General features: G+C 73.3%; 31 protein-coding genes. 16 read left to right on the top strand and 15 right to left on the bottom strand.

The features are described 5' to 3' along the window. Positions 1 to 118 precede the first annotated feature (118 nt). Entirely contained in the window at positions 119 to 3,664 is a 3,546-nt protein-coding gene (locus ABT112_RS27995) for a D-alanyl-D-alanine carboxypeptidase (RefSeq protein WP_351514208.1), read from the bottom strand. A gap of 269 nt (positions 3,665 to 3,933) precedes the next feature. On the opposite strand from ABT112_RS27995, the gene ABT112_RS27990 reads away from it, so the two are divergent. From ABT112_RS27990 to ABT112_RS27980, 3 genes are all read left to right on the top strand, one after another. After that, on the top strand, positions 3,934 to 4,659 hold the full coding sequence (locus tag ABT112_RS27990; protein WP_351514206.1) for a GOLPH3/VPS74 family protein: 726 nt from the start codon (positions 3,934 to 3,936) through the stop codon (positions 4,657 to 4,659). A 643-nt stretch (positions 4,660 to 5,302) separates the two neighbouring features. Then, on the top strand, positions 5,303 to 6,160 hold the full coding sequence (locus tag ABT112_RS27985) for a helix-turn-helix domain-containing protein (RefSeq protein ID WP_351514204.1): 858 nt from the start codon (positions 5,303 to 5,305) through the stop codon (positions 6,158 to 6,160). Positions 6,161 to 6,373: 213 nt separating this feature from the next. Continuing rightward, on the top strand, positions 6,374 to 6,583 hold the full coding sequence (locus ABT112_RS27980) for a DUF397 domain-containing protein (protein WP_351514202.1): 210 nt from the start codon (positions 6,374 to 6,376) through the stop codon (positions 6,581 to 6,583). 183 nt (positions 6,584 to 6,766) lie between these two features. Here ABT112_RS27980 and ABT112_RS27975 read toward each other — a convergent pair whose 3' ends face one another. Beyond that, a complete protein-coding gene (locus ABT112_RS27975; RefSeq protein ID WP_351514200.1) occupies positions 6,767 to 7,714 on the bottom strand; it encodes a hypothetical protein in 948 nt (315 codons plus the stop codon). 185 nt (positions 7,715 to 7,899) lie between these two features. On the opposite strand from ABT112_RS27975, the gene ABT112_RS27970 reads away from it, so the two are divergent. Beyond that, positions 7,900 to 8,679 (top strand): SDR family oxidoreductase, encoded by a 780-nt coding sequence (locus ABT112_RS27970; protein WP_351514199.1) that lies wholly within the window; start codon positions 7,900 to 7,902, stop codon positions 8,677 to 8,679. Between the two features lie 72 nt (positions 8,680 to 8,751). Here the strand turns inward: ABT112_RS27970 and ABT112_RS27965 are convergent, their stop codons facing one another. From ABT112_RS27965 to ABT112_RS27950, 4 genes are all read right to left on the bottom strand, one after another. Next, positions 8,752 to 9,912 carry an ADP-ribosylglycohydrolase family protein gene (locus ABT112_RS27965; protein WP_351514197.1) on the bottom strand — a complete coding sequence of 387 codons (1,161 nt, stop codon included), beginning with the start codon at positions 9,910 to 9,912 and terminating at the stop codon, positions 8,752 to 8,754. Positions 9,913 to 10,365: 453 nt separating this feature from the next. Then, the gene (locus ABT112_RS27960; protein WP_351514195.1) at positions 10,366 to 11,307 is read right to left on the bottom strand and encodes a DUF8017 domain-containing protein; all 942 of its coding nucleotides are present in this window, start codon (positions 11,305 to 11,307) and stop codon (positions 10,366 to 10,368) included. A gap of 111 nt (positions 11,308 to 11,418) precedes the next feature. After that, complete coding sequence (locus tag ABT112_RS27955; RefSeq protein WP_351514193.1) at positions 11,419 to 14,028, bottom strand: bifunctional FO biosynthesis protein CofGH; 2,610 nt, start codon at positions 14,026 to 14,028, stop codon at positions 11,419 to 11,421. Between the two features lie 231 nt (positions 14,029 to 14,259). Then, positions 14,260 to 15,120 carry a TIGR03619 family F420-dependent LLM class oxidoreductase gene (locus ABT112_RS27950; protein ID WP_351514192.1) on the bottom strand — a complete coding sequence of 287 codons (861 nt, stop codon included), beginning with the start codon at positions 15,118 to 15,120 and terminating at the stop codon, positions 14,260 to 14,262. Between the two features lie 283 nt (positions 15,121 to 15,403). Between ABT112_RS27950 and ABT112_RS27945 the strand changes: the two genes are divergently transcribed. After that, positions 15,404 to 16,984, top strand: a complete 1,581-nt coding sequence (locus ABT112_RS27945; protein WP_351514190.1) for a CehA/McbA family metallohydrolase — start codon at positions 15,404 to 15,406, stop codon at positions 16,982 to 16,984. Positions 16,985 to 17,387: 403 nt separating this feature from the next. After that, positions 17,388 to 17,999: a hypothetical protein gene (locus ABT112_RS27940; protein ID WP_351514189.1), complete on the top strand. Its 612-nt coding sequence runs from the start codon at positions 17,388 to 17,390 to the stop codon at positions 17,997 to 17,999. A 215-nt stretch (positions 18,000 to 18,214) separates the two neighbouring features. Here ABT112_RS27940 and ABT112_RS27935 read toward each other — a convergent pair whose 3' ends face one another. The 4 genes from ABT112_RS27935 to ABT112_RS27920 all read right to left on the bottom strand — a co-directional run bounded on the left by ABT112_RS27935 (position 18,215) and on the right by ABT112_RS27920 (position 24,511). Next, complete coding sequence (locus tag ABT112_RS27935) at positions 18,215 to 19,825, bottom strand: APC family permease (protein ID WP_351514188.1); 1,611 nt, start codon at positions 19,823 to 19,825, stop codon at positions 18,215 to 18,217. A 321-nt stretch (positions 19,826 to 20,146) separates the two neighbouring features. Further along, entirely contained in the window at positions 20,147 to 21,892 is a 1,746-nt protein-coding gene (locus ABT112_RS27930) for an N-acyl-D-amino-acid deacylase family protein (RefSeq protein WP_351514186.1), read from the bottom strand. A 607-nt stretch (positions 21,893 to 22,499) separates the two neighbouring features. Next, positions 22,500 to 23,630: an LLM class flavin-dependent oxidoreductase gene (locus ABT112_RS27925; protein WP_351514184.1), complete on the bottom strand. Its 1,131-nt coding sequence runs from the start codon at positions 23,628 to 23,630 to the stop codon at positions 22,500 to 22,502. Between the two features lie 203 nt (positions 23,631 to 23,833). Continuing rightward, positions 23,834 to 24,511: a macro domain-containing protein gene (locus tag ABT112_RS27920; RefSeq protein ID WP_351514183.1), complete on the bottom strand. Its 678-nt coding sequence runs from the start codon at positions 24,509 to 24,511 to the stop codon at positions 23,834 to 23,836. Positions 24,512 to 24,824: 313 nt separating this feature from the next. On the opposite strand from ABT112_RS27920, the gene ABT112_RS27915 reads away from it, so the two are divergent. Next, positions 24,825 to 26,441: an ADP-ribosyltransferase domain-containing protein gene (locus ABT112_RS27915; RefSeq protein WP_351514181.1), complete on the top strand. Its 1,617-nt coding sequence runs from the start codon at positions 24,825 to 24,827 to the stop codon at positions 26,439 to 26,441. A gap of 177 nt (positions 26,442 to 26,618) precedes the next feature. Here ABT112_RS27915 and ABT112_RS27910 read toward each other — a convergent pair whose 3' ends face one another. From ABT112_RS27910 to ABT112_RS27900, 3 genes are all read right to left on the bottom strand, one after another. Then, the gene (locus ABT112_RS27910; RefSeq protein ID WP_351514179.1) at positions 26,619 to 27,497 is read right to left on the bottom strand and encodes an SDR family NAD(P)-dependent oxidoreductase; all 879 of its coding nucleotides are present in this window, start codon (positions 27,495 to 27,497) and stop codon (positions 26,619 to 26,621) included. A gap of 133 nt (positions 27,498 to 27,630) precedes the next feature. Continuing rightward, a complete protein-coding gene (locus tag ABT112_RS27905; RefSeq protein WP_351514177.1) occupies positions 27,631 to 28,611 on the bottom strand; it encodes an LLM class F420-dependent oxidoreductase in 981 nt (326 codons plus the stop codon). Positions 28,612 to 28,733: 122 nt separating this feature from the next. Beyond that, entirely contained in the window at positions 28,734 to 29,954 is a 1,221-nt protein-coding gene (locus ABT112_RS27900) for an amidohydrolase family protein (RefSeq protein ID WP_351514175.1), read from the bottom strand. A 195-nt stretch (positions 29,955 to 30,149) separates the two neighbouring features. Here ABT112_RS27900 and afsR point away from each other — a divergent pair, with 195 nt between their 5' ends. The 3 genes from afsR to ABT112_RS27885 all read left to right on the top strand — a co-directional run bounded on the left by afsR (position 30,150) and on the right by ABT112_RS27885 (position 34,052). Then, positions 30,150 to 33,071, top strand: coding sequence for an SARP-family global regulator AfsR (afsR, locus tag ABT112_RS27895; protein ID WP_351514174.1), 2,922 nt, complete (start codon positions 30,150 to 30,152; stop codon positions 33,069 to 33,071). 229 nt (positions 33,072 to 33,300) lie between these two features. Continuing rightward, positions 33,301 to 33,561 carry a hypothetical protein gene (locus ABT112_RS27890; RefSeq protein ID WP_351514172.1) on the top strand — a complete coding sequence of 87 codons (261 nt, stop codon included), beginning with the start codon at positions 33,301 to 33,303 and terminating at the stop codon, positions 33,559 to 33,561. 233 nt (positions 33,562 to 33,794) lie between these two features. Next, a complete protein-coding gene (locus tag ABT112_RS27885) occupies positions 33,795 to 34,052 on the top strand; it encodes a hypothetical protein (RefSeq protein WP_351514170.1) in 258 nt (85 codons plus the stop codon). 211 nt (positions 34,053 to 34,263) lie between these two features. Here ABT112_RS27885 and ABT112_RS27880 read toward each other — a convergent pair whose 3' ends face one another. Continuing rightward, complete coding sequence (locus ABT112_RS27880; protein ID WP_351514168.1) at positions 34,264 to 35,895, bottom strand: FadD3 family acyl-CoA ligase; 1,632 nt, start codon at positions 35,893 to 35,895, stop codon at positions 34,264 to 34,266. A gap of 172 nt (positions 35,896 to 36,067) precedes the next feature. On the opposite strand from ABT112_RS27880, the gene ABT112_RS27875 reads away from it, so the two are divergent. The 6 genes from ABT112_RS27875 to ABT112_RS27850 all read left to right on the top strand — a co-directional run bounded on the left by ABT112_RS27875 (position 36,068) and on the right by ABT112_RS27850 (position 42,928). Continuing rightward, the gene (locus tag ABT112_RS27875; RefSeq protein ID WP_351514166.1) at positions 36,068 to 37,219 is read left to right on the top strand and encodes a lipid-transfer protein; all 1,152 of its coding nucleotides are present in this window, start codon (positions 36,068 to 36,070) and stop codon (positions 37,217 to 37,219) included. 6 nt (positions 37,220 to 37,225) lie between these two features. Further along, entirely contained in the window at positions 37,226 to 37,678 is a 453-nt protein-coding gene (locus tag ABT112_RS27870) for a Zn-ribbon domain-containing OB-fold protein (protein WP_351514165.1), read from the top strand. Next, positions 37,675 to 38,439 carry an enoyl-CoA hydratase/isomerase family protein gene (locus tag ABT112_RS27865; protein ID WP_351514163.1) on the top strand — a complete coding sequence of 255 codons (765 nt, stop codon included), beginning with the start codon at positions 37,675 to 37,677 and terminating at the stop codon, positions 38,437 to 38,439. Before ABT112_RS27870 ends, ABT112_RS27865 begins: the two co-directional genes overlap by 4 nt. Before the next feature lie 168 nt (positions 38,440 to 38,607). Further along, the gene (locus ABT112_RS27860) at positions 38,608 to 39,243 is read left to right on the top strand and encodes a hypothetical protein (RefSeq protein ID WP_351514161.1); all 636 of its coding nucleotides are present in this window, start codon (positions 38,608 to 38,610) and stop codon (positions 39,241 to 39,243) included. A 768-nt stretch (positions 39,244 to 40,011) separates the two neighbouring features. Further along, the gene (locus tag ABT112_RS27855; protein WP_351514159.1) at positions 40,012 to 40,752 is read left to right on the top strand and encodes an IPT/TIG domain-containing protein; all 741 of its coding nucleotides are present in this window, start codon (positions 40,012 to 40,014) and stop codon (positions 40,750 to 40,752) included. 130 nt (positions 40,753 to 40,882) lie between these two features. Then, complete coding sequence (locus ABT112_RS27850) at positions 40,883 to 42,928, top strand: beta strand repeat-containing protein (protein ID WP_351514157.1); 2,046 nt, start codon at positions 40,883 to 40,885, stop codon at positions 42,926 to 42,928. 54 nt (positions 42,929 to 42,982) lie between these two features. On the opposite strand, the gene ABT112_RS27845 is transcribed toward ABT112_RS27850, so the two are convergent. Continuing rightward, positions 42,983 to 44,662: outer membrane protein assembly factor BamB family protein (locus ABT112_RS27845; RefSeq protein WP_351514155.1), on the bottom strand; the 1,680-nt coding region annotated here is incomplete at its 5' end.

Here is a 44,662-nt window from a genome sequence, read left to right as displayed (position 1 = left end):
CGACGGCGCGGGGGGAGGGGTCACGGGGGCCGGTATCGGCCGCCGGGGCCGGCGCCTTGCACGGCGCCGGCCCCGGCGGGGTGGGACGGATCGGCTGCTGTGGATCAGCCGGTACGGGTCAGGTGATGCGGGTCAGCTTGCTCCCGAACCCCGGCTCCGCCAGGTCGTCCTGGAGGGCGATCGGCACCTTCACCTGGCCGAGCCCGCTGCCCACGGTCATGGTGCCGACCTCGGTACCGGCCTTCGCGGTGTGCGGGACGACCTTGCCGTTGTCCGTGAGCTCGATGTCCACGGTCAGCCCGGCCCAGCCGACGGCGGTGACGTCCTTGGTCGCGACGACGGGGGTGGTGCCCCCCAGGCCGTCGTCGACCCGGCCGACGACATCGCCCTTCTTGACCACCTTGCGGGTCGTCAGGGTGTCGCCCGCGGCGGTGATCAGGGCCTTACTCGCGTCGACGGCGCCGGTCAGGATGGAGTTGTCCGTCGGGGACGGGGGCTGGTTCAGCACGGCGCCGATGATCAGCTGGTTGGTGCCGCCGACCTCCTTCCGCGCCGCGAACAGCAGGTTGCCCTGCGCGGCGGTGCTGGTGCCCGTCTTGATGCCGACACCGCTGAACGGGACCAGCCGGTTCCAGTTGTCCTGCTTCTTGCCGTTGCGGTCCACGTAGGACGGCTTGCCCACGACCTCCCGGAAGACCGGGTCCTGCATCGCCTTCCGGCCCAGCTTGACCTGGTCCTCGGCGGTGCTGACGGTGGTGGCCTGGAGACCGCTCGGGTCGGTGTACGTGGTGTTCTTCATGCCGAGGTCCTTGGCGGCCGCGTTCATCTTCTTGACGAACGCCTGCTCGGAACCGGCGTCCCAGCGGGCCAGCAGCCGCGCCACGTTGTTCGCGGACGCGATCATGATGGCGTTGAGCGCCTCGTACTCGGTGAGCTTCTCGCCCTTCTTGGTGTCCACCACGGACTCGTTCTGGGCGCTGAGCCCCGCGTCGTCCTCGGCCTTCTGGTCGACCGGGATGCGGGATCCCTGCTTGCCCGGCTTGAGCGGGTGCTCCTTGAGGATGACGTAGGCCGTCATCGTCTTGGCCACGCTCGCGATCGGCACCGGCTTCTGCTCGCCGAACGTGCCGAAGCTGCCCAGCCCGTCGATCCCCACGGCCGCCTGGCCCTTGGCGGGCCAGGGCATCGTCGGCTTCTTGCCGTCGAAGGCGTAGCTCTCCTGCGCGGTGAGGTCGAGCGTCGGCTCCGGCAGCGGCCGCAGCGCCTGCACGGTGGCGAAGACGACCGCGAGCAGGATGGCCAGCGGCGTCCAGATCTTGAACCGCCGGACGATGGTGCGCACCGGGGTCTCCGGCGGCGGCGGGGTGTTCGTCAGCTGCGCGAGCAGGTCTATCGGCGCGGGCTCGCCCGGGGCCGGCTCGGGCGGCAGCGGCTGCTGCTTGGTCCGCTCGGCCTCGGACAGCGAGGGGGACGCGGCGGACTGCGCGGGCACGGCGGGCTCGTCGGCGGTCTTCACCGCCGACTTCGGCTTGCGCGGGGCCGTGTCGGAGTCCTTGAGGGGGACGAAGCGGCTGGTCCGCTCGGAGTCCGACTCGGGCTTGTCGCCCGGCTTCGGCGCCTTGAACGCCGTCGTCGGCTGGTCGACGCCCTTCTTCTCCGCGGGCTCCGCGTCAGGCTTCGCACCGGCCTTGCCGTCCGGCTTCGCACCGGCCTTCCCGTCCGGCTTCGCACCGGCCTCGGCCTGCGTGCCGGACTTGCCGTCGACCCCGGGCTTCTCCTCTCCGGCGGGCTTCTTCCCGTCGGTGGACTTCTCCCCGCTGGCGGACTTCTCCCCGTCGGTGGGCTTCTTCCCGTCGGCGGACTTGGCGTCGCTGCCGGGCTCGTCCCCGCTTCCGGGCTCGCCCTTCGCGTCGGCCTCGGTCCCCGCCCCGGCACCGGACTTGCTCCCGGCGCCGGCCTTGCGGCCCGCGGGACGCGTGACCGTGAAGGCCGTGGTGGGCTGGTCGACGGCCGTGCCGTCGGCGTCCGCCTTCTCCCCGGTCCTACCGTCGTCGGCCTTGTCTGCGGCCTTGTCTCCGGCCTTGTCCTTCCCGGACGGAGCGTCGTCCGAGGAACCGCCGGCGGTCGCACCGCCGGACGCGTCGTCCCCGTCGTCGCCCTTGGCCCAGCTCGGCTTCCGGTCCCGGCCGGCGGCCTTGGCGGAGGAGGCGTCGCCGGAGGAGGCGTCGCCGCCCTTGCCCCCGGCCTTCGCCCCGCTCTTGCCGGACGGCTCGGTCCCGCCCTTGCCGGCGGCCTCGCCCTCGTCCTTGCCGGACGGCTTGTCGCCGCCCTCGGCCCGGTCCGCCGCCTCGGCAGCGGCACCGAACGCGGCCGCGCCGGACGCCGAGGCGCCCCGGGCCGGCTTCTTCCGGTCCTTGCTCAGGGTGCCGAAAGTGGCCGTCGCCCGGTCCTCGGTGGCGTCGTCCTGTGCCGCCTTCGGACGGTCCTTCGGCTCCTCGTCCGAGGAACCGGCCGCGCCGGTGCCGGGCTTGTCGGTGCCGGGCTTGTCGGTGCCGGGCTTGTCGCCCGTCACGGAACGCTTCTTCCCGGCCGCCTTCCGCGGCTTGCCTCCGCTGGTCTTCCGGTCCGCCGTCGAACCGTCGGCGCCGGAGGTCCGGTCGCCGGTCACCGCGCGGGGCGCCTTGAACATCGTCGTGGGCTGGTCGACCGCCGCCGCGCCGTCGGCGCCGCCCGACTTCCCGGCGCCCTGGGACTTCTCGGTGTCCGCGGACTCTCCCGAACCCCCGGACGTTCCCGAAGCCTCGGACTTCCCGGAGCCGTCGGACTTCCCGGAGCCGTCGGGGCTGCCGGCGCCGCCGGACTTCCCGGACGCGTCCGAGGCGGTGCCGTCGCCCGACGTCACGCCACCCTTGCCCTTCTCAGCCTTGCTCCTACCGGACTTGCTCCTGCCGGTCCCGCTCCTGCCGGCCGGCCCGGCCGCGGCCGCGCCGGACGCGTCGGCTCCGTCGGCCTCACCGTCCGCGTCGCCGTCCGCCTCGCTCTGCGCACCGCGCGCGGCCGTCGGCCGCTTCGGCAGGTCGCTGTCGGCGCTGTCCTTCGCCTTCGCGACGTCGGCACCGGACGGGGCGCTCCCCTCGGAGCCGCCCGAGCCCGCGGAGTCCTCCGAACCCGCGGAGTCCGCGGCGCCTTCGGAGTCCGCGGCGTCCGAACCCACGGCCGCATCGGCGTCCGCGTCGGTACCGGCCACCCAGGCGGCGACCGCGGCGCGGAGCCGGGCGTCGCCCTTGTCGTTGCCCGCGGGCGCGTCCGCTCCCGCCGGCCCGTCGGCGTCGGCGCCCTCGTCCGGGCCGCCGTCCTTGCCCGTTCCCGCGTTCGCATCCGCGTCGTTGCCCGCGTCCGACCCGGCGGCGGCATCGGCGTCCGCCCCGGCATCGCTGTCCGCGGCCGGACCCGCGTCCGGCTCGCCGTCCGCCTCCGCGGCACCGGCGGTGCCCTCAACGGCCTTGCCGGCAGGGGGTTCCGCGGTTTCGGACGTGTCGTCCGCGGCCTCGGCGGGCCGGTCGGGGGAGTCCCGGATGACCGAGAGACGCGGATCGCCCTCGCCCCGAGTCGTCTCCCCCGACGACTTCTGCTGCTCCGACTTCTCGGGGGACTCGCCCGCCACCGATGCCTCCTCCACACACGTGCGGGACGCCCGACGCCGCGCCGGCGTCACGTCCCGCTGCTGAACCGCACTTACCAGTTTCCAGCCCGGATACGAGTGCCCCTCGCAGCCACGCTGTTCCGACCGGGCCCGACACCCCCCGAAGGACCTCGCCCACCTGCTAGACGAGAACGACATACCTACTGGTTCCCGTACGAAACACCCAGGCACTCTCGACAGACAAGTGTGAGAGGGGTCACCCTGTCAGACATCCACGCGGGGAGGCATGGATGGGCAGGAGCCGCAGAACAATTCCGGAAGAGCTTCTGCTGCTGGCCCTGGACCCGACCACGGGTACCACGGCGCAGCCGCAGTCGCTCGACCTCGGCCTGGCCGGGGCCCAGCTAGTGGAGCTGGCTCTGGCAGGACGGATAGCCCCGGACGGGGATCGTATCGCCGTGGTGATGCCACGGCCGACAGGAGATCCGACACTGGACTCCGCACTGGAGCTGTTGCGCCGTCGCGGCAGCCCGGTCCGGGCGGTCCACTGGATCGGCGGGCCCCGGCTGGGGCTGCGCCAGACCTACCTCACACATCTGGAACGCTGCGGCATGGTGCACGCCGTGGAGGGCCAGATGTGCGGAGTGCTGCCGACGACCCGCTACCAGGCGTCGGAGACGACCATCAGCCGGGAGATCAGGACCCGGCTGGACAACGCGATCCGCACCGGTGTGCCGCCGGACCCGCGGACCGCGGCGCTCGCGGCGCTGGCCCACGCGGTCGGACTGGGCAAGCACCTCTACCCCGGCAACGAGGGGCGGTCCTCCCGCTCCCGGCTGCGGGACCTGATCCGGCACGACCCGATGGGCGGGCTCGTCGCGCACGCCGTGATGGACGTGCAGAACGGCGTCGCGGCACAGCCCCGGCGCGCACCGGCCCGGACCGCCGCGAGTGAACCCACCGGCGTGCCGGTGCAGTCCCGGCGCGGAACCATGGCCCGCGTGGCGGCCCACTGACCGCACACCCCCACGAGGAAGCAGCGCATGCGCGGTGCGCCCGCACCGCCGACGAGTCATCCGCAGCACCGGGCGCTCCGCAGGCCGTTTCGCGGAGCGTCACGCACCACGTCAGCAGACCGCTGTCACCCACCGCACCACCACCGGCCCGACCCGGTTCGGGAGCCGCGAGGCGCCGCCGGCGCGGGGACGCGGACGAGGACGCGGTGCCTCTGCCCGGCCGGGCAGGGGCACCGCCTCGCCGCGAACCCTGAAGCGCCGGCGCGTCGCAGCGCACGGGGTGGCGGTCCGGCCGCCCGGACGACGGCCGGACCGCCACCCCATGCGTGCGTCCATGGCGCATGCGTCCGCGGTGCGTGCGTCGGCGGTGCGTGCGTCGGCGGTGGATGCGTCCGCGATGGGTGCGTCCACGGTGTGTGCATCCATGGTGTGTGCATCCATGGTGTGTGCGTCCGCGAACGATCCCCGCGGGACCGCACCCCGCCGCGTCCGCCGCGGGCCGCCCCCGGAGTCGCCCCCGGACACGGCCGGGTGGCTTCATGTGCCCGGACGGGGACCCTCTGTCGCCATTTCCCAGCGCCGCCGCCACCCGGAGTGGCAGTCTGCTGAAACAAACAGCGGTACAAGTCGGAGGTGCAGCCGCGTGGCGTCCCATGTCAATCCAACGGTCAGACGACGCCGGTTGGGCCAGGAGCTGCGCAGGCTCCGCGAGCTCAAAGGGATGACGGCCGAAGAAGTCGCGGACCGCCTGCTGGTCTCCCAGTCGAAGATCAGCAGGCTGGAGAACGGCCGGCGCAGTATCAGTCAGCGCGACGTCCGCGATCTGTGCGGTGTCTACGAGGTCGAGGACCACCGGATCGTCGACTCGCTGATGCAGATGGCCAAGGACTCCCGCCAGCAGGGCTGGTGGCATGCGTTCGGCGACATCCCGTACAGCGTCTACATCGGGCTGGAGACCGACGCCGCCTCGCTGCGGGTGTACGAGCCGCAGGTGATGCCCGGCCTCCTGCAGACCCGGGCGTACGCGGAGGCGGTGATCACCGGCGCGCTCCCGGAGGCGTCCCAGACGGACATCGAGAAGCGGGTGCAGGTCCGGGTCCGGCGGCAGGAGCGGATCACCTCCGAGGAGAATCCGCTGCGGCTGTGGGCGGTGCTCGACGAGTCGACGGTCCGCCGCATGGTGGGCGGCCGGCAGATCATGCGCGACCAGCTGGACCATCTCATCGAGCTGTCCCAACTGCCGCATGTGACCGTGCAGATCATGCCGTACACCATGGGGGCGCATCCGGGGGTCACCGGGCAGTACACGATCCTCGAGTTCCCGGACGCCGCCGACTCCAGCGTGGTCTACCTCGAGGGCGTGACGAGCGACCTCTACCTGGAGAAGGCGAACGACGTGCAGAGCTACAGCGTGATGTACGAGCATCTGCGCGCGCAGGCGCTGAACGTGGAGCAGACACGGCAGTTCATCACGGATGCCGCCAAGGGCTACACGCGCTGAGCAGGAGCCGCACGGGGTGAGGACAACACCCATCCACAGGGAGGCGCCGGTACGGTACACCCCGCCGTGACACCAGGGAAGCTTTACGGGAATATGCCATCCGGTCGAGTGAACGGCCCCTTCTGGCAGGCGGGTTGGCGAGTAGCGTCGATCACGCCATCGGGCAAGGACCGCTGGCGAACCCCACCCCCTGGCACAAACCGGAGCAGAGCAATGGCCATTCAGCAAGGCGCCACGGACATCTGGACCAAGTCCTCCTACTCCGCCGGGAACGGCGCGTGTGTCGAGGTCAAGTCCCCCGCCCCGCGCACGGTCGCCGTGCGGGACTCCAAGGACCCGGAGGGCCCCTCGCTCGCCTTCGCTCCCGAGGCGTGGACCGCGTTCGTGGCGGAGGCCGGCCGAGGCGCCTTCGACCTCGGCTGACCGGCCCCGGGCGGCCCCGCCGCCCGTCGCCTCACCTGGAGCCCTCTCGACTGGTTCGCCGTCCCGGCCGAGGGGGCTCAGCCATGCCCGGGCGCCCGGCGGAGCGGGTTCCGGCACGACTCCGCGGCCGAGGGGTCCTTGCGCCGTGCCCTCCCGGGTCGCGCGCCTATGACGCAAGGCCCCTCAGCGCAGCTCGTCCACGTAGCGGTCGGTCCCGGGGACGGTCGGGACGAAGGGGGCGACCAGCTCCACCCGGCCCCGGCCGGAGGCGGCGAGGTCGGCGTCCAGGCCGGCGAAGTGCGCCCCGAAGCACGCCCGCGGGTCCTGCTCCAGGAACCACAGCAGGGTGAGCCGGGTGTCGACGCCCGCCACCTGCGCCACGTACGACATCCGGTCCGTCGGCAGCGGGGTGGGGCGGAAGACGGTCACCATGGCGGCCGGGGAGCTCTGCAGGCGCTGCGGGAGATGGCGGCGGCGCAGCCACTCCAGGAGTTCCGCGCGCTGCCGCGGCCCGCCGGTGTCGATCACCTGGAGGAGCAGGCCGGCGTAGGGGTGGTCGAGGGCGTGGAAGTCGCGGGGGCCGGCGGCGCCGTCCCGGTAGACGGTGGCCTCGTGGTCCTGGAACGCGGTGAAGACATGGGTGCGGTCGTGGTGAACCCTCTCGTCCCGGTTGAGCCGCTTGTTGACGGCGACGGTCCAGGCCATGTGGTCGTCGTAGCGGCCGTCGGTGATCCAGTAGACCGAGAGGTAGCAGCCGGCGGTGACCGGCCGGGCCACGGCGGACTCGGCCGGGTAGCGCAGCAGCTGGAGCTCCCGGGTGGCAACCCAGCGGCGGCCCGCGTACATCCAGGGCATCGCCATGGCGCCGGCGATGAAGTGATCGTCCTCGTACCAGCGGTTGTACGCGTGCTCGCGGCCCGGGTGCGGCTCGACCATGGTGATGAGGGCGTGTCCCGGGTGCACTCCGTACGGGCCGACGGAGGCCAGCTCCCCGTAGACCGCGCTGCGCGTCCCGCCGGCGCCGCGCGCCTTGTCCGTGCTGCGCGTCCCGCCGGTGCCCCGCGCCGTGTCCGTGCCGCGCTTCTCGTCCGTGCCGCATGCCCTGTCCGTGCTGCGCTTCTCGTCCGTCATGGCACCGGTGTAGCTGACATGACGTCAGATGAGGAGAGGTATCGCGCCGCCGGGTCACAACGGCCCCCACTCCCGGACCCGCCGCTCACAGCACGGGAGCCGCGGCCGGGCTCTGGCCTTCACCGGGGCACGGCCGTAACCTGACGAACCGTCAGCAATCTGGAGCGGATGTGCCGGAGGTCGTCATGCTGCGAGGCAGGACCGTGCTCGTGTCCGGAGTCGGCGCGGGGCTGGGGCATCAGGTGGTGTCCGCGGTGCTGCGGGAGGGCGGCAACGCCGTGCTGGGCGCCAGGACCCCGGAGAAGCTCGCCGACGCCGCGGCACGCCTCGACCCCGGCGGCAGGCGGACCGCGTGGCGGGCCACCGACATCGCCGACGAAGACGCGTGCGCGGCGCTGGCGGAACTCGCCCTGGAGCGGTTCGGGCGGATCGACGCGGTGGTCCATGTCGCCGCGCTCGACACCTGCTTCGGCGGCCTGGCGGACGCCGACTTCCCCACCTGGACCACGGTGCTGGATGTGAATCTGCTGGGCACGCTGCGGATGACCCGGGCCTGTCTGCCGGCGCTGACGGCCCGCGGCGGCTCGGTGGTCGTGATCGGCACCCAGTCCTCGGTCGTGGCCCCGTCCCAGGTCCAGCAGGCGGCGTACGCGGCCTCGAAGGGGGCGCTGGTCTCCGCGATGTACTCCCTCGCCCGGGAGCTGGGCCCGCACCGCATCCGCGTCAACACCGTGCAGCCCGGCTGGATGTGGGGCCCGCCGGTGCAGGCCTTCGTCCAGCTGACGGCGCAGGCCGAGGGCGTGCCCGAGGACGAGGTCCTGGGCAGGCTGGCGGAGCGGATGGCGCTCCCGGACCTGGCGACGGACGGGGACGTGGCTCAGGCCGTCGTCTTTCTGGCCTCCGACCGTGCCCGGGCGATCACCGGGCAGTCGCTGCTGGTCAACGCCGGTGAGGTGATGCGCTGAGCGGTGGCCGGGGAGGCGCGGGGCGCGAGCGTGGCACGCGCCCGGCGGCCCGCCGTCGGTTCGGTGCCGCGCTCAGGCGCGGGGGTAGCGGGCGAGCCAGCCCGGCACGGACTCCGCCGGGCTGTGCAGCGCGGGGCCCTGGGTCATCTCCATCGCGAAGTCGTCCGCGAGTTCGAGGATGGTGGGGCGGCCCTCGACCTCGGCCAGCCACCCGGGCGGCAGTGCCGTCTCACCGTGCAGGGTGCCGAGCAGACTGCCGCAGACCGAGCCGGTGGAGTCGGAGTCCCCGCCGTGGTTGACGGAGAGCAGCAGGCCGTGCCGGACGTCCTCGGCGACCAGCGCGCAATAGACCCCGATGGCGAGGGCCTCGTCGGCGGTCCGGCCCCCGCCGAGGGACTCGACCCGGGAGGCGGTCGGCATGCCCTGGCGCACGGCGCCCAGCGCCTGCCGCAGGGCGTCCGTGGTCTCCTCGTGGCCGGGGCGGGCGGCCAGCTGGCGCAGGGCGTGCTGGACCGCGCTGTCGAGGCTGTCCCCGCGGGCGAGCCCGTGCACGACGACGGCGAAGGCGCCGGCCGCGAGGTAGCCGGTGGGGTGCCCGTGGGTGTGCACGGCGCACTCGATGGCGAGCTGGAAGACGAGTTCCGGTTCCCAGCCGACGAGCAGCCCGAAGGGGGCGGAGCGCATCACGGCGCCGCAGCCCTTGGAGTCCGGGTTCCGGGGCTGGGCGAGGGTGCCCATCACGCCGTCGGCCAGGCCGCTCAGGCAGGCCCGGCCGGGCTCCCGGCGGGCGTACAGCCACTCCTCGCGGGCGAGCCAGCCGTCGTCCTCGCGGCGTTCGTCGGGACCCCAGTCGCTCTGGGTGACCGACCAGCGCCGGTGGGCCCGGAAGACGTCGGTGGGCGGGTGCCAGGCCCCGGTGTCCCGGCGGACCTGGGCCCGTATGAGCCCGTCGAGGGTGAAGAGGGTCATCTGGGTGTCGTCGGTGACGGCACCGCGCCGCCCGTGTGCGGGGACGTAGTCGGTGATGCCGTTCGGGCCGTGTTCCTTGCGGATCCCCTCGAGCGATTCGAACGCGACCGGGGCGCCGAGGGCGTCTCCGATCGCGCCGCCGAGCAGGCAGCCACGGACGCGGCTGCGGAAGTCCTGCTGCTCGGCACGGCCCCAGACAGCTGTGCCTGCTGCGCTCACTCGCGTCCCTCCCGTTCCCGTTCCGGTTCCGACGTCCCAGGACATCCCGTCGCCGCTCGCGCAGCACTGTAATGGACCGGGAATGGTCGGCTCCGAGTCGGGAACGGAATGTGAGCAGTCGCCCCTGAGGTCGGGTTTGATCGAGTACGCCACGGGGTGGACGGCGCCGCGGCGGCCGGACGGGGCCCGGGCCGGGGCCGATCCGTGCGGGCCGATCCGTGCGACGGAGTCCTGCGTGCGGGGAGCCGGTGCCCGGGAAGCCGGCCTGCGGGGAGCCGGCGTGCAGGGAGCCGGCGTGCGGGAAGCCGGCGTGCAGGGAGCCGGCGTGCGGGAAGCCAGCGTGCAGGGAGCCGGTGCACGGGAATCCGGCCTGCGGGGCTCCCGGATGCGCCCGGCGCCGGGCCGTGGAGGTCACGGCCCGGCGCCGCCGGGCGACACACCGGCTCAGGGGGCATGGCACGCTGCCCACCCGGGTCGCGCGCTCAGGGCAAGGACCCCTCAGTCGTCCGCGGGCCGCACCGTCTTCATGATCTTCTGAATCTGCGCCGGGGTCAGGGCGTTCTTGATCCCCTGGTCCGCGTAGAGCACCCAGCCGTGCATGGTCCCGTCCGGGAACTTCTGGGCGATGCTGACCGCGACGGCGGACGGCGGCACGCACTTGCTGGGACGGTTGGTGACCGTGACCTTGGCGGTGGCGGTGTACCCCTCGATGCCGTTGTGCTTCCACGGCTTGGCCTGGCCGACCTCCATCTTCGGCTTGTGCTCGTCGCCGCCGTAGGCGATGTAGCCCCAGTTACCGGCCCAGTTGCGGGCGTTCTCCTGGAGGGTGCCGTCCTTGCCGCCGCCCGTGGTGCCGACGGTGGCGAGCTGTCCCTTGCCCGCCTCCCCGACGCCGTCGGGGTTGGGCTGCGAGGAGCAGCCGCCCTCGCGGTAGTTGCCCGCGCCGGTCATCACGACGATCGGCTTGCCCTTGGCGTCGTTGTAGGACAGGGCGGTGTCGTCGTCGAAGACCTGCCACTTCTCGGCCTTGCCCGGGACGTCGTAGCTGAAGTCGTGCTCCTCCCGGGTCTGCGTCTGCCAGCCCTTCACCATCGGCCCGTCCGCCGTCGGGCCCGCGTTCGGGGCTTCGGGGCCCTCCGTGCGGCCGGCGGCCGGGGCGGAGACCGGCGGGGAGGAACGGACCTTCTTGCGGGCACCGTTGGGCTTGTCGTCGTCGCCGGAGGCGAGGGCTATCGCGCCGCCGACGGCGCAGAGCGCCACCACGGCTCCGGCAGCGATCAGCACCGTCCGGTTGGTGTTGCGGCGCGGCGGCTGGGGCGCGGGCGGCGGGGTCTGCTGCCAGGCGGGCGCCGGGCCGAAACCGCCCTGCTGGGGCGGCTGCTGGTACTGGGGCGGCTGCCCGGGCTGCTGGGGCTGTTGTGGGTGCTGTTGCCAAGACATGGCGGTCAGCCTATGCGCCGCCTGCCGCCGCCCCGCACCCGTGCGGTGACAGGAGCGTCCGCATGCGGTGACAGGGCGGCAACAGCGTGGCTCACGGGCGGGGAAGGCCCCTCAGTCCCCCACCACCGGCAGCAGTTCGGGGAGGTGGCCGTCGGAGGCGAGGGCCGCCTCCTGGCGTTCGGCCGGGACCTCGCCGTAGGTGGTGGTCCGCTGCCGGGCGGGGCGTCCGGCGGCCTCGGCGATCGCCACCAGGTCCCGGATCGAGCGGTACGAGCCGTAACTCGACCCCGCCATCCGGGAGATGGTCTCCTCCATCAGCGTGCCGCCCAGGTCGTTGGCGCCGGAGCGCAGCATCTCCGCCGCGCCCTCGGTGCCCAGCTTCACCCAACTGGTCTGGATGTTGGGGATGTGCGGGTGCAGCAGCAGCCGGGCCATAGCGATGACCGCGCGGTTGTCCCGGTCGGTGGGGCCGGGGCGGGCGATACCGGCCAGATAGACGGGCGCGTTGGTGTGGATGAACGGCAGCGTCACGAACTCGGTGAAGCCCTGGTGTCCCCCGGCGAGCGCCGCCTGCTGGATCTCGGCGAGCAGCCGGAAGTGGCCCAGCCAGTGCCGCGGCTGGTCCACATGCCCGTACATCATGGTGGAGGACGAGCGGATGCCGAGCGCGTGCGCCGCCTTGATGACCTCGACCCAGGTGGCGGTGGGCAGCTTGCCCTTGGTCAGGATCCAGCGGACCTCGTCGTCCAGGATCTCGGCGGCGGTGCCGGGGATGCTGTCCAGACCGGCTTCCTTGGCCGCCTCCAGCCACGCGGGGATGGACAGGCCCGTGCGGGTGGCCCCGTTGACGACCTCCATCGGGGAGAAGGCGTGCACATGCATGCCGGGGACGCGCTCCTTCACCGCCCGCGCGATGTCGAAGTACGCGGTGCCCGGCAGATCGGGGTGGATGCCGCCCTGCATGCAGACCTCGGTCGCGCCCACGTCCCACGCCTGCTCGGCCCGGTCGGCGACCTGGGACAGCGACAGGGTGTAGGCGTCGGCGTCGGTGCGGCGCTGGGCGAAGGCGCAGAACCGGCAGCCGGTGTAACAGACGTTGGTGAAGTTGATGTTGCGGGTGACGATGTAGGTGACGTCGTCGCCGACGGTCGAGCGGCGCAGGTCGTCGGCGATCCGGCAGAGGGCGTCCAGCGCGGGACCGTCGGCGTGCAGCAGCGCCAGGGCCTCGGCGTCGGTGAGCTTCGTCGGGTCGTCGGCGGCGGTGGCGAGCGCGGCGCGGACGTCGCCGTCCAGCCGGGACGGCGCCATGCCGGGGGCCGCGGCCTCGCGCAGCACCTCCCAGTCGCCGTAGACCTCGTCGAAGTCCTCCCGGCGGTCGGCGGTCCGGCCGTCGGTGTCGATGGTGCGGTGCAGGTCGGTGCGGCCGGAGGCGGCGAAGCCCTCGTCGGGCTCCTGCCAGGGCAGCCCGACGGGCAGGGCGTCCTCCTTGGCCAGCCCGGTCTCCGGGTCGGCCAGCGCGCGGACGTGCGGCAGCAGCCGCGGGTCCAGCCAGGGCTCGCCCTTCCGGACGTACTCCGGGTACACGGAGAGGCGCTCGCGCAGCCGGAAGCCGGCGGCGGCGGAGTGCTCGGCCAGTTCGTCGATCTGCGGCCAGGGGCGCTCGGGGTTGACGTGGTCCGGGGTGAGCGGCGAGACGCCGCCCCAGTCGTCGATCCCGGCGCCGATGAGCATCGCGTACTCCGCGTCGACCAGGTTCGGCGGTGCCTGGATGCAGCCGGACGGGCCGAGGATGTGGCGGGCGACGGCGACGGTGGCGGCCAGTTCCTCCAGCTCGGCGTCCGGCATGCCGCGCATGGCGGTGTCCGGCTTGGCGCGGAAGTTCTGCACGATGACTTCCTGGAGGCCGTGGTAAGCGCGGGAGACGCGGCGCAGCGCGAACAGCGACTCGGCCCGCTCCTCATAGCTCTCGCCGATGCCGATCAGCAGTCCGCTGGTGAACGGGACGGTGGAGCGGCCCGCGTCCTCCAGGACCCGCAGCCGGACGGCCGGCTCCTTGTCCGGGGAGCCGTGGTGCGGGCCGCCCGGTTCGCTCCACAGCCGCTCGGCCGTGGTCTCCAGCATCATGCCCATCGAGGGGGCCACCGGCTTGAGCCGCTGGAAGTCCGTCCAGGACATGACGCCCGGGTTGAGGTGCGGCAGCAGCCCGGTCTCCTCCAGGACGCGGATCGCCATCGCCCGCACATAGGCGATGGTGTCGTCGTAGCCCTCGGCCTCCAGCCACTCGCGTGCCTCGGGCCAGCGGTCCTCGGGGCGGTCCCCGAGCGTGAAGAGGGCCTCCTTGCAGCCCATTTCGGCGCCGCGCCGGGCGATGTCCAGCACCTCGTCAGGAGACATGAACATCCCGTGGCCCGCCCGGCGGAGCTTGCCGGGCACGGTGGCGAACGTGCAGTAGTGGCAGCGGTCGCGGCAGAGCCGGGTGAGCGGGATGAAAACACTGCGGGAGTAGGTGATCACTCCGGGGCGGCCGGCGGCCTCCAGTCCGGCGTCGCGCACCCGGGCGGCGGAGGCCATCAGGTCCTCCAGATCGCTCCCGCGGGCCCGGAGCAGGACGGCGGCCTCGGCCGTGTCCAGGGCCACGCCGTCGCGGGCCCGGCGCAACGCCCGGCGCATGGCGTTCGCGGTCGGTCCGGGCTGGTCGGTCCCCTGCGCGCTGGTCGTCATCCCCCGAGCATACGAGCGCTCACCAGCAGCGAAAGGCCCCGCGGGGGCCGGGGATGTGTGCGGCTGATCACGGCGCCGCGACCCGGCCGCCGGGACGGGCCGGAGGGCGAAGCCGGCTTCGCGCCGGCCCGTCCCAGAGGCACTGGTCCGCCCAGCCTCGGAGGTACTGGTCCGCCCCGCCTCGGAGGTACTGGTCCGCCCGGCCTCGGAGGCACGGGGGTCCGCCCGGCCTCAGAGGTACTGCGCGTAGGCGTCGAGGGTCCGCAGGACCTCCGCCTCGTCCGCGGGCGGCAGTTGCAGCACGACCTCCTCGATGCCCAGCTCGGCGTAGTGGGCGAGCTTCCCCGGGGACGGGAGCACGGCGTACGGCACCACCTCCGGGCCGTCCCCCGGCCGCCCCGCCTCCTGCCAGACCCGGCGCAGTTCCGGCAGCGTCTCGGCCACTCCCCGGCCGCCGACCGGCAGCCAGCCGTCCGCGTACTCCGCGATGTGCGCGAGCAGCGTGGGCCCGGCACGGCCGCCGACCAGCGTGCGCGGTCCGGTGAGCGGCGGTGCGCCCGCCCGCTCCCGGGGCGCGCGCACCGGCTTGGGGTGCGCCTGGCTGGCGCTCACCGACCCGAACTCCCCCTCGTACGCCGTCGGCTCCGCCGCCCACAGGGCCCGCATCAGCGCCATCCGGTCCCGGACGATCGCGCGCCGGCGCCGCCGGTCCACACCGTGGTCGGCGGCCTCCTCCGCGTTCCAGCCGAAGCCGACGCCGAGGGTGAACCGGCCGCCGGAGACGAAGTCCAGGGTGGCGGCCTGTTTGGCGAGACCGATCGGGTCGTGCTGGGCGACGAGGGTGATGCCGGTGCCCAGACCGAGCCGCTCGGTGACGGCCGCGGCCTGGCCGAGGGCGACGAACGGGTCGAGGGTGCGCCCGTACTCGGGCGGCAGCGGGCCGCCGGCGGGGTACGGGCTCTCCCGGCTGACCGGGATGTGCGTGTGCTCCGGCAGATAGAGCCCGTGGAAGCCGCGCTGCTCCAGCTCCTGGGCGAGCCGCACGGGCGTGATCGTCTCATCGGTCAGAAAGATCGTGGTCGCGATGCGCACGAGCACCTCCGGTGACGGCAACGGGCCGGGCCCTTGATCCTGCCCGTTTCCCGAGGCCGGCGCACCCGGCTCCCGGCACACGTCACCGGCCGTTCACAGACGGGCCGGCCGCGGGCCGCGAGCGCGGCACCACACGGCACCACACGGCACCGGAAGCCGCCGTCACCGGCGCGAAAGCGGCGTCACCTCTTCCCTTGTCGCCGCGTTCAAGGCTCAATACGAGGGCACGGCGCACCACGGAACGTCCCTCGTCCGTCCTTCTCGACCCTGGGGAGTCAGCGCGATGTGCGAAGACCACGAGTCCGACCGCTGGGACCGCCGCGGACTGCTGCGCGCGTCCGCGGTGACGGGCGCGGCGACCGCGCTTACGGTGAGCGGCGTGAGTGTCGCCGGCGGCGCCGAGCCGCGCGAGCCCGTCCGGGACGGGAGCGGCCGGGAGCGGACCCGGACGCTCACCGGCCACCTGCCGCCCGGGGCGCCGGACTTCGTGTATCTCCCGGTCGACGTGGACCACGGGGTCCGCGAGATCACCGTCTCGTACCGCTACGACAAGCCGGCCGTCCCGCCCGGCACCCAGACGAACGCCTGCGACATCGGGATCTTCGACGAGCGCGGCACCGAGCTGGGCGGCCGGGGCTTCCGCGGCTGGTCGGGCGGGGCCCGCACGGAGTTCACGATCGGCGCGGAACGGGCGACGCCCGGCTATCTGGCGGGCCCGGTACGGCCGGGCACCTGGCAGGTGGTCCTCGGCCCGTACACCGTCGCGCCGCAGGGCATGGACTACACCGTCACCGTCACCCAGCGGTACGGCGCACCGGGCACGACGCCGGAGCCGGTGTACCCGCCGCAGCGGGCGCGGGGCCGGGGCCGGGCCTGGTACCGCGGCGACTGCCATCTGCACACCGTCCACTCCGACGGGCTGCGCACCCCGGCCGAGACCGCCGCCGCGGCCCGCGCGGCGGGGCTGGACTTCATCACCACGACGGAGCACAACACCGTCTCGGGGCACGGTGCCTGGGAGGGGCTGTGGGGTGACGACCTGCTGGTGCTGCCCGGTGAGGAGGTCACCACCCGCAACGGTCATGTGATCGCCCTCGGCATCGACGGGGGCACCTTCATCGACTGGCGGTACCGCGCCCGCGACGGTGTGTTCGGCCGGTTCGCGCGGCGGATCCGGCAGGCCGGCGGCCTGGTCGTCCCGGCCCATCCGCACGGCACCTGTGTCGGCTGCAACTGGAAGTTCGGCTTCGACGAGGCGGACGCGGTGGAGGTGTGGAACGGCGCGTTCACCCCGGACGACGAGGCAGCCGTGGCCGGGTGGGACAACACCCTGGTGGCGGCCGTCCGGTCCGGCCGCTCGGGGGCGGGGGCCGGGCGCCACGGCTGGCTGCCCGCGATGGGCAACAGCGACGCCCACCGCGAGCCGCAGCCGGTGGGCCGTCCGCAGACCGTGGTCCTCGCCGACGACCTGTCGCGGGCGGCGGTCCTGGAGGGCATCCGGGCCGGCCGGAGCTGGATCGCCGAGTCCTCGGCGGTGGAGCTGACGTTCGGCGCCACCGGCGGGCGCGGGAAGCACGCGGGCATCGGCGGACGGCTGGAGGTGGACCGGGACACGCCGGTGACGGTGCGGCTGGAGGTGTCCGGCGCCCCCGGCTGCTCGGTCCGCCTGGTGACCGACCAGGGGCAGCTGCACGCCGCGCAGCTCCCCGCCTCCGGCTCCGGGACGGTCGAGTGGCGGACGACACCGCAGTACGCGGCCTACGTCCGGGCGGAGGTGCGGCACGCACCGGCGGACGGCGGATCCTCCGGACTGCCCGGCACGATGGCGGCGATGACCAACCCGGTGTTCCTGGGGCGGGACTGACGATGCGGGACTGATGGGGAGGGTGGGACCGACGGGGCAGGGACCGACGGGGCGGAAGCGACGCCGTGACCGACCGAACGGGCCCGACGCGGCACGGCACCCCGCCGGTACGCAGGCCGCCGACACGGCACCCGCCGACGGTCCGGGAGCGCGCCCCACTAGCCCGTCCCCCGGCACCGCGCCAACCGGGGAGGCCCGGTCGGGGGATCCGGCACGGCAGCGGAGCGTACTGCGCCCGCACCCGGTGCCGTGGGACGGCGCCCGGGTACCGCTGAGGATCGTCGGGCCGCATCTCGGCCCGCGTCCAGCACTGCTGCCCCAGTGCGCGGCCACGCCCCGAGTGGCTGCCTCCGGCCGGGTCCGACGGCTGATGGGGCACGCCCGAACAGCAAGGACTGCATCGATGACACGGAATGCTGCACGCCTCCGTCGCGGAGCGCGCGTCCTCGTCCCCCTTCTGGGTGCTGTCACCCTGACAGCGGCCATCACCACCTCGGCCGCCGCGAACCCCGCGGCCGTCGTCCGGGTGGGTGCCCAGGTCCGCCTCGCGGCCCTGCCCGGAGAGACCAACGCGGTGACCTTCTCCGCCACCACGGGGAACCTGATCGTCACCGACTCCGTCAGCCTCACCGCCGGCCCCGGCTGCACCACGGTCACCGCCAACTCGGCGGACTGCGGCCCGGCCGGCACGCTGACCTCGATCCGCGCCGCCCTGGGTGACGGCAACGACTCGGCCGTCACCACGGACGAGGTGCTCGCCTCGGTCCTGCTCGACGGCGGCCGCGGGCAGGACTCGATCGACGGCGGCGGCGGCAACGACCGGCTCTACGACAGCGACGGCTGGCCGAGCGCGCCCACGCAGCCCTCGTTCAGCGGCGGCCCGGGCAACGACGTGATCGTCGCCCTCAACGGCGGCTACGACAACGTGGACTGCGGCCCGGGTGTGGACACCGTGCTGGCCGACGCGGCGAGCCAGGACGTCCTGACGGACTGCGAGGTCGTCCAGCGCCTCTGACCAGGTGCTCGGCATCCCCGTACGGCCGGGCGCATGACCACCCGGCACTTCCCCCTCGGACTCGTCGCGGGCCCGAGGGGGAAGCCACGTCCGGGCCTGCACCCGGCCCCACGTCCGGACCTGCTTCCGAGCCCACCTCCGGACCCACGTCCGGGCTCACTCCCGGGCCCGCACCCATCAATCAGCCCGGACCGGGCGCTCCCGGAGCCCCGGCCTCAGTCCTCGACGACCAGCGCGGGCGTGGCGCGGTGCAGCACCTCGCCGCGGAAGAACGCCGGGCTGCGCCGCTGCATCACGGCCATGATCACCAGGCCGAGGACCAGCAGGCCCACCCCGATGACGAAGACGCTGCCGACCCCGAACACCGAGCTGCCGCTGCCGTAGGACGGGTCCCACATGTCGTGGAGCGTCTTGCCGAAGACCGCGGCCAGCATCGTTCCGCCGAGCACCGGCGCAACGCCCTTGACCAGCGCGGCCCGTGCGGAGTGCCGCAGTTCACGGCGGAAGTACCAGGCGCAGGCGAAGGCCGTGATCGAGTAGTAGAAGCAGATCATGAGGCCCAGCGCGTAGACCGTGTCGATCAGCACGTTCTCGCTGAGGAAGGTCATCCCCGCGTAGAAGATCCCGGTGCCGGCGCCGGCGGCCACCGTCGCCCGGCCCGGGGACCGGAACCGCGGGTGGACCCGGGCGAAGGACTCCGGAAGCGCCCGGTAGGTGCTCATCGCCAGCACGGTCCGGGCCACGGGGATGAACGTCGTCTGCAGGCTGGCCGCGGCCGAGGCGAGGACGGCGACGAACAGCAGCACCCCGAGGCCGGTGCCCATGACCGGGTGGGCGAGGGCGGCGAAGACGTTGTCGGAGGTGTCCGGGTTGCCGAGGCCGGTGCCCCGCTCGCCGATCCCGGCGAACATCTGGGCCGCGACGGCCGTCAGCAGGTAGGAGCCGACGAGCACCGCCATGGCCAGCATCGCGGCCCGGCCCGGGACCTTGCCGTCCCCCGCGGTCTCCTCGTTGACGGTGAGACAGGCGTCCCAGCCCCAGAACATGAAGATCGAGAGCGACAGCCCGGCGGTGAAGGCCCCGAAGGACTGCACGGCGAACGGGTTCACCCAGCTCCAGGAGAAGCCCAGGGACGCGGCGACGTCCCCGGACCGGGCCTTGCCCACGGCCATCACCACGAACGCCGCGAGGACCGCGAGCTGCAGCCCGACCAGGGCGTACTGCACGCCCTTGGTGGCGGTCATCCCCCGGTAGCCGATCGCGGTGGCGGCCGCGATGAGCACCAGACAGGTGAGGACGTGCACCGGTTTGTTCCCGTCGAGCTCCGCCACCGCCGTACTGCCGGTGAGCTCGCCGAGCAGCAGATAGAAGAAGGACGTCGCCACGCCCGCCAGGTTGGAGAGCACGATGATCGTGGCGATCACCAGCCCCCAGCCGCACATCCAGCCGACCCGCGGCCCGAACGCCTTCACGGTCCAGGTGAACGAGGTGCCGCAGTCCGGTACGGCCTGGTTCAGCTCCCGGTAGGCGAAGGCCACCAGCAGCATCGGCAGGAAGCCGGCCAGGAAGACGGCGGGCATCTGCAGCCCGACCTCCCCGACCGTGGGACCGAGGGTGGAGGTCAGGCAGTAGACGGGCGCGACGGTGGAGATGCCGATGACGGCACTGGCCGTCAGCCCGACGGAGCCGCCGCCCAGGCCCTTGGTGCGGACGTCCGCGGAGTCCGGCCGGGGCGCACCGCCGTCCGGCCGCGGTGCACCGGCGCCGCTCGTAGCGGCGGCCGGTGCCGTGTCGCCGGCGTGCAGCCGGGTGTCTGCCTGAACCATGCAGAGGACGCTAAAGGCTGCTGTTTCCGCATCCGGGGGAGAAAGAGCGGATCCGCCGGACCTCTGTTTCGCAAGCGATTCGGGCCATCCAATCTAGCAATGAAATGCAAACAGGCCGCCGCGCCACACAACTGGAGGAGTTGACGCCGCACTTCCGGATACGGGAACCGCACCGCCGCCCGTTTCCTCCCGGTTCCGTTTTTTCCCACGGCGGCCCCGGTTTTCCCACGGCGGCCCCGGAGCCGCCGTCGCTCCACGCCCGCCCACGTCCCCGCCCCGCTCGGTCCGCCCGCTCGGTCCGCCCCGCTCGGTCCACGGTGTTCAGTCCGCGGTGTTCACCGTCCGGGTGTCCCGGCCGGAGCGCAGCACCGTCCCCGGCACGGCGCCGGTCACCTCGCCGCCCCGGACCGTCTCCACCCCGCCGACCCGGACGCTCACCACGCCGACCGCGCGGGAGTCCAGCCGCGGGCTGTTCCCGGGCAGGTCGTGCACCAGCCGGGCCGGGCCGGCGTCGATCCGCTCCGGATCGAGCAGGACCAGGTCCGCGTGGGCACCCTCGAAGATCCGGCCCCGGTCCCGCAGGCCGAACAGCCGCGCGGGCTCGTCGGTGAGCATCTGCACCGCCCGCTCCAGCCCGACCAGGCGCCGCCCGCGCAGACAGTCGCCGAGGAACCGGGTGGTGTACGGCGCGCCGCACATCCGGTCCAGATGGGCGCCCGCGTCCGAGCCGCCGAGCAGGACGTCCTCGTGCTTCCAGGCCTGCCGCCGCAGCTCCCAGCTGGCCGGGTCGTTGTCGGTCGGCATCGGCCACAGCACGGTGCGCAGTTCGTCGGCGGCGCAGATCTCGACCATGGCCTGGAGCGGGTCCTGGCCCCGTTCGGCGGCGATGTCGCCGACGACCCGGCCGGTGAGCTCCTCGTTGGCGGCGGAGTAGGTGTCCCCGATGACGTACCGGGCGAAGTCGGTGAGCCGCCGGAAGACCCCGGCCTCCTCGCTCTGCGCGCCGCGCAGCAGCCGGGCCCGGACCTCCGCGTCGCGCAGGGCGGCGATCCGCTCCGGGACGGGACGGCTGAGGGTCTCGCCCCAGCCGCCGGGGAGGAGGTTGAGGGCACAGAAGGTGCCGAGCGACATGTTCATCGGGGTGAGGATCGGCATGGTCAGCGCCACGATCCGGCCGCCCGCCGCCCGCGCCCGCTCGGAGGCCAGCAACTGGCGGGGGACGCGGTCCGGCACGGCCGCGTCGATGGTGAGCACGTTCCAGTTCAGCGGGCGTCCGGCCGCGGCCGTCATCGCCACGAAGAGGTCGATCTCCTCGTCGCTGAACCGGTCGAGGCAGCCGCCGACGATGGCCTCCAGCTGGGTGCCCTCGTGTTCGGCCACGGCGCGGGAGAGGGCCAGCAGCTCCTCCGGCCGGGCGTGCCGCGAGGCCACCGGTTCGCCGTCGCCGTCGGAGTGGGTGGCGGACTGGGTGGTGGACAGCCCCCAGGCCCCGGCGTCCATGGCGTCGTGGAACAGCCGCAGCATCCGGTCCAGCTGCTCCGGGGTGGGCTGTCCGCCGATGGCGTCCGGGCCCATCACATGCCGGCGCAGCGCGCAGTGCCCCACCATGAAGCCGGCGTTGACCGCGATCCGCCCCTCCAGGGCGTCCAGGTAGTCGCCGAAGGACGACCAGTTCCAGGGCGCCCCCTCCTCCAGCGCGACCAGGGACATCCCCTCGACCTTGCTCATCATCCGGCGGGTGTAGTCGGCGTCCCCGGGCCGCTCGGGGTTGAGCGGCGCGAGCGTGAAACCGCAGTTGCCGCCGACGACGGTGGTCACGCCGTGGTGCATGGACGGGGTGGCATACGGGTCCCAGAACAGCTGCGCGTCGTAGTGGGTGTGCGGGTCGACGAAGCCGGGGGTGAGCACCAGCCCGGTCGCGTCCTCGGTGCCGCGCGCCTCCTCCGTGACGGTCCCGGGCGCGGCGACGACCGCGATCCGGCCCTGCCGGAGGCCGACATCGGCGACGTACCCGGGTGTGCCCGTGCCGTCCACGACGGTCGCGCCCCGGATGAGGTGGTCGAGCATGGCGGGATTCCCTTCTCGGCTGGTCGTCGTTCCGGTCCTGGAAGATGCCGTCGGGCTCCGCCGCGGCCGTCGGGGCCGTCGGGCCGTCGGGGCCGTCGGCGGCGCGCACGTCCCGGATCGTGGCCGCCTGCCGGTACCGGCCCCGGCCGGGGGCCCGCGCGGCGGACCGCCGCCGCGGAAACCGTCCGGCCGGGGCCGCCACCGGGACGGCGGACCGGGATTCCGCCGTCCCGTCCGGGACGTCCCCTGCCGGACAGGGGGCGTCCCGGGTTCCGGGGAGGAGCACGCCGGGTGGCGGCCCGGCCACCGCGCTTCCCCGGGCTCGGCCCGGGGCGCCGGTTCGGCTCGGTGCGCGGGCTCGGCCCGGGGCGCCGGTTCGGCCCGAAGCTCAGGCTCGGCCCGAAGCTCCGGCTCGGCGCTCCGGCCCACTCCGGCAAACACCGGACCGGCTCGGCGCACCGGCCGCTCCGGGACACCGGCTCGGACCGGGGACACCGGCCCAGCTCCGAGGCACCGGCTCGGACCGGGGAACCGGCCCGACTCCGATGCACCGGGCCGCGGCACCGGCACCGGCACCGGAGCACCCGGCTCCCGCGCGCTCAGCCGCTCAGCCGCTCGCGGCGGCCCGGCGGAAGCGCGTGGTGCGGTGCACCGGATCGGTGTCGATCTTCGGGATCACATGCTCACCGATCAGCTTGATCGTGTTCATCGTGTCCTCGTACGGGATCCCGATCGGCAGGCCGAAGGAGAGCTGGTCGGCGCCCGCCTGCTCCCACCGTTTGCACTGCCGGAGCACCTCGTCCGGGTCGCCGCAGATCATCAGCTCCTCGCTGATGAGCAGTTCGACGATCTCCTCGGTGTACTCGGGCAGCAGCTCCGGCCACTCGGGTATGCCTTCGGGCCGGGGGAAGGTGTCGTGGTAGCGGAAGAGCAGCGACTGGAGGTAGTTCAGGCCGCCGTCGACCGCGATCCGGCGGGCCTTCTCGGAGGTCTCCGCGCAGATCGCGGTGGAGGTCACCATCACGTTGTCGTTGACGAAGCCGCCGACCGGCTCGGCCTGTTCGATCGCGGTCTTGTAGGAGTCGACGACCCACTCCATGTCGGCGACCTTCTGCACGCTGAAGCCGAGGACCCCCAGGCCCTTGCGGGCGGCCATGGCGTAGGAGGAGGGGGAGCCGGCGGCGTACCACATGGCGGGGTGTGACGCCCCGTACGGCTTGGGCAGGACTTTCCGCGGCGGCAGCGACCAGTGCTTGCCCCGGAAGCCCGGGTATTCGTCCTGGAGCCACATCCTGGGGAACTCGGCGATGGTCTCTTCCCAGATCTCCTTGGTGTGGTTCATGTCGGTCACACCCGGCAGGAATCCCAGGATCTCGTGGCTGCCCGCGCCGCGCCCCGATCCGAACTCGAACCGTCCGCCCGAGAGGTGGTCGAGCATCGCGACCTTCTCGGCGACCTTGACCGGGTGGTTGACCTGCGGCAGCGGGTTGAAGATCCCGGAGCCGAGGTGGATGCGCTCGGTCGCGTGGGCCAGGTAGCCGAGGAAGACGTCGTTGGCCGAGAGATGCGAGTACTCCTCCAGGAAGTGGTGCTCCGAGGCCCAGGCGTACTTGAAGCCCGAGCGGTCGGCCTGGATGACGTACTCGGTCTCCTCGATCAGCGCGTGGTGCTCGGCCTCGGGGTCGGTCCGCGTCCGCGCTGCGGGCACATACCCCTGCACAAAGAGTCCGAATTCCAAGGAGGTTCACCGCCCCTCTGTTTCTGACACTCCGTCAGATCATGGCTCGACTCTCGCACCGCGGCCCCGGACCGTCAAGAGACGACGATGCGTCACATAGGCCGGGGCCGAGGCGGGGCGACGAGGCGCCGGCAGGGCTCCGCAGGGCGTACGGGACGGGCCTGCGGGGCCCTGACAGGCACTGCCGGACCGGGCGGAGCCGGTCAGCGGCGCGCGGTGGAGCGCTCGGGCGGCGCGATGCGCACCCGCTGCTCTACGGGCGCGCTCTCCAGGTCGTCGAGCTGCGCGACGATCGTGCTGCGCAGGTCGTCGTAGCCCTCGAAGCAGTGGTCCTGGAACAGGGTGTGCCCGGTCCACATGAGGTTGGCGCAGACCCGGGCCGGCACCCGGCCGGTCCGGGCCCCCATCCCGACCAGGGCCACCGACGTGATGCTGCCCGGTGCCTCCCGGTTCTGCTGGTGGATCGCCTGGAACGCGGCGGCGCACGCCAGGGCCACGTTCAGGGTCTCGCTCACGTTCTGCGCGGACGACTCCATGGTCGGCGTCGAGATGAGGAACTTCGGGCTGACCGCCCCGGACGGAACGCACACCGCGCTGCCCACCGGGAGGCTCCCGGCGAACCGGTCGCGGATCGCCCGCTGCACGCGCAGCTGTATGCCCGCCCCGAGATGCCGCTTGATGGCCGCGTCGACCCCGCCGTCCATCCGGCCGCGGGAGTTGGTCGGGCTGACCCAGGCGTCGACGTTCTGACGGAGGATCGAGCCCTTGCGGATCTCGATTCCGGGGGTGTCGGCGAACGCCGCCCGCCACGCCTCCACCACGTCGGCGTTGAGGTCGGCCAGGACCACCTTGAGCGGCGACTGCGGGCGGTTCACGGTCATCGTGCACTCCGATCGGGATACGGCTCTTCCGTCACTCAGGAAGCTATCCCGCCCCACTGACAACGCCCCTATGGACGCCGGTCCGTGATGCACCGTCATCGTTGCGGCGGGAGTGACCCGTGTTAGCCTGCCGCCAGTTTTCCGCGGAGCAACCCCCTGAAATGGGACGCAGCCCACGATTGTCGGCCGACTCCGGCACGCATGCCCTTCCAGAGCCCTTTCCGTCACCTTCAGGGTTTTCGCCTGGAAAACGACCATCTCGCCAACCGCGCTTTTCAGCGGCGCGGTTCGACCATGCGGAGCCCCTTTCACCATGAGCGATGCCACCACCCCGGCCGAGCCCGACCCGAATGACCCGCTGGCCCTCGCCGAACTCTTCACCGGCGGCGGTGAACCGTGGCTTCCGCTGCTGAAGCCGGTCATCGAGGCACAGCCGGGCGCGGCCGGATTCATCGGCTCCGGCCGGGCCCCGGAGGTCGTTCCGGCCCGGGAACTGACCTTCCAGGCGCTCAAGCCCCATCCGCCGCACAAGTGGAAGGTCGTCGTCTTCGGCCAGAATCCTTACCCGCGGCCGGAGAGCGCGACCGGCATCGCCATGTTCGACAACACCTTTCACGACTGGACGGACAGCCAGTTCGGCAGGGTCGTCAGCATTCGCTGCATCATCAAAGCGGCGGCGATGTGGAAGCACGGAATTCCCAAGAAGACCCCGATCGCCGATATCCGTTCGCTGCTGAAGAAGCAGGAGACCGTCCAGCCGCCGGAATGGTTCCAGGCCATGCTGACGCAGGGCGTGCTGCTGCTGAACGCGGCGCTGACCGCGAGTACCACCGAGGCGCGGGGAAGCGACCGGCACACCGCATTCTGGCGTCCGGTGACCGAGCGGATCGTCGAGGAAATCCTCAAGGCGAAGCAGAATGCGGACGAGGAGGACCGCGGCGTCGTCTTCGCGTGGTGGGGAGCGCATGCCCGCAATCTGAAAAAGGTGGTCCTCCGGCTCCAGGAGAAGTACCCCGACGTCGATGTCCGGCACATCGACCACCCGAATCCCGCGGCCCAGGGCGACATATTCTGCGACGGCGACCACTTCGGGACGGTGAACGAAGCCCTCGCGTCGCTGGGCACCGACCAGGTCGACTGGCTGCCGAGCAAGGGGTGGAACGAGAGCGCGGCGGAGGACGGCGGCGCGGATGACGGGACCGCCGAGCGCATGGGCGCGTTCATCACGTCCACCATGGAGCTGCACCAGCTCTATCTGGAACGGCTCGCGAGCGTCAAGGACGAGGGCCTCGCCCTCCCCGCGATCACCGGCGTGTTCGACACCCCGCTCATGGATTTCCGGAGCGCCGTCGCCCCGGTCGTCGCCCTGCTGCCGAGTCTCGACCGGCATGTCAGGCAGTCCTACGAATTCGGCAAGCGGAGGGCGGACGAAGCCGCCGGGGGGCTGTCCGCCGACGCGATTGCCGCGCTCTATCTCTACACCTGTCCGTCCGCCTTCTACCGGCAGATCAACGCCGTCCTGCGCGCCCCGGACCGGGCCCGCGCCCTTCCGTATCTCCCGTATCTGCGGCTGCTGTTCTCCGCGGTGGGAGAGCTTCCGGTCCGCACGGAGCCGTTGTGGCGCGGAGTCTCGCTGGACCTGCGGTCGCAGTACCCGGTGGGGCGGACGGTGACTTGGTGGGGCGTCTCCTCCTGCACGCCCGAGCTCGGCGTGGCACGGTCGTTCCTCGGCAGCCGCGGCAAGCGGACACTCTTCGAGGTGACCCCCGCCCGGGCAGTGGGCATCCGCAATTTCTCCGCGTTCACCCACGAAGAGGAATTCATCCTCTCGCCGGGCACCCAGCTCAAGGTCACACACGTCAAGTCCGAGCGCGGCGGCCTGTGCACGGTACGGCTGACCGAACTGGAGGAACAGCCGCTGGTGTCCTGAGCGGGTTCCGGCGCGACGGACCGCGGGCCGGCTGACGGCGGGCAGGGGCCCGCGCCGCACGGACACAGCGCCGGGGCTCCCGGTGCACCGGCGTCCGCAGCACGCTTCCGGCGCTGCGGACGCCGGGCCGCCGGCCCCGCTGCGAGCCGACAGGGCCCAGGAGCCGACGGCACGCGTTCACAGCACGGAGACCCCCGACAGCCAGCCGCCGTCGATGACGAAGGGCTGGCCGGTGACATAGGAGGAGTCCTCGCAGGAGAGGAAGAGCGCCAGCCGGGCGACCTCCTCGGGGCGCCCGATCCGGCCCAGCGGCACGGCCTTGGCGCAGTAGTCGTACATGGCCTTGCTGTCGTCCGTCGTCCTGCTATCGTCCCTCGCCCTGCTGTCGTCCCTCGCCCTGCTGTCGTCCGTCGCGCCGCTGTCCTCGCCGGACGTCCCGCTCCCGCCCTCCGGCCCGTATCCCTGCGCGGCGGCCTTCCCGGGGTTGACCATCGGGGTGTCGACGGCCCCCGGGCACATCGCGTTCACCCGGATCCCCTTCCCCGCCAGCTCCAGCGCCGCGACCCGGGTCATCCCGAGGACCGCCGCCTTCGTCGCGGCGTAGGCGGTGAGGAAGGCCATGCCGGTCAGCGCGGTGTACGAGGCGGTGTTGACGATGGTTCCGCCGCCCGTCGCCTCCAGCTCCGGGATCACCGCCTTCATCCCGAGGAACACCCCGGTCTGGTTCACCCGGACCACCTCCTCGTACTCCTCCAGCGGGGTGTTCACCAGCTCGTTGAACCGCAGGATCCCGGCGTTGTTGACCAGCCCGTCGAGCCTCCCGAACTGCGACCGGGCGACGGCCACCGCGGCGCTCCAGTCGTCCTCCCGGCCGACGTCGAGGTGCACGTACCGGGCGCGGTACCCCAGCTCCTGGGCCAGGTCCTTACCGCGGTCGTCGAGGACGTCGCCGAGGATCACCCCCGCCCCCTCCGCGGCGAACAGCCGTGCCTCCTGCTCGCCCTGTCCGCGCGCCGCACCGGTGATGATGACGACGCGCCCGTCCAGCTTGCCCATGCCTGCCTCCCCGGCCGTGGTCGACCCTTCTCCGGCCGCCGGCCCGCTCCCGAGCGGCCGGCGGTGGTCCGTCAGTTCCGAGTGCTGAGTGCTGGGTGCAGAGTCCTCAGTGCTGGGTGCTCGCGCTCGGCCCTCAGCCGTCGAGATGCGGCCCGACCCCGGTGGCGAACGCCTCCATCTGCTCGATCAGTTCGCTCCGGCTCCGGCTCCGGAAGCGGACCTGGAGCTGCCGCACCCCCATGGCCGGATAGGCGCGCAGCGACTCCGCGATCCGGTCGGGCTTGCCGCACAGCGTCCGCCGGCCGACGTCCCAGCCCGGTTCGCCGATGTACAGCGGCTCGGCGATGGCCCCGATGACGATCGGCGCGCGCACCCCGGCCCGCTCCCGCAGTTCCCGGATCCGGGCGATCTGTTCGGGCAGCCGGTCGCGCGGGTCGCCCTGCGGCAGCCAGCCGTCACCGCGGACCGCGGCCCGGCGGACCGCCGCGGGCGACGAACCGCCCACCCAGACCGGCGGCCCGGCGGGCTGCGCGGGCCGGGGCGCCTGCCCCAGCCCGCTGAACGCGAAGTGCTCACCTGCGAACTCCGGGAATTCCTCCGGCCCGAGCGCGGCCCGCAGCGCGTCGATCGCCTCGTCCAGCACCCGCCCGCGCCCGTCGAACTCCGCCCCGAGCGCCTCGAACTCCTCCCGCACATGCCCGGCGCCGACCCCCAGCAGCAGCCGCCCGCCGGAGAGCCGGTCGAGCGTGGCGTACTGCTTGGCGGTGGCCAGCGGGTGCCGCAGCCCGACGATCGCCACATGGCTCAGCAGCCGCACCCGCTCGGTGACACCGGCCAGGAAGGAGAGCGTGGCCACCGGGTCGTACCAGGTCGTCCCCATGGCGGCGGCCAGCCGCCGGGGGATGGCCACATGGTCGCAGCAGCCGATGTAGTCGAAGCCGAGCCGGTCGGCGGCCCGGGCGACGGCGGCGAGGTCCGCGGGCCCGCCGCCGGCCTCCCACGGCTCGGCGAACAGGGTGCTGAGCGACTGGACGGGAAGCTGCATCCCGTACCCGAGGCGCTCCGCGGGCGCAGTGCGATGGGGCGCGGTGCGATGGGGCGCAGTCCGATCCATACGACCTCCTCGGCCTTGACCTTGACCTTGGCCTCGGCCGCCCGCCGGGCGCACGGCAGCCCCCGGCACGCAGGCCATGGTTGTGTTCCGACGTCACCTCGGGCAAGACCGCCGACAGCGGGCTACCGGCCCGGCCAGAGGCCGTCCGCGGTCAGCCCCAGCAGGTCGATGGCGTTGCCGCGGACGATCCGCTCGACGACCTCGGGCGCCAGATGCCCCATCTGTTCCTCGCCGACCTCCCGGGACTTCGGCCAGGTGGAGTCCGAGTGCGGGTAGTCCGTCTCGTACAGGACGTTGCCCACCCCGATCGCGTCGAGGTTCCGCAGGCCGAACGCGTCGTCGAAGAAGCAGCCGTACACATGCTCGGCGAACAGCTCGGACGGCGGACGCAGCACCTTGTCGGCCACCCCGCCCCAGCCGCGGTTCTCCTCCCACACCACGTCGGCGCGCTCCAGGATGTAGGGGATCCAGCCGATCTGGCCCTCCGCGTACATGATCCGCAGGTTCGGGAACCGGTCGAACACCCCGGACATCAGCCAGTCGGTCATCGAGAAGCAGCAGTTGGCGAAGGTGATGGTGGAGCCGACCGCCGCCGGGGCGTCGGCCGAGGTCGACGGCATCCGGGAGGAGGACCCGATGTGCATGGCGATCACCGTGCCGGTCTCGTCGCAGGCCCGCAGGAACGGGTCCCAGGCGTCGGTGTGGACGGACGGCAGCCCCAGGTGCGGCGGGATCTCGCTGAAGCACACGGCGCGGACGCCCCGGGCGGCGTTCCGGCGCACCTCGGCCGCCGCCAGCTCCGCGTCCCACAGCGGCACGATGATCAGCGGGATGAGCCGGCCCTGTGCCTCGGGGCCGCACCACTCCTCCACCATCCAGTCGTTGTAGGCGCGGACGCCGAGCAGGCCCAGCTCGCGGTCCTTCGCCTCGGTGAAGGTCTGCCCGCAGAAGCGGGGGAAGGTGGGGAAGCAGAGGGCGGACTGCACATGGTTGACGTCCATGTCCGCCAGCCGCTCCGGGACGCTGAAGGATCCGGGGCGCATCTGCTCGTAGGTGATTCCTTCGAGTCTCACCTCGTCGCGGGAGCAGCCGACGGCCGTGTCCAGACGCGTCAGCGGCCTGCGGAGGTCCTCGTACAGCCACCAGTCCGCGAGCGGTCCGTCGTCCCCGGGGGCGCCCATCACCGGCGCGAACCGCCCGCCGACGAAGGTCATTTCCTTCAGCGGCGCACGGACGACACGCGGTCCGACGTCGTGATACTTCGACGGGAGCCGGTCCCGCCAGACATGCGCCGGCTCCACCGTGTGGTCGTCCACCGAGATTATCTTCGGGAAGCTCTCCATGGCTGCCACGGTAGCGCTGAACTGACGAACCGTCAGCTATCCGATGCCACTCCGAACCCCCGGACGGTGTACGGGCCTTGTGCAGACCCGCCGTCCCTACTGACGCAGCCGTCATGAACAAGGCAAACTGGCTGGGGGCACCTCCCGGACGGGTCCGGGGGAGCGACAGGACTCCGAAATCATCTGGGGGCATCGATGGGCCAGGAACCGGCGCCCGGGCCACGCCTGCGTTTCGCCGTACTCGGTCCCGTACGGGCCTGGCGCGGCGAGCAGCCGCTCCCGACCGGTTCACCGCAGCAGCGCGCCCTGCTGGCCGCGCTGCTGCTCCGCGGCGGGCGTACCGCCACCGCGTCCGAGCTGGTGGACGCGCTGTGGGGCGAGGAACCGCCGCACGCCGCCCTGGCCGCACTGCGGACGTACGCCTCCCGGGTCCGGAAGGCCTTCGGCCCGGACTCGGACGCGCTGGTCAGCGAGTCCGGCGGGTACGCCATACGGGTCGAGGAGGGCGGGCTCGACATCGCGCTCGCCGAGAGCTACGTGACGGACGCCGAGAAGGCCCGCGGCCGCGGCGACCGCGGCCGGGCGCGCGAGCTCATCAACGCCGCGCTGGACCTGTGGGACGGGGAGCCGCTGGCCGGCCTGCCCGGCCCGTTCGTCGAGGCGCAGCGCACCCGGCTGGAGGAGTGGCAGCTCCAGCTCCTGGAGACCCGGCTGGACCTGGACCTGGAGGTCGGCTGCCACGCCGAGGCCGTCTCGGAGCTCACCGCCCTCACCGCCGCTTACCCGCTGCGCGAACGGCTGCGGGCGCTGCTCATGCTGGCGCTGTACCGCAGCGGGCGGCAGGCGGAGGCCCTCGCGGTCTACGCGGACACCCGGCGGCTCCTCGCCGACGAGCTGGGCGTCGACCCGTGCACCGAGCTGAACGAGCTGCACCAGGGCATCCTGGAGGCCGACATCGGCCTCGCGGCACCGGACGGCGGGCACAGCGAGAACGCCCCGGTCGTCGTGCGGCCGGCTCAGCTCCCCGCCAGCGTCCCGGACTTCACCGGGCGGGACGCCTTCGTCGGGGAGCTGAGCGACCAGCTGGACACCACGGAGGGCCGGGTCATGGCCGTCTCCGCGGTGGCCGGGATCGGCGGCGTCGGGAAGACCACCCTCGCCGTCCACGTCGCCCATGTGGCCCGGGACCGCTTCCCGGACGGACAGCTGTACGTCGACCTCCAGGGCGCGGGCGCCCGGGCCGCGGAGCCGGAGGCCGTCCTGGGCGCGTTCCTGCGGGCACTGGGCACCCCGGACTCCGCCATCCCGGACTCCGTCGAGGAGCGGGCCGCGCTCTACCGCTCCACGCTGGACGGCCGGCGGGTCATGGTGCTGCTCGACAACGCGCGCGACGCGGCGCAGGTGCGCCCGCTGCTGCCGGGCACGGACGGCTGCGCGGCGCTGATCACCAGCCGGGTCCGGATGGTCGACCTGGCCGGCGCGCACCTGGTCGACCTCGATGTGATGAATCCCGAGGAGGCCCTCCAGCTCTTCACCAAGATCGTGGGAGCCGAGCGGGTCGGCAGCGAGCGGGAGGCGGCCCTCGACGTCGTCGCGGCCTGCGGCTTCCTGCCGCTCGCCATCCGGATCGCCGCCTCCCGGCTGGCGGCGCGGCGGACCTGGACGGTGTCGGCGCTCGCGGCCAAGCTCGCCGACGAGCGGCGGCGGCTGGACGAACTCCAGGCGGGCGACCTCGCGGTGAAGGCCACCTTCGAACTGGGCTACGGCCAGCTGGAACCGCAACAGGCCCGGGCCTTCCGGCTGCTGGGCCTGGCCGAGGGGCCGGACATCTCGCTGGCCGCGGCGGCCGCGGTGCTGGACCTCGACCCGTACGACGCGGAGGAGCTGCTGGAGTCCCTGGTGGACACCTCGCTGCTGGAGTCCGCGGCGCCGGGCCGCTACCGCTACCACGACCTGGTGCGCCTCTACGCGCGTTCCTGCGCCGAGCGGGACGAGCAGCCCCCGGCGGAGCGGCACGCGGCGATGTCCCGGCTGCTGGACTTCTACCTGGCGACCGCGGCGGGCATCTACGCCCTGGAGCGCCCCGGCGACCACGTCGTGAACCACCTGGCCTACACCCCCGGCGACGGGCTGGCCTTCGAGGACCGGACGCAGGCGCTCGACTGGCTGTTCAGCGAGGCGGCCTGTGTGCTGGCCGCCGCCCGCCAGTCGGCCACCGGCGACACCCTGAGACGGGCCGCCGATCTGCTGCTGGCCACCCAGGACCTCTCCGAGTCGGGTGCGGTCGCCCGGCAGTACGAGCAGTCGGCGCGGGCCGTCATCGCCGCCGCGAGCGAGCAGGGCGACGCGCAGGCCGAGGCCCGCGCGCGGACGGTGCTCGCCCACGGGCACAGCCTGGCGGGCCGGTTCCAGGAGGCCGGGGCGGAGTCCGGGCGCGCCCTGGAGCTCGGCCGGGCCGCCCAGGACCCGATCCCCTGCTGCACCGCGCCGAACGACCTGGGCATCATCGCCATCTACGAGAACCGGCACCGGGACGCCCAGACCCACCTCAACGAGGCGCTGGCCGCCTTCCGGGCCGACCGCAACCGGCCCGGTGAGGCGAGCGCGCTGAGCAACCTCTCGCGCGTTCAGCTCAACATGGGCAACCCGACGCACGCGGTGGAGCTCGCCGAACAGGCGCTGGCCATCTACCGGGGCCTCGGCGGCACGCTGCGGATGGCCAACGGCCTGTACGCCCTGGGGCTGGCCCTCACCGCGCTGGGCCAGCACGACGCGGCGCTGGAGCAGCTCGGTGACGCACTGGCCGTGTTCCGGGAGAACCGGCAGCGGTTCTGGGTCGGCATGACGCTCTACCGGATCGCCGAGACCCATCTCGCCGACGACCGCCCGGCGCAGGCCGCGGCCCATGCGGAACAGGCCCTGGCGCAGCTGCACGGCATCGGTGGCGACTGGCGGCGCGGCAACATCCTGACGCTGCTCGGCCGGGCGCTGGAGTGCCTCGGCCAGTCGGACCGGGCCCGGGCGTGCTGGCGCGAGGCGCTGGGCCTCTTCGAGGGTGCGGGGATGGCCGAATCGGAGGACGTCCGGGCGCTGCTGGCGCCCGCCACCGCGGCCTGATCGCCATCCGGACGGGCGCGTTCATCGATCGTTTATCGCGGCACGCCACTCTTGAGTACATCGACTCGCCGCAACGGGGGGCAGGCGGGTCGGGGGATGCCTCACCGTCAGGTGACAGGTTCACCGTCAGGTGACAGGCCCTGAGATGCCCGGCCGGCGACCCACGGGGGAGTCGCCGGACGGGCACCGCAGAATGGGTCCCCCTTGCGACCCAACGGAGTTGAGAACGATGAGCACGACCGCGAAGACCACGCCCGCGCCCGGTGTCGACCCCAGCAAGGTCGAGGCCGACGGCGACGCCGACGTCACCACCGAGGACCACCACGCCTCGGGCGGGGACGTCCGGACCGCGGACCATCACGCGTCGGGCGGCGGCATGAAGCCGAAGGACCACCACGCGTCCGGGGGCGACATCAAGCCGAAGGACCACCATGCGTCCGGCGGGGGTGTCCGGACCATGGATCACCACGCGTCCGGCGGGGGCAAGTAGCCGCCGGACTCCCGCGCCGCCGCCGGTGAGGCGGAGGCGCGGGCGGGGTCCTGGGTCCTCATGACGGGGGAGGCCGCGACGGCACGGAGGGGGAGCCGTCGCGGCCGGCCGCATGCCGGAAGGGTTGGATCACGCCACCCTTGGGTCATTTCGGGCCAATGGTGCAAACGTTTGCAATTCCATCGCTAGGTTCTCCCAGTGAACGACGTTCCGCGCCACACAGAGGAGTTGACATGACCCGCACCAAGCAGATTCTCGTCACGCTCGCAATCGCCGCGGCGACGGCGGGAATCGGAGCGGCCCCGGCTATGGCCGGGGACCACCACACGCCGATCAGCGCCGGTACCGAGGACCACCACACGCCGATCAGCGCCGGTACCGAGGACCACCACACGCCGATCAGCGCGGGCACCGAGGACCACCACGCGGGCGTCGCCCCGGTGGAGGACGCCGCCGTCCAGGGGCTCCCCGGGGACCACCACAGCAGCTGAATCAGCCACAGCACAGCGGCGTGCCCGTCCGGCACGCCCGACGGGGGCCGAGCGCGTCACGCACGGCCCCCGTTGCCATGCCGGGGGCTGCCGTGCCGGGAACGACCGCGTCAGGAATGGCCGTTCCGGGAGTTGCCGTGCCGGGAATCGCCGTACGCGGGAGCCGCCCCGCCGGAGCGGCCGGAGGAACGCCCGCCGGAGGCCGGCGCCTTCACCCGGACCGCAGCTCGGTCTTCAGCACCTTCCCGCTCGCGTTCCGCGGCAGCTCCGCCCGGAACTCCACGGCCCGCGGCACCTTGTAGTTCGCCATCTCCCGCCGCGACCAGGCGATCAGATCGTCCGCGGTGAGCGTCGCGCCCGGCCTGCGCACCACATACGCCTTGCCCACCTCGCCCAGCCGCGCGTCCGGCATCCCGACGACCGCGGCCTCCCTCACATCCGGGTGCCGGACGAGGAGTTGCTCGATCTCCGCCGGATACGCGTTGAAGCCGCCGACGATGAACATGTCCTTGATCCGGTCGGTGATCCGGAGGTTGCCGTCCGCGTCCAGCACCCCGACGTCGCCGGTCCGCAGCCAGCCGTCCGGGGTGATCGCCTTCCTGGTCTCCTGCGGGTCCTCGAAGTAGCCGGACATCACATGGTGACCGCGGACCAGGACCTCCCCCGGCAGGCCCGGCGCCAGCTCCGCGCCGTCCGGGCCGACGACCCGGACCTCGGTGTCCGGGATGGCCCGGCCCGAGGTGGACGCCACGACCCCGGCCGGGTCGCCGCGGCGGCACATGGTCACGGTGCCGGAGGCCTCGCTGAGCCCGTAGGCGGTCAGGACCGTGGCGACGCCCAGTTCGCCGCGGAGCCGCTCCACCAGGTCCAGCGGGACGACCGCCGCCCCCGTCACCACCAGCCGCAGCGCGCCGAGATCGTGCCGGGAGCGCGCGGGGTGGTCCAGCAGCGCCTGGTGCAGCGTGGGCGGGCCGGGCAGCACGGTGATGCGTTCGGCCGCCAGGTTGGCGAGCGCGGTGTCCACGTTGAAGACCGGCTGCGGGACCATCGTCGCCCCGCGCAGCAGACAGGCGATGATCCCGGCCTTGTAGCCGAAGGTGTGGAAGAACGGGTTCACGATCAGATAGCGGTCCCCCTCCACCAGCCCCGCCAGTTCGCTCCAGACCTCGTAGACCCGGAGGGTCTGGGCGTGGGTGATGACCACGCCCTTCGGCCGGCCGGTCGTGCCCGAGGTGAAGGTGATGTCCGAGGGGTCGCCGGGGCGGACCGCGTCCGCCCGCTCCCGCACCGCGCTGCCGGGCACCGCGGCGCCGTCGGCCAGGAACTCCCGCCAGGTGCGGAAGTCCGCCGGTGCGTCCTCGGCCAGCACGACCACCTCGCGCAGCCGGGGCAGCCCCGGGAGCGGCCCCTCCCCCGGCCCCTGCCCGGCGGCACGCCGCAGCGACGCGACGTAGGAGGTGCCCAGGAAGGTCCCGGTGACGAAGAGCAGCTTCGCCCGCGTCCGCTCCAGCACATACGCCGCCTCCGCGCCCTTGAAGCGGGTGTTGACCGGGACGAGGACACCCCCCGCGGTCACCGCGCCGAGCGCGGCGACGATCCACTCCAGGGTGTTCGGCGCCCAGACCGCGACCCGGTCACCGGGCTCCACTCCCCGGGCGATGCAGGCGGCGGCCGCCCGCTCGACCCGCTCGCCCAGCTCCCCGTAGGTGATCCGGGTGCGCCCGTCGACCACCGCCTCCCGGTCCCGGTGGCGCTCGGCGGCCCGGCGGACCAGCCCCGGAATGGCCGCGCGGTCCGCCGGAGGTCCGGGGGTCGCACCCCGGAGAGCCGCTGTACCGCGCATCGCCCGCCTCCCGTTCCGGCCCGCACCGCTGCCGTCCGCACCGCCGCTGTCCGCACTGCCGCCGTCCGTACCGCTGCCGTCCATACCGTCGCCGTCCGCATTGCTGACTGACCGTCAGATTAACGGTAGCCTTCCCGGCTGTCAGCAGTGACGGCCGACCACGGAGGTGGCGATGGGGACGGCTCTCAAGGACGCCGCGGCGATCGTCGGCATAGGCCGGACCGCCTTTGCCAAGCACCTGCCCGAGCCCGAGAAGACCCTCGCCTGCCGGGCGGTGCTGGCGGCGCTCGACGACGCCGGCATCGCGCCGTCGGAGGTCGACGCGCTCGCCTCGTACACCATGGAGGAGACCGACGAGGTCGAGCTCGCCAAGGCCATCGGCGCCGGGGACGTCACCTTCTTCTCCCGGGTCGGCTTCGGCGGCGGCGGCGCCTGCGCCACCGTCGGGCACCTCGCCGCCGCGATCGCGGCCGGACAGGCGACCGTCGGCGTGGCCTGGCGGTCGCGCAAGCGCGGCTCCGGCCCCCGGCCCTGGCGGAACACCGCCGTCCAGCTCCCCACACCCGGCCAGTGGACCCGGCCGTTCGGCCTGCTCCGCCCCGCCGACGAGATCGGGATGCTGGCCCGCCGCTACATGCACGAGTACGGCGCCACCCGCGACCACTTCTTCAATGTGGCGCTGGCCTGCCGCAACCGCGCCAACCAGAACCCCGCCGCGATGATGTACGACCGGCCGCTGACCCGCGAGATGTACATGACCGCGCGCTGGATCAGCGAACCGCTCTGCCTCTACGACAACTGCCTGGAGACCGACGGCGCCCTGGCCTGCGTGGTGGTCTCCGCCGAGCGGGCCCGCGACTGCCGCCGGCGCCCCGTCCGCATCCACGCCGCCGCCCAGGGGCTGCCCGCCCAGCACCACGGGATGGTCAACTACTGGAACGACGACCCGCTCACCGGCCCCGCCTGGACCGCCGCCCGACACCTGTGGAAGTCCGCCGACTTCGGGCCGCAGGACGTCGATGTGGCCCAGATCTACGACGCGTTCACCCCGCTCATCCCGCTCTCCCTGGAGGGCTACGGCTTCTGCGGCCGGGGCGAGGGCGCGGCCTTCACCGAGGGCGGGGCGCTGGAGACCGGCGGGCGGCTGCCGGTCAACACCAGCGGCGGCGGGCTCTCCGAGGCCTACGTCCACGGCTTCAACCTGATCACCGAAGGCGTGCGCCAGCTGCGCGGGACCTCCACCGCCCAGGTGCCCGGCGCCGCCACCTGCCTGGTCACCGCGGGCGAGGGCGTTCCCACGTCCGCCCTGCTCCTGAGGAGCTGATACCGGATGCCGGAAACCGCCGACGGACTGCTGACCCCCGTCGCCGACGACGACGGCGCGCCCTTCTGGGAGTACGCCGCCCGGGGGGAACTGCGCGTCCAGGCCTGCGCCGACTGCGGCCGGCTGCGCTTCCCGCCGCGGCCCTGCTGCCCGCACTGCCACTCCTTCGGCCAGGAGTGGCTGCGGATGAGCGGCCGCGGCCGGATCTGGTCGTACGTCGTCGCGCACCCGCCGCTGCTGCCCGCCTACGCCGCCCAGGCCCCGTACAACGCGATCGTCGTGGAGCTGGCCGAGGACCCGCTGATCCGGCTGGTCGGCAATCTGGTCACCGCCCCGGACGCTCCGCTGAACTCCGCCGCCCCCGGTGCGCTGCGGATCGGGGCTCCCGTCCGGGCGGTGTTCACCCGGCCGCCGGGCAGCACCGTCACGGTGCCCCGCTGGATCCCGGACCGGTCATGACGGTCCGCACCGAGATCCGGGACGGCGTCGCGGTCGTCACCCTCGACCGGCCCGAGCGCCACCATGCGATCGACCTCCCCACCGCCGCCGAACTGCGCCGCGTCTGGCAGTCGTTCCGCCGGGACGACGCGGTGCGCGCGGTGGTGCTCACCGGCTCCGGCGAGCGGGCGTTCTGCACCGGCATCGACCGGTCCGCCGAGGTCCCCCAGCCCGGCAGCCCGTACTCGGTCGACGACCCGCTCCTGACGGTCGGCCCGAAGGCGAACGACCTGTGGAAGCCGGTCGTCGGGGCGGTCAACGGCATGGCCTGCGGCGGCGCGTTCTACCTGCTCGGCGAGTGCGAATTCCTCATCGCCTCCACCACCGCCACCTTCTTCGACCCGCACACCGACTACGGCATGGTCAGCGCCTACGAGGCCATCGCCATGGCACAGCGGATGCCGTTCGGCGAAGTGGCGCGGATGTCCCTGATGGGCACGGCGGAACGGCTGTCGGCGCACCGGGCGTACGAGACCGGTCTCGTCTCCGAGGTGGTGGAACCGGACGGGCTGCTGACGGCCGCGCTGCGGGCGGCGTCGGTCATCGCGTCGTACCCCACCACCGCGGTGCAGGGCACCGTACGGGCCGTGTGGTCGGCCCGCGAGGCGGCCCGCGGCCAGGCGTTCGCGGGCGCCGCCGCGCTCATCGCCCTCGGCAATGCGCCCCCGGAGCGGCAGGCGGAGCTGTTCACCCGGCGCACCCGGGACTTCCGCACCCGCTGACCGGGCGGCAGCGCGCTCAGGGGGCGCCCTGTGGCAGGAGCCCGGTCAGCGGGGCCCGGCCACGCGGCCCGGTCACGGGACCCGGTCACAGAGCCCGGTCACACGGCGGCTTCCCATGGCGGAGGTGCGGCTCCCGGCGTAGCGTCGGAGGGGAGGTGATCCGCGCTCATGGCACGCAACGCCCTCGGCTCCACGGTCGCCCTCCTCGGGGCGGCGGCCGCTGTGGCGAGCCCCTTCCGAGCCTGGTACGGCAACCGCCAGGGCCGTGACATCCGCGTGGAGGACCTCTTCGGCGGCATCACCACCGTCTCCGCCGAAATCTGGGAGTCGGTGTTCGTGGTGATGCTCTTCGTCGCGCTGCTGACCCTGGTGGGAGTGATCTTCCGGTCCCGGCTGACGGTGGCCCTGGCCGGGATCGTGTCGCTGGGCTTCACGGTGCTGTGGATGGTGCGGCAGGGGCAGGCGACCGGAAGCCTCACGGCCGGCGGCGCCGAAGGGCTGGGCGCGGGCGCCGCGCTGGCCGCCGGCGGCTCGCTGCTGATCCTGCTCGGCGCGCTCCTGATGGCCGGCCGCAAGCGCCGCCGGTCCCGGCACGGCCGTGACGGGGAACTGACCGAACCCGAGCCGTACGGCTACGAGCCCGAACCCGAGCCCTACTACGGCCCCGGCGGCCCCGGCGGCCCCGGCGGTCCGGGCGGCCGCGGCGGTCCCGTCGACGGGGACACCCCCACGCAGCCCTACCCGCCGCCGCCCCCGCCGGACGAGCCCTGGCCGCCGGACCACCGCCCGCCTCCCGGGCGGTAGCACCCCCGGGAACCGACGGGCCCGTCCCGCCGTCCTGCCAGCCCGGCAGGCCCGCAGCACCGCAGTCCTGTCCAGTCCCCCAGTCCCGCAGACCCGCGGTCCCGCAGCCCCGCAGCCCCGCAGCCCCGCAGTCCCCCAGTCCCCCAGTCCCCCAGTCCCGCAGTCCCGCAGTCCCGCAGTCCCGCAGTCCCGCAGTCCCGTCAACAGCGTTCGAGCGATCACGCCATCGGCTGATCCAGCGCCATGAGCGCCCCATGACGGTCGGCACTGTGGGATTTTTGCTGTTCCCCGGGTTTCTCCGGGCCAACTGGACCACGGCGACACCGGGCGCACACGCGGGCCACCGCGGAACTCCCCCGGGGAGACGGGCGCACCCCGGCGCAGCGATTCCCTGATGGTCCTTTACGCATATGGTCATACTCACCCCATAGTGCGTCCGATGCGCTCTGTCGGGGCCGTGACCTCCTCGGTTTCAATGTTTCTCAGGCAAGGGGCAGAGACCTTCTCTCGGGGTCAAAGGCCGCTCGCCCGCTCCCATTCCGGCGACCCCGCACCGCGGCGGGCACGCCGTCGCGCACTCCCCCAGGGCACGCAGTACGGGGCCCCAGTGCCCTGGGGGCTCCGCACGGACGGCACAGTGCACTGCTCCGGCGTCACCACGGGCCGATACCCCCGGGACTTCTGCGGCCGCTCTTCTCCGTCCGTTGTCGTTCCGCTCCGGCATCCCATCCGGCGGGAGCTCACCCATGCGAGGAAAGGGACAACGTCGTGGCGACTATCAACCCCACCCAGGGCCCCGCGTCAGGCGGGAACTCGGTGGTCATCACCGGCACCAACTTCACGGGCGCGACCTCCGTGAAGTTCGGAACGAAGTCGGCCTCCTTCACCGTCAACAGCGCCACCCAGATCACGGCGACGGCTCCGTCCGGCTCCGGCTCGGTCGGCGTGACCGTGACGACTCCGGGCGGCGTCACCACGCCGGTGGCGTACTACTACATCAACCCGCCCATCAAGTCGACGCTCAGCGCGACGTCGGGGCCGCTCGACGGCTCGACCACCACGCTCACCGGGGCCAATCTGACGACCGCGACCTCCGTCACCTTCGGAGCGGTCGGCTCGGCGACCCCGACCGTGGTGAACGACAGCACGCTGAACGTCACGGCGCCCACCGCGGAGGACCCGGGAACCGTGCCCGTCACGGTGACCACCCGGGGCGGCAGCACCAACGGGCTCTTCTTCACCTACGTCGACGCACCGACCGTCGGCACCATCAGCCCGGCCACCGGCCCTCAGTCCGGCGGTACCGCGGTCACCGTCCCGGGCACCGGGCTGAGCACGGCGCAGACCGTCACGTTCGGCGCGACCTCGGCGGCGTTCCAGGTGATCGACGACTCCACGCTGATCGCCTACTCGCCCGCCGGCACCGGCACGGTCGCCGTCAACGTCACCACCGAGGGCGGCACGGACGCCAGCGCCAACAGCTTCGTCTACGTGGCACCTCCCGGTTAACAGGCCGGGGTGGACAGCGGGTTCGCGCCGTCCACCCCGCCCCAGGCCATCTCGGGTCCAGGCCGGCTGCGGCCTGGACCCGTCCGCAGGTGAACGACACATCCGCAGGGGACCGACAGAGAGGTACGCCGTGCCCGAGCCCACCGCACCATCCGCCAGGACGACCGCCCCGCAGCCGACGGCCTCACCGTCTCTCCTCCTCGCCGCACCGGTGCTCACCTCCCTGACGCCCACCTCCGGACCGGCGGGGGGAGGCAACACCGTCACCCTCACCGGCACCGACCTGAACGGCGCCACTCAAGTCCGGTTCGGCAGCAGCATCGCCGGCTTCACCGTGGTGTCCGCGACGCAGATCAACGCCACGGCGCCGGCGGGCATGGGCAATGTCCAGGTCGTCGCCGTCACTCCGAGCGGCACCAGCAACGGGCTCACGTACACCTATGTGCCGGCCCCCGCGCTCACCTCGCTGGCCCCCACCTCCGGTCCGGCGTCCGGTGGCACCACGGTCACCCTCACCGGCACGAATCTCTCCGGGGCCACACAGGTGCGGTTCGGCACCACCAACGCCACGTTCACCGTGGTCTCCAACACCCAGATCACCGCCACCGCGCCACCGGGGGCCGGGGGCGTCCAGGTCACCGCGACCACGCCGGGCGGCACCAGCAACGGCCTCACCTACACCTACATACCGACCCCCACGCTGACGTCGCTGAATCCCACCACCGGAACGGCCGCGGGCGGCAACACCGTCACCCTCACCGGCACCGATCTCAGCGGGGCCACGCAGGTCAGGTTCGGGACGACCAACGCCACGTTCACCGTGGTCTCCAACACCCAGATCACCGCCACCGCACCACCCGGAACCGGAACCGTCCAGGTCACCGCCACCACCCCCAGCGGCACCAGCAACGGGCTGAGCTACACCTACACCGCCGTTCCCGCTCCGACGCTCACGTCGCTGTCGCCCACCTCCGGTCCGGACGGCGGTGGCACCACCGTCACGCTGACGGGCACCAATCTCAGCGGGGCCACACAGGTCAGGTTCGGCACCACCAACGCCACCTTCACCGTCGTCTCCAACACCCAGATCACCGCCACCGCACCACCCGGAACCGGAACCGTCCAAGTAACCGCCACCACCCCCAGCGGCACCAGCAACGGGCTGAGTTACACCTACACGCCCGCCCCCACGCTGACGTCCCTGGTCCCCGCCTCGGGGCCGGCCGTGGGCGGCAACACCGTCACCCTCACCGGCACCAACCTGACCGGGGCCACCCAGGTGAAGTTCGGTTCCACCAACGCCACGTTCACCGTGCTCTCCCCCACCCAGATCAACGCGACGGCGCCGCCGGGCACCGGAGCCGTCCAGGTCACCGTGGCCAGCCCCGACGGCACCAGCAACGGGCTGAGCTACACCTACGTCACCGCCCCGGTGATCGGCTCGGTGACTCCGCTGCAGGGGCCCACACCGGGCGGGAACACCGTCGTCCTCACCGGCTCCGGGCTGGCCGGGGCGACGGCGGTGAGGTTCGGGAACGTCCCGGCGGCGAGTTTCACGGTGGTCTCCGGCACGCAGATCAACGCCGTCGCGCCACCGGGCGCGGCCGGACCGGTGATCGTGGAGGTGACCACTCCCGGGGGCACCAACGGACCGGGGGCGTACTACTTCTACGTGGCGGCTCCCGCCGTCACCGCGGTCTCCCCGAACACCGGTCCCACCGCGGGCGGGAACACCGTCTCGGTCACCGGGTCGCATCTGACCCTGGCCGGCTCCGTGCAATTCGGCGCGGCCGCCGCGGCGTTCACGGTGGTGACGGACCATCTGCTCACCGCGGTGGCCCCGCCCGGCACCGGCAACGTCGCCGTGAGCGTCACCAGCCCCGGCGGCACCAGCGCCGGAGTCGACTACGGCTACATCACCGGGCCGGTGCTCTCCGGGCTGACCCCGGCGACCGGGCCGGAGGCCGGCGGCACCACCGTCACCCTCACCGGGTCCGGGCTGACCACGACCACCGCGGTCCAGTTCGACGCGACCACCACGGCGTTCACCGTGCTGTCCCCGACCCAGGTCACCGCGGTGGTGCCGCCGGGCACCGGCAGCGCCGCCGTCACCGTCACGACCACAGGCGGGACCAGCAACAGCCTGACGTACACCCGCGTCGCCCCGCCGGGTTAGCCGCTTCGCACGGCTCGTCCCCCGGGCCGGTCCGACGGGACCGGCCCGGGATCCTCAGCGGGGCCCGGCCGGTGCCGACGGCCTCGCCATGCCGGTGCCCTTCAGGGCGTCCAGGGCGTAGACACAGCGGTCCTTGCTGCACGCGTACACCACACCGCCCGCCACCAGCGGGGAGCCGGTGATCTCGCCGCCGGTCGCCAGCTTCCAGCGCAGCTGGCCGCCGCTGGCGTCCAGGGTGTAGAGGCAGTGGTCCGCCGAGCCGAAGTGGACCCGGCCGTCCGCGACGACGGGGGCGCCGATCACCTCTCCCTGGGCGGCGAAACGCCACTTCGGGGTACCCGTCACCGCGTCCAGCGTGTACAGCGCGCTGCCGCTGCCGACGTGCACCGAGCCCGCCGCGACCAGCACCGGTTCGGTGGACTGACGGGCCTCGGTCGCGATGCGCCAGCGTTCCCGGCCGTCGGCCGCGTCCAGCGCGTAGACCGTGCCGAGGTAGTCGGCGACGTAGACACCGCCGCCCGTCACCGCCGGGCCGGGCGCGAACGCCGGGGCGCTCAGGAACGCCGCGGGCGCCTCGAAGCGCCACCGCACCTCGCCGCGGGCCACATCGAGGGCGAGGACCCGGGTCCCCGCACAGACGTAGACGGCGCCGTCCGGGGCGGGCAGCAGCCGCACCGGGACACCGCCGCAGGCGGCGGCGTCGCCGACCGGGTAGGACCAGCGCTCCATCCCGGTCCGCGCCTCGAGGGCGCGCAGCCGTCCGTCGGACCACACGTAGACCACGCCGTCCTGGACGGCCGGTCCGGACTCGGGGGTCTCGAAGTCGGCCTGGGCGCCGGAGATCTCCCACAGCTTCTCGCCGTTTGCCGCCTCCCACGCCTGCACGCCGCCGCCGCGGGTGCCGGTGACGACCGTGCCGTGGTCGACCTTGAGCGAGTACACCCAGCCGTCGGCGGCCAGCCGCCAGCGCTCCGAACCGTCCGTGGCGTCCAGCGCGTAGAGGGTGGGGCCGTCGGACGCGTGGATGCGCCCGTCCGCCACCGCCATGGCCCACGCCACGTCCCGGGTCTTGAACTGCCGCCGCCCGGTGGCCACATCGAGGGCGTGCACCTCGAAGGAGGTGACGTACAGCCGGTCGGCGGCGACGGCGGGGGTGCCCCACACGTCGTTGGACATCCGGAACCGCCACGGCCGCCAACGGGCGGGCGCGCCCGGCGGCTCGGCGGGTTCGGCGTGCGGAGCCGTGGTGGGCGGCATCGGGCCGTCCGGTGCGGGCGACGGCGCGGGGACGGGCAGCGGCCCCGGGGCGGCCACGGCCGAGCCCTCGGGGGCGGCAGCGGCGGACTGCCCGGTGAAGGCGCCGGTCGGCGGACGCACCCAGCCGGTGGCCGACCCGGAGGCCGCCCCCGCCTGCGGGTCGCGCACCTCGCCGGCGCGCGGGCCGGGCCCTATCGGCACCTGGGTGCCGGGCAGCCGCAGGGAACGGCCCTGCGGCTGCGGTCCGGCCTGCTGCTGCGGTGCGGCATCGGCGACGACGGCGGACGGCGCGCCGTCCCAGCCCGCCGCGCGGTCACCGGCCGGGACCATCCCGCTGCGCGGATCGGCGGCCGGACGGCTGGCCGAGGGGCCGGGGCCGATCGGCGCGGAGGTGCCCAGCGGCGCGGCGCCGCCGGCGTCCTGCCGTATACGTCCACAACCAGCCCGAGGACGGGCAGGCCCCGGCAGTGACCGCCG

The organism is Streptomyces sp. NPDC002055 (assembly GCF_040296705.1).
GTDB lineage: Bacteria > Actinomycetota > Actinomycetes > Streptomycetales > Streptomycetaceae > Streptomyces.
This window is presented reverse-complemented; position numbering and strand designations above follow the sequence as displayed.

Bases quoted from the DNA above. Each gene is read 5' to 3' on its own strand.
- ABT112_RS27960 (WP_351514195.1), bottom strand. From the start codon at position 11,307: ATGTCTTGGCAACAGCACCCACAACAGCCCCAGCAGCCCGGGCAGCCG.
- ABT112_RS27975 (WP_351514200.1), bottom strand. From the start codon at position 7,714: ATGACGGACGAGAAGCGCAGCACGGACAGGGCATGCGGCACGGACGAG.
- ABT112_RS27970 (WP_351514199.1), top strand. From the start codon at position 7,900: ATGCTGCGAGGCAGGACCGTGCTCGTGTCCGGAGTCGGCGCGGGGCTG.
- ABT112_RS27870 (WP_351514165.1), top strand. From the start codon at position 37,226: ATGCCGGAAACCGCCGACGGACTGCTGACCCCCGTCGCCGACGACGAC.
- ABT112_RS27940 (WP_351514189.1), top strand. From the start codon at position 17,388: ATGACACGGAATGCTGCACGCCTCCGTCGCGGAGCGCGCGTCCTCGTC.
- ABT112_RS27965 (WP_351514197.1), bottom strand. From the start codon at position 9,912: ATGTCCTGGGACGTCGGAACCGGAACGGGAACGGGAGGGACGCGAGTG.
- ABT112_RS27865 (WP_351514163.1), top strand. From the start codon at position 37,675: ATGACGGTCCGCACCGAGATCCGGGACGGCGTCGCGGTCGTCACCCTC.
- ABT112_RS27945 (WP_351514190.1), top strand. From the start codon at position 15,404: ATGTGCGAAGACCACGAGTCCGACCGCTGGGACCGCCGCGGACTGCTG.
- ABT112_RS27920 (WP_351514183.1), bottom strand. From the start codon at position 24,511: ATGACCGTGAACCGCCCGCAGTCGCCGCTCAAGGTGGTCCTGGCCGAC.
- ABT112_RS27890 (WP_351514172.1), top strand. From the start codon at position 33,301: ATGAGCACGACCGCGAAGACCACGCCCGCGCCCGGTGTCGACCCCAGC.
- afsR (WP_351514174.1), top strand. From the start codon at position 30,150: ATGGGCCAGGAACCGGCGCCCGGGCCACGCCTGCGTTTCGCCGTACTC.
- ABT112_RS27910 (WP_351514179.1), bottom strand. From the start codon at position 27,497: ATGGGCAAGCTGGACGGGCGCGTCGTCATCATCACCGGTGCGGCGCGC.
- ABT112_RS27915 (WP_351514181.1), top strand. From the start codon at position 24,825: ATGAGCGATGCCACCACCCCGGCCGAGCCCGACCCGAATGACCCGCTG.
- ABT112_RS27860 (WP_351514161.1), top strand. From the start codon at position 38,608: ATGGCACGCAACGCCCTCGGCTCCACGGTCGCCCTCCTCGGGGCGGCG.
- ABT112_RS27990 (WP_351514206.1), top strand. From the start codon at position 3,934: ATGGGCAGGAGCCGCAGAACAATTCCGGAAGAGCTTCTGCTGCTGGCC.
- ABT112_RS27955 (WP_351514193.1), bottom strand. From the start codon at position 14,028: ATGACGACCAGCGCGCAGGGGACCGACCAGCCCGGACCGACCGCGAAC.
- ABT112_RS27885 (WP_351514170.1), top strand. From the start codon at position 33,795: ATGACCCGCACCAAGCAGATTCTCGTCACGCTCGCAATCGCCGCGGCG.
- ABT112_RS27980 (WP_351514202.1), top strand. From the start codon at position 6,374: ATGGCCATTCAGCAAGGCGCCACGGACATCTGGACCAAGTCCTCCTAC.
- ABT112_RS27880 (WP_351514168.1), bottom strand. From the start codon at position 35,895: ATGCGCGGTACAGCGGCTCTCCGGGGTGCGACCCCCGGACCTCCGGCG.
- ABT112_RS27935 (WP_351514188.1), bottom strand. From the start codon at position 19,825: ATGGTTCAGGCAGACACCCGGCTGCACGCCGGCGACACGGCACCGGCC.
- ABT112_RS27930 (WP_351514186.1), bottom strand. From the start codon at position 21,892: ATGCTCGACCACCTCATCCGGGGCGCGACCGTCGTGGACGGCACGGGC.
- ABT112_RS27905 (WP_351514177.1), bottom strand. From the start codon at position 28,611: ATGGATCGGACTGCGCCCCATCGCACCGCGCCCCATCGCACTGCGCCC.
- ABT112_RS27900 (WP_351514175.1), bottom strand. From the start codon at position 29,954: ATGGAGAGCTTCCCGAAGATAATCTCGGTGGACGACCACACGGTGGAG.
- ABT112_RS27875 (WP_351514166.1), top strand. From the start codon at position 36,068: ATGGGGACGGCTCTCAAGGACGCCGCGGCGATCGTCGGCATAGGCCGG.